Raw genomic sequence first — 57,671 nt, 5'->3', positions numbered from 1 at the left:
CTATAGACCTAGACACTTCGTAGGAAAAATCCACATGCCCCGGTGTATCAATAAGGTTAAGAACATATTTTTCACCCTTATACTCATAGTCCATTTGTATGGCGTGAGATTTTATGGTAATTCCTCGCTCTTTCTCCAAATCCATATCGTCTAGGGTTTGGGCTTGGAGTTCTCTTTGTGTTACTGTATTGGTATATTCTAAAAGCCTATCTGCCAAGGTAGATTTACCGTGGTCTATATGGGCTATAATGCAAAAGTTTCTTATATTCTTCATGAAAACGAATTCGTAGTCTGCAAAGATATTGATTTATATCAATTTTCTCAAAAAAAGTGGCCATACTATCACAGCCTACCTATCCTTCTAGTTTAATTTTATCACCGCTATACTTAGGCTCTACCCCTAATAATAAATCGTAAAAGACTTTTACCCTTGCAAAGTATTCTCTGACTTGGGTTTTAAACCCTGCATAGGCATTCACATCTTGAGCATTGTATCCATAAGCCTCTAAGCCGTTTTTTCTAGCTAAATAAACTGCTCGTTCGTTATGAAATTTTTGTGAAATGATGATGAATGTCTTTTGTCCAAAGATATCTTCTGCTCTCACCACAGAATCTAGCGTTCTAAACCCCGCGAAATCTTGGTAAATATGATTTTCGGGAATGCCGTGAGCCATTAAATCTAGCTTCATATCTTCGGTTTCGTTGTAGTCTTTACGAGAATTGTCTCCACTTACAATAAAATACTGCACTTTGCCATTTTTATAAAGCTCCGCTGCCGCATCTATTCTGTATTTAAAGTAATAGTTAGGAATACCGTTTTGGAGATATTTACTCGTTCCCAAAACAAGTCCAACTTTTTTAGTTGGCACATCAGAAATATTGCTAAAAATATAGCTTTCGGATTGGCTTTTAATAATATAATTACACCACAATATTACTGCTACTACACTAACAATAGATAAAACACTTGTAATCAATAAAACTCTCCCTAGTTTTTTCATCTACTTAAAACTCTAGTCCGTTAGGAAAGGCTTTTCTTCTGAACAAAAACAATATACTCACCCCAACTGTAATAGCAGCGTCTGCCACATTGAAGATATATTTAAAAAACTGAATTCTAGTCCCTCCAATTACAGGGTAATGTTCTGGCACACACCAATCAATCATATCAAAATGAAACATATCTACCACACAACCTTTCATAAAATGAGAATAACCTTGCCCAAAAGCAGTGATATGAGAAACCCCATCGTAGCCTATCCATCGTCCTATACTATCATCAAACACAGTTCCTGTATTGAAGATAAGGCCATAGAACATACCATCTATTAAGTTCCCTATCGCTCCTGCAAATATCATTGCCATAGGTATAAGTCTGTAATTAGATACTCCCTCTTTAATCCATTTTTTAAAGATATGAACCATCACTCCAATAAGAACCACTCTAGTAATTACCAAAAAATATTTACCAATAAGCCCTCCGAACTGTAAACCATATGCCATACCTGGATTTTCTACAAAGGTTAATCTAAAGCCTGGCAAAACTCTCACAGATTCGTTAAGTTCAAAATTAGTTTTAATATAGATTTTGGAGAGTTGGTCTAAAAGCAATACCAAAATGGTTACGAATACTATCTTCTTCATTTATATTTTATTTAATCAAAAATGCCGTGTATCACAAAAAAGATTTCTTGTGATACACAGCTAGTGTTTAACTTTTCTGCAATTACCGTTGCATATTTTTAGCCTCTATGCTTAAAGTGGCGTGAGGCACAGCTTTCAGTCTTTCCTTACCTATTAAGTTACCTGTAACTCTACAAATTCCGTAGGTTTTGTTTTCTATTCTAACAAGAGCATTCCTAAGGTCTCTGATAAATTTCTCCTGTCTTACCGCAAGAATAGCGTTTTGTTCTTTGCTTAAAGTTTCTGCCCCTTCTTCAAAAGCCTTAAATGTAGGCGAGGTATCATCTGTACCATTATTTTGGTTATTGATAAAGTTTTGTCTAATCAACGCCAAATCTTTCTCTGCCTTTTCTATTTTACTTTCTATGAGTTCTTTAAACTCTTTCAAATCGGCATCACTATATCTTTGTCTTTCTCGTTCCATAATAACAAAATATGATTAAGTGTTTAATTTCTATCTATACTCACCGTAAACTTCACTTCGTCTATTTCTAGCTCATCACCTGCGTTTAATGCCTCTACAACTTCTATTTTTTCAGAAAGCACCTCCGAAGCGATATACTGCTCGTTGTTCAAAATTTCCTGCAAATATGGACAATCTTGTGTTAACTGTATTTTAATTTTATCTGTGAGCTCAAACTCTTTTTCTTTTCTAAGGTTCTGAATACGATTGATAAACTCCCTAGCTACACCTTCGGACCTAAGCTCGTCGGTTATCGTTAAATCTAACGCTACTGTGATTTTACCTTCGCTAGCTACCGTCCAACCTGGAATATCTTTAGTCGATATTTCCACATCTTCTAGGCAAATCTCATAAGCTCCAACCATTACCTTACCTTCCTTCTCCAAAGTGGAAATTTGAGCATTATCAAACGCTGAAATCTCTTGGGCTACCGTCTTCATATCTTTACCCAATTTAGGACCTAAAGTCTTAAAGTTCGGCTTTATTTGTTTTACGATAAGTCCCTCTGCCTCTTTATCATTGATGATTTGCAGCTCTTTTACATTCACCTCTTGTTTGATTAAGTCCGAAACAGCCACAATCTGCTCTTCCGTTTTCTTATCTAGAACAGGCACCATTACTTTCTGCAATGGCTGTCTTACCTTGATATTTTCTTTCTTTCTTAGTGAAAATACCATAGAGGTAATCTGTTGTGCTAAGTGTGTTTTTTCTACTAAATTGATGTCTATCGCACCTTCATTAGCTACAGGGAAATCCGTAAGATGCACGCTTTCTGCCGTATCTCTTTGGGTCACTTTATTCAAGTCTTGATAAAGCCTATCCATAAAGAATGGAGCGATTGGTGCTGATATTTTCGCCACTGTTTCTAAACAAGTGTAAAGTGTTTGATAAGCCGAAATTTTATCTTCAGTATAATCTCCTTTCCAGAAACGACGGCGACAAAGCCTTACATACCAGTTACTCAAATTATCATTAACAAAGGTATTGATGGCTCTAGCGACTTTGGTTGGCTCGTAATCGTTATAGAACTCGGTAACTTCTTTTACTAATATATTAAGTTCCGAAAGAATCCAACGGTCTATCTCTGGTCTGTTTTCTACTTCCTTCTCGGCATATTTAAAGCCATCTACATTGGCGTAAAGTGCAAAGAATGAATAAGTATTGTAAAGTGTTCCGAAGAACTTTCTTCTCACCTCATCTACACCATCAATATCAAATTTAAGGTTTTCCCAAGGGTTTGCATTGGAAATCATATACCATCTGGTGGCGTCTGGACCGTACTTCGCTAAAGTATCAAATGGGTCTACCGCATTGCCCAATCGTTTAGACATTTTTTGTCCGTTTTTGTCTAGCACAAGACCATTGGACACCACATTTTTGTACGCCACAGAGTCAAAAACGCTAGTTGCAATGGCGTGTAGCGTGTAGAACCAACCACGAGTTTGGTCTACTCCTTCCGCGATAAAGTCCGCCGGGAATGCCTTGTTCTGCTCTATGAATTCCTTATTTTCAAAAGGATAGTGTAGCTGTGCATAAGGCATCGCCCCAGAATCAAACCAAACATCTATCAAGTCAGATTCTCTTCTCATCGGTTTACCCGTTTCGGACACTAGCACCACCTCGTCCACAATATTTTTGTGTAAATCTATCTTAGCATAGTTTTCTTCACTCATATTCCCTATTTCAAAATCTTTGAAAGGGTTTTCCGCCATCACTCCTGCTGCTACGGACTTGTTGATTTCATTTACCAACTCTTCTACCGAACCTATGATTTTCTCTTCCTTTAGGTCTTCTGTTCTCCATATCGGCAACGGGATTCCCCAATATCTAGAACGAGAGAGGTTCCAATCGTTTACATTTTCTAGCCAGTTGGCAAAACGCCCCTCTCCAGTAGCTTTCGGCTTCCAGTTGATTTCTTTATTTAGTTCTACTAGACGCTCTTTAACCGAAGTCATCTTAACAAACCAAGAGTCTAGCGGATAGTACAACACTGGCTTATCTGTTCTCCAACAATGAGGATAAGAGTGGAGGTATTTCTCTACCTTAAATGCTTTATTTTCTGTTTTAAGGAGGATTGCCATTTCTACGTCCCAAGATTTCTCTGGAGCAGCACCATTATCGTAATATTCATTTTTGATGTATTTACCACTAAATAGCTCTGGCACCGCCTCTCCTTTAACAAATTTCCCTTGTAAATCTACTAAAGGCACTAGGTTATCGTTTTCATCTTTGATGAGCATCGGAGGTATTCCGTTTTCTTTTGCGACACGGGCGTCATCAGCACCAAAGGTAGGTGCAATATGTACTATCCCTGTCCCGTCCTCTGTGGTTACAAAATCCCCTACAATCACACGGAAGGCTTGGTCTGGATTTTCGTATGGTAAAAACCACGGCACCAACTGTTCGTATTGCGTTCCTGCTAAATCTGCACCCGAAAAATGCCCTAACACTTGATAAGGGATTTGTTTATCTTCGGATTGATATTTAGCCAAATCTTCATCTGTGGCTTCAAAATATTTTTTACCAAAGTTTTTCTCAAGAAGTACCTTCGCTAGAACAATTTGGATTGGTTCAAAAGTGTATTGATTAAAGGTTTTCACCAAGACATATTCCACCTCTTTACCCACTGCCAAAGCTGTGTTAGACGGAAGCGTCCAAGGCGTTGTCGTCCAAGCGAGAATGTGGATATCCCCACTTTGCTGACCTATCTTAGAAGCCACGTTATCTGAAAGTTGTTTTACTTTGAATTGAGCCACAATGGTGGTATCGCTTACATCGCGGTAAGTCCCTGGCTGATTAAGCTCGTGAGAAGAAAGCCCTGTACCCGCCTTAGGAGAATATGGCTGAATGGTATAACCTTTATAAAGCAAATTTTTGGTGTAAAGCTGCTTTAAAAGCCACCAAACCGTTTCCATATACTTAGGCTTATAGGTAATGTATGGGTCTTCTAAATCTACCCAATAGCCTATCTTTTCAGTTAGGTCGTTCCAAACATCGGTGTACTTCATTACGGCATTTCGGCACGCCTGATTGTAGTCTTCCACCGAAATTTTCTTACCTATATCTTCTTTGGTAATGCCTAACTCTTTCTCTACCCCCAGCTCTACTGGCAGTCCGTGAGTATCCCAACCCGCTTTGCGAAATACTTGTTTCCCTTTTTGAGTTTGGTATCTACAGAAAATGTCTTTTAAAGCTCTAGCCATTACGTGGTGAATTCCTGGCATACCGTTAGCAGAAGGTGGTCCTTCGTAAAACACGAACTCTGGTTTGCCTTTTCTAATCTCCACCGACTTCTGAAATGTATTATCCTTTTTCCAAAAATCAGCTATTTGTGCTGATATATCCGTAAGATTAAGCCCTTTGTATTCTGTAAATTTACTCATCTTGATAAAAAATTTGCTTTTTCTAAAAATAGTTCGCTAAAATACAAAAAATACCGATAATAAAACCTATACAAGACCTGCTCTTTTCATTTTTTGTAAAAGCTCTAAAGTGAGTTGAAAAAATGTCCCAACATTTTCATAAAAACGCTTCGACGAGTTTGCAAACTCGTCGAAGCGTTTTGGAGAAAACATCGAAGCGTTTTTGACACCCGCCTTAACCGCCTCTACCAAAGCCTGTTTGGAACAACGCCTAATTATCACTATTCCATTCTCCAACCTAAGGAAACGAAGGTGTTAAGAAAATGAGGCGTCCATTCGTTAAAAAAGGTCTATTGTCTGAACAAGCGTAGGGCTTAGCCTTGGCGTGAGTTCTAGGGCTTTTAGAATGGACACCTCATTTTTAGCCGTAGTTTTCTAGTCTTGACTTTTTGGTACTTTTAGGTCAAGCTAAAAGTACATATATATTTATCTCCCTTCTTTTCCTTGATGAAACCTAACGCAGTGGTTCGGCGGAGCCAAACCTAACCTTTGCTCTTGACTTTTTGGTACTTTTGGGTCAAACTAAACGGAAAAAGTATTTGCGAAAGGCGGACTAAATTAAACCCATAGTTCAATTTAGTCCAAACCGAAGCGGATAAATATAACTAAACTTTCAACTAAACACTTAACCCCGTCTTTTGCAAATACTATGTTACAGGCAGCGATATTATACCTCAATAGATATTTTCACTTTTCCACCAAGTCCCTTTTCAACAATGTCAAATAAAGTTTTAAGCGTTAGATTACTTCCATTATTCTCAATTCTGGAAATGTATTCTCGCTTTTTATTCACTATTTCGGCAAGTTCTAATTGTGTTAAATTCTTTTCTTCTCTAGCTTTTCTGAGTTGTAAACCGATTTTAAAACTTTCAAAATCTCTATCAAGCTGGTCTCTTCTGTCTGTTCCAGCTTTGCCGTATACATTGTCTTTAATTTCTTTCCAGCTTCTAGTATTCATTTTTCTTGCGTTTATTGTTAAAGTATTCTTCCATTAATTTTATTGCTTTCTCAATTTCATTTTTTGGTGATTTCTGTGTTTTTTTCTGAAAACCATTAAGCAGAATAACTAATCTATCATTATCAAAAAAACAAAATACTCGCCAAATATTCGAGGCTAATTGAATCCGAGCTTCATACAGACCTTTAGTGCCTGTAATATGTTTAAGATAGTTACTCGGAATCCTTTCCAAAGTTTCTATTGCCTCAATTATCTTAAAGATTTTATCTTGAACTTTCGTAAGCTGTTCAACAAGAAAATCTTCAAAATAGTTTTTTAAAAGCAATAACCTCTCTAACTTTCATTCCACAAATGTAATATAAAAGTTACAACAGTCAAAATTTTTGGAAGCATTGCCTATAAAGTACAGTTGTGCGTTAGAATTATGTGATAATAAATCACTAAAAATAAAATTTCTACCAAAACTATTTGTTTCTTAAATAGGAAACTATTACTTTTACCGAAAAGTGATAATGAATGAACAAATACAGATTTCGTATCGAATTTTTAGAAGAAGCGAAAGTTTTTTTGGATGGGTTAGATGAAAAGACGAGAGATAAAATTGTTTATAATATTTGGAAAGCTCGAAGTACGAATGATAAGGAATTATTCAAAAAATTGCAAGATGAAATATGGGAATTTAGGACAAAATATAACAAAACATATTATCGACTTTTTGCATTTTGGGATAAAACGGATAAAAAAGACACGGTTGTTATTTCTACTCACGGACTGATTAAGAAAACAGACAAGATTCCAAAAAATGAAATTAAAAGAGCAGAAATTTTAAGGGAGAAATATTTTAACGAAAAATTATAAGCAATGAAGACCTATAGTTTAGAGGAATTGACTGATAAGTATATTGGTAAAAAAGGAACAAAAAAACGGAACGAATTTGAAAACGAACTTCGCCTTGACTTATTGGGGCAGGCTATCAAACAAGCTCGACAAGAACGTAATTTGACACAAGAAGAATTAGGAGCTCTTGTGGGGGTTAAAAAAGCACAGATTTCTAAAATAGAAAACAGCACAACAGATGCAAGGTTTACCACAATTTTGAAAGTATTTGAAGCTTTAGGAGCAAAGGTAAATTTTAATGTAGAGTTGAATAATAAGAAATTAGCATACTAGATAAGATATGCCGAACGCACAACAACATTTAAACAAAATAACTTGCATAATTAGAATAAATGTAATTACTTTGTGATTACAAATGATTAGATTATGGAACTATCTGTAGTAAATATTGGAAACTCAAAAGGAATAAGACTTTCAAAAACAATCCTTGAAAAATATAATATTCAAGACAAGATAGAGATTATTCTTAAAAAAGGTTTTATAATTTTAAAACCTAAAGCAGAACCAAGAAAAGGTTGGGAAGAGGCTTTCAAGCAAATGAATGATAATGGTGACGACCAACTCTTGATTGATGATGTTTTTGATGATGAAAATTTTGACGAATGGAGCTAAAACAATATCAAATAGTGTTAGTGAATCTCGACCCGACAGTTGGAAGCGAAGTTAAGAAGACTAGACCAAGTATTATTTTATCTCCAAATGAGATGAATAAATATCTTCAAACAATCATCATTGCTCCGATAACCAGCAGTTCCAAAAATTACCCTACACGAGTTGAAATCAAAAGTGGTAATACAAAAGGTTGGACAATGATAGATCAGATTAGAACTGTTGACAGAAAAAGAATAACGAAAATATTTGGTGAATTGTCTGAAAAAGAAGTCAAAGCAGTAAAACAGGTAATAAAAGAAACTTTTGTGGATTAAAAAAACACAGATAACAAGGTATTGGTTAATTGCTTTTTTATAAAATTTTGTTTTCTTTTGAAGTGTGGTATTTCAGTTGAGGTTGGGTGTTAAGAAGCCCCGCCTTCGGCAATACCTAGGTCTATATACACATTTATCTCCAAAGACCATTTTAAAACCACTTTAAATGATAACCACAAAAAACAAAATCTGCCAACCAAAGGTTGGCAGATTTTCCGTTTGAAGTAGGATTGCTCCTATTTACTATACTTCTCATACTTTGCCGTTGCGAGCATATTACGCAGGTCTTCCCCTGGGCGGAAGACAATTTTGGAGTTTTTGATGCTTGCGGCGGTTACTTTGCTTTCTTCCTCCTCGCCGTTGGAAGAAAGGCTGACTTGAAACGCCCCAAATTCTCCTAACCTTACGATTTTACCATCGGATAAGTGGCGGGATAGGGATTTAATAAGGTCGTTGAGTACCGCCAACACATCGGTATCGCTTACGGTGGTGGAGCCTTGGGCAATTTCTTTGCTTAGGGCTTTGAAACTAACTTCGCCATCGGCTTTGGCAGAGGCGTACCACTTTTTCTCCTCTCTTTTGGAGGGATTAGCCTTTTGGACTACATTGTACTTAATAGGCATAATAACTATTTTTAAAGGTTAAACATTTTTTTTATAATAAAGTTCTAATTTCTAAAGTTTGCTAATCTTTGATGCAACGAATACTCATAGCTATTCGTTGCCAACCATCATTTTCGCTTATTGCATATCCATATCTATTCCACGATAAATAGCTGGCATTAGTACCTGAATGTGATGAGGTCCAATACCAACCATTATTACCTGGAACTACGTCAATATACCCATTTGGCGTACTTATCCTGTCTCCTTCAGTTAATCGGAGAACTCTCTCTCCTCTCAACTTAGTATTCGCACTTATTGTGGCTCCATCAATAGCAATATGCAGTGCCTGCATCTCTTCACGAGTAGGTACATGGTATCCTGATGGACACGGATTAGTGGCTCCCCCAGACTGCCACAAGGTATGAGGTCCTTGCTGCGTTAAATCATTAGTTACCCACGAATAGTTTGGAGTAGAACTCATTGTCCATTTAGAACCAGGTTTTGTCCATGAAGTTGATAGAATATCAGTCCTATCAAAATTTAATCTTCTCCTATCAATTCTCGGCTCAATAAGCTCGTGTCCATCGGGGTTACGCTGCCACTGGAATAATGAACCATAAGCAAAATAATCAAGTTGGATTTGCTCTACGGTTGGATATACTAGTGGCCGGCTCCATGAGTTTTCACGAGTTCCTGCTTGGGCAGCAGGGTCAAAAACAACTGAGCCATACCTAGCATACTCCGCCCCAAGGTTGTTGCTCAGCCAAACTTTACCATCTGGACCCAACACGGGCGTATAGATAAAATCGTGTTCCCTAGCACCAGCTCCGTAGCCTACACAAGCCGCAGTGGTCTTCCCAAAGCAACGGTCGGGAATCCCCGTTACCGCATAAAGCTTATATTCAGCGGTGGTGGTAACAAACTGCCCCGCTCCTGCATAACGGTCGGGATAGTTGAATGTTCCTAGCAACAATCCCTCTACATCAGCACCAAACCCCATATTCATATCCAATTTCTTAATCAGCAAATCCCCCTCTAATGAACGGATGGTCGCCACAATGTAAGTTGTACCACCTATAGCACCTGTAGCGATAACAGGTTGTTCTTGCCACGAAAAGCGAAGGGTTCTGCTATTGCCATCTTCTGTGTGGGCGGCTGGTACGGTAATATCCACGCTGTAAGCGGGAAGAGTGCCGTCCTTTAATACACTAACAGGAATCCCTACTTGGAATCCCGTTGTTGTTATTTTTCCTTGATGGTTTATCAAGGGGTCTGGAGTGCCGTCCGCAGGAATATCCCTTTGCCAAAGAGCTTCCGAACGAGGGTCTATATTATATGGTAAATAGTCGGCATCGTAAATTGAAGCGATGCGCTTCTTCCCACTCTCAAATGTTATATTATTATAGGCTTCTAACGCCTGCAATACCACTTGGGAGTACCCCATAAGAGGAAGAAACACCAATACTAAACTGTATAAATAAAATCTATTTGGTTTCATTGTTTTCTTTTTTTAACATCTATTTAGTTAACGGCGTCCCCCGTAATAGTTACCGTAGTCCCCGTATCCTTAATGATACCAATAGCCGAATATTGCCCTCTCGTCATCACCCCTCTTGCACTTGACATAGCTCCCAAAACCTTTACCTGCCCTGTATTATTTTGAACAATCACACAACTAAACCCCACAGGCAAAGCATTTGGAACTTCAACGGTAGTTGCGGTGGTACTGTTCACATACACATAGCCGCCATTGTCCGTAGCTTCAAGCGTAACTTTGCCGCTGGCATCAATACCATTTAAAGGTGAAACCACCCGTAAACCGCCCGTAGGCGTCCATTGCGTACCATTCCATACCAATAGCTGCCCTAATCGGGGCGGGGTAGCCGAGACCTCTTTGCCTTGTATTTTAGTTACTTTGGTATCATTGCTGTTCAAATTGGCGGTAACATCTCCCGTTAAAGCCGCTCTTCGCAACTCTGCCCCCTCTATTTTCACCGTTTCTGATGGAGTATAAGTAGAAGCATTTCCAGAAAATTTTTGCCACGAGGAACCATCAAAATAATAGTACCCAGCATTGGTAACATTCGCCGTTTGTCCCGACGGGGAGGTTTCCGTCTCCGTAACATAGACGATAGCGCCTTGCTGTTCTGGGGTATAAGTTTTACTCCTCAACTGTGCCCCCTTTAAACGAGGGGGAATAATCCCGTCAAGAGCATCGGCATCTGATGCCTTACCTTCCACATCTAGGGTGGCTTTGGGGCTAGAGGTATTGATGCCTACTTGCCCGTAGGTGGTAGAAAGTCCTAAACCTAAAAATAGGAAGGTACATACATTTAGTTTTGCTGTTTTCATAAGATGTATTGTTTAAAGTTTAAGGTTTAAAGTTCAATGTTTAAAGTTTAAGGTTTAAAGTTTTAGAGGTTGGTGGTTCGGTTTAAGGAGCTGAAGCTGTTCAAAATTCAAGAGTTCAAGGTTTAAAGTTCTGGGCTCGTAGTTCAATAGTCCTGTTACCTCTTTGAATATTTGAAACTTAAACCTTGAACTCTTGAACCAATTATGTTTATGAGATAAGCGTGCTTTTAGCCAATATTGATGAAAGCTAAAATTAGAATGGTATAAACTCAAAATGCCCCCAACGAAAGTTGGCGGAACTCTATTTATAATTAACGATAAAAGTCTAAAGGCTTTACTAAATAGTTGGACCCATAAGTAGGTAACTATCTGTGTGTGTGTGTGTGTGTGTGTGTGTGTGTGTGTTTACACAATTATTTGGAACTACCAAATTTTTGTGCCACTTTTTTTCACTTTTTTGTATGTTGTTGGTATGTTGTTTCATAAAACGGGACAAACTTATCATCTTTTGCCAAAGTGTGCAAGTGTTTGGAGAAAGTTTTTTAATTACCCCATAAAAAAAGCCGAAAGTCTAAACAACTCTCGGCTTTTGCAAACTAAAATCTTATCTACAAAGCTTGGTATTTTTCTAACGCGTCTTTAAGCAATTCTGCACTTCTTTTTAAATCTTCTTCTTTGAGAACATAGGCTATTCTCACTTGTTTTTTACCTAACTCTGGGTTAGAATAAAACCCTCCCGCTGGAGCCACCATAATGGTTTCGTTGTTATGAGAATAAGACTCCAATAGCCATTGTGCAAACTTATCGGCATCGTCTATAGGCAGCTCTGCCATACAATAAAATGCTCCTTTTGGCATCGGGCAATTAACTCCTGGTATCTCGTTAAGTAGTTGTACTAAAAGGTTTCTTCTTTTGGTGTATTCTTCTCTTACACTTTGGATATAAGCCGCATCGTTTTGGTGAGCCTTCGCTGCAATAATCTGTCCTAGCAATACAGGGCTTAACCTTGCTTGAGCAAATTTCATAGCGGCGTCTTTAATCACTTTAGAACGGGTAACCATAAAGCCAATCCTTACCCCACACATAGAGTATCTTTTAGACTCGGAGTCTATGATGATACAGTTCTCTGCTAGTTCAGGAAACTCCAACATCGAAGTCTGTTTCTCTCCATCATAAACATATTCACGGTACACCTCATCGGAAATAACTACAATGTCGTGTTTAAGGGCAATTTCGGCTAATCGTTTCAACTCTTCTTTGGTATAAAGATAGCCTGTTGGGTTGCCTGGGTTACAAATAAGTATCGCTCTGGTTTTATCGGTAATTTTTTTCTCAAATTCTTCTATGCTCGGTAGTGCAAAACCGCTCTCTATAGAAGACGGCACCGCTACTACTTTAGCATTGATATGGTTAGAAAAACCGTTATAATTGGCATAATAAGGCTCTGGAATGATGATTTCATCACCCTCATCACATAAAGTAGAAAGTGCAAAGTTCAACGCCTCCGAACCACCATTGGTAACGATGAAGTTATCCGTAGTTAAGTCTGTAAAGCCCAAACTATGGTAGTAGTTTTCTAAAGCCTTTCTATACTCTAAGTTCCCTTCTGAAAGCGAATACTCTAGCACCTTTAAGTCAATCTTTTGCAGTTCTGCGAGTGCTGTTTCTGGCGTTTCTATATCGGGCTGACCTATATTAAGGTGATAGACTTTAGTTCCTCTTTGTTTTGCTGCTAAAGCGTAAGGTACTAATTTTCGGATAGGGGAAGCAGGCATATTGGCTGCTCTGTTTGATATTTTTGGCATTGCTAATGATTTATTTTTGCCACAAAAGTAAGCATTTACTGATGATTTATGAAATATTTTGTATCTCGCTAAATCTCTCTAATTGTAGTCTATTGCACAAACAATCAATTTTATTTAACTTCGGCGACGAATCATTTAAACTAAAATAAACCCTCGTGAAAAGGCTCATCATTGCAATATCGCTTATCAGTTTTGGCGTGGCTAACGCTCAACAACAGAAGCAGGACAGTATAGAGAAAGAAATACAAGCCGTAGAACTTAAAGCTCAAAAAAAACTTATAGAGAGGAAGGTAGATAGATTGGTTTTTAATGTAGAAAACGCCGTTTCTGTAGTGGGAGGTGATGCTTTGGACGCACTAAAAGCTACTCCTAGTGTAAGAATACAAGGAAACAATATACAACTTGTAGGTAAAAGTAGCGTTAGAGTGATGATAAATGATAAGATAACTCAACTCTCTGGAGAGGCTCTACAAGATTATCTAAAGTCTATACCTTCTGCCAATATCTTAAAGATAGAAGTTATTACCAACCCACCGTCAAAATATGAAGCCGAAGGAAATAGTGGACTTATTAACATACAACTCAAACGCTCTAAACAAAATAACTGGAGTGCTACACTACGCTCTAGCTACCTACAAGCCACTTACGAAAGATTAGTACAAGGTGCTAATTTCAATTATAAAAAAGATAAATTTTCTGCCCTAGTAGATGTTAATTATAGCTACGGAAGAAACCTCTATACTAACGATATATTCTACGATTATCCCGATTACCAATGGAACAATAAACTCTTTAATCGTAACCATAGAAAAAACTGGGGCACTTTGTTAAATTTAGAGTACGCCTTTACAGATAAAAGCAGTCTAGGGTTGCAATTTATGGGCTCTTTTACAGATAGATACTCCGATGAATTTGCAGATAATTTTGCGAGAAGGTACAGCGACCATTCTTTAATTCACTACTACAAAACGGAGGGGCTATCTCAAGGAACGCCTAGCAACATCTCTCTAAACCTTAATTATGTTCAGAAACTAGGCAACGATGGTAAAAAGCTGTCTGTAGATGCAGATTATTTTGATATGACTAATCCTGAGGCTAATCATTTCACTTCTTTATTACAAGATTTTATCCCTGCGACTACGGAAACACAATATTCTCAAAACAACTCGCATCAAAATGTAAAGAATTATTCCATCAAGACTGATTTTGAAATGCCTTTGTCTTGGGCTAATTTGTCCTTTGGAGGTAGAGCCGCTTCCACTAAAACTAAAAACTTAGTAGATATAAATTTCTTTAATCAAGACAATAACAATTTAATTCTTTCTCAAAAAGACCACTTTGAATATACTGAAAATATACAGGCGCTATACTTTAGTGCTTCTAAATCTTTCGGAGAAAAATGGGAAACCAAAGTTGGACTTCGTGGAGAAGCCACTCAAACCAATGCTAACTCGATTTCTACTAACGAAATTACCCAAAGAAATTACACCAAACTGTTCCCAACCCTCTACATTATGTATAAGCCTAACGAAAACCACTCTTTCTCTGCCAACTATGGTAGGCGTATAGGGCGACCTTCTTGGGGCTCATTAAATCCAGCCAGATGGTACGAAACTCCAAAATCTTATACCACAGGAAATCCATTTTTACAACCCATCTTTATAAACAATGTAGAATTTAATTATGCTTATAAAAGCCTGCTTAACTTTCAACTATTTTATGGAAAATATATAGATAATACCGCCCAAATCTCTAGACACAATGTTGCAGAGAATATCACAGTTATGAGGTACGAAAACATTTCTAATGATATGTTTACTGGTGGTTCTATTAGCATCAATTACAAACCGTTTAGTTGGTGGGAAGCCTCTGCAGAAATAAACGCTTCTTACTCAGAAACAAAACCTTATATAGAAATCTATTCTAACCACAAATATTCCGGTTGGAGTGGCTATACAACCTCTAGAAATACCTTTACACTCAATTCTAAAAAGACACTGTTTGCCAGCCTAAATTACGAGTATTCTCTTCCTTCAAAAGGGATAGGTACTATGAGTGAATACTCCTCACTAGACATTGGCTTTAAGTATTTATTATTAAACAAAAACCTGATTTTAGGACTTCATTTTAATGATATATTCCGAAGCCAGCAATACACTTATAAAGAAATTTCTCAAGGCATACTACAATCTTTTTCGCAATACTATGACTCTCAATATGTGAGATTTTCTCTCAACTATAAGTTTGGTAACAATAAAATATCGGTAAGCTCCCGTGCTTCTGGAAACCAAGAAGAAAAAAACAGAGCCAACTAAATCAAAAAAAACTTAATGGGGTAAATTACTTAACTTTACCCCATTATTTTTGATATAAATTAAATGAACACACACCTCATCACTCAACCTTTTTTAGACCAATTCCCTGGCGATTTTTCTGGTGATACCATTCAAAGGCAAACACCAAAAATGCTTTTTGCTACGGTAGAACCTGCCCTATTTACTAACTACAAAGCTATTGCATTCAATCAAGACCTTTCTAACGAGATAGGTTTAGGTTCTTTTGAACCCGAAGACGAGGCTTTTTTAGCTGCCCAAGATTTACCCAAAAACATCAGAACCTATGCTACTGCTTACGCTGGGCATCAGTTTGGGCAATGGGCAGGGCAACTGGGGGACGGCAGAGCAATATTGACTGGAGAGATACAAAACACTAGCGGAGAAACCACCGAAATCCAATGGAAAGGTGCAGGAGCAACGCCCTACTCTAGATTTGCAGATGGACGAGCCGTGCTTCGTTCCTCTGTGAGAGAATATCTAATGAGCGAAGCAATGTATCATCTAGGTGTACCTACCACTAGAGCCCTTTCTCTCGCTGAAACAGGAGAAATGGTAACAAGAGATATACTCTACAATGGCAATCCTAAACAAGAGAAAGGAGCGGTAGTTATACGCACCGCTCCCTCATTTATAAGGTTTGGGCACTTCCAGCTATTGGCTGCCCAAAACGAAATAGATACTCTGAAAAATCTAGCCGACTTCTGTATTCAACGCTATTTCCGTGAAATAAAAACAGATGAACCTCAACCTTATCATCAGTTTTTCAAAAAAATTGCTGAAACAACCGCCAACCTTATGGTAGAATGGCAAAGAGTAGGCTTTACCCACGGTGTGATGAATACCGATAATATGAGTATACTCGGGCTTAGTATAGACTACGGACCATTCTCTATGCTAGATGAATACGATTTGAATTTCACGCCCAATACTACCGATTTACCCAATAGGCGTTATGCTTTTGGAAGACAAGCCGAAATGGCACAATGGAATCTTTGGCAACTAGGCAATGCTTTATTTCCTCTAATAAACGATGTAGATTTTATTGAGCAAACTTTGGAAGATTTTGGCACTGATTTTTGGAATCAATACGACCAAATGATGTGTTCTAAAATGGGATTGGATACTTTTATGAAAGATACCGATGTAGATTTCTTTACAGATTGGCAAAATCTAATGACTTCGCTAAAGTTGGACTACACTTTATTTTTCAATGCATTGGAGAAAGATGTTCATCTAATCAACTGGCAGGATATTTCTTATAAATCTCTCCATACGGAAGACCTACAACGCCTCAATCAATGGATAAATTCCTACCAAAACCGATTGGCTTTAAACAAAATTTCTCCCAACGAAAGACTTGCTCTAATGAGCCAAAACAACCCCAAATTTACCCTTAGAAACTACCTCCTACACGAGTGTATAGAAGAGCTTAATAAAGGGAACATCAGCTACTTTAACCAACTCCTTACTGCTCTTAAAAATCCTTACCAAGAAACATTCCCAAAATGGAGTATTAAAAGACCTCAAAAGTACGATGAGGTAGTGGGTTGCTCTACTTTGTCTTGCAGTTCTTAACAATTAGAGTATTTTTGCGGAAATTTTGGTAAAACTGTAATGAAATCTAAATTTTATGGCATTCTAAAACAAAGTTGCCCTAGCTCGTGGGTGGAGTGGGCTTTGTTTATTTTCTTCCTTGTGGCGTATGGTATTTTGGCGGGGCATATTGCCTTAACTTCCACCATTGTATTTGATGACAGAATCCCTTGGGACGCTTATTTTAGTTTTGACAACAGAGCTATTGTAATGACGGGCGGCGGATACGAAAGACACCCTCTATCCAACTATTTTTTTGATGCCATTAGAGAGTTTTCTCTTTGGGTTTCTAACGGGCAGAAAAATCATCTCTTTCGGCTAAGTCTTGCTCTATTGAGTAGCCTTGCCATTAGTTGGACAATGGTTTTCATTTTTAAATATCTTAAAAACATCATTCAGCTATCATTGGCTAGCAGTCTTATTTTAGTAGTATTTTTCAGTTTGTTTAGTACCAACATTATGCTGTCCTTCACACCAGAAACCTATACTTACAGTCTTTTGTTTCTAAGCGGATTTACCTACTATGCTGCCTTGAGGCTCACACAAAGAAGAACGCTCTCTTGGGGAATGCTATGCCTAAGTAGCTTGGCGATAGGAGGGCTTACCATTACCAATATTGTTAAAGTCTACATTCCTATTTTGTTTGAAAGGAAATGGTACCACAACATCAAACACTTGGCGAATGCGGTGGCAAAGGTAGGACTTTCGGTAGGGGTATTTTTACTACTTTTTATGTACCGAATGAATTTTCAGTTTTCTGCATTTTTAGATAAAACAGGACAACAGTACGAAAAATTTTCGCAACCGAAACTCGTGCCTATTTGGGATATGGTAGTTTCTTGGTTTTGGGGTGGCAATGTGTTATTCCCTAGTTTTATTATCAGAGATTATCACAACAAACATAACTTCCACTACAAAGCCTTATTTATGGAAGTCTATACCACCTACTTCTCTTATATATTTGTGGGGTTGCTGTTTGTACTCGTTCTTTGGGGATATTTAAGAGGGTTCAAGAAGCCGCTCGTTCAAGTTCTGATGTTGTCTTTTCTTGTAGATATTATGATACATTGTGTCCTAAAATTCGGGCTGCATACCTCCTACATCTACGGAGGGCATTTTGTATTCGTTATTCCTCTAATTTTGGGGTGGCTTTTACATTCTTACCGAAAAAATACCAATGCCACACTAGGACTTCAGTTGTTTTTAGGGGTGATGATACTCTTTTTAGCCCTCAATAACTTTTATAGAATGAACGAGTTCCTCTCATTCTTAGAAATGTACTATAGTGAGAAGTAAGCTAAGGTAAAATTGCTTTCCATATTAGAATACAAATATAATTGTTTTCAAAATTTCATAAAAAACCGAATACAAATAGATTTGTATCCCATTTTTGAAAACAATTATACTTGTGTTCATAATAACAAAAAAAAACAGACACAAATAGATTTGTTTTCAAAATAACGATTATCTTTGTAAGAAAATAAAAGAGTATGGATTATAAAATAGATAGTGCTGTTGAATATCATTACAATCAATTTCCTCCCAAAAACATAGCTTACCCAACCATAATAGATAGCTTAATAAAGGCTACAGATGCATTAGCAAGGTATGATCAAATGCTCAAAAATCTTTACAATACAGAAATATTACTCACACCATTAAGAAACCAAGAAGCAGTAGTTTCCTCAAGAATTGAAGGAACTATCAGCACAATAGACGAAATACTACAATATGAAGCTGATTATGACGATACAGACCAACCTAATATAAAATCAGATGTTATAGAAACCATATTATATCAAAGATGTTTGAAAAATTCACAAAAGGCTATGGAAGATGGCTATCCTTTATCTCCAAATTTCATCAGACAGATGCACCAACAACTATTATATTTAGGACGTGGAGCTGATAAATCACCAGGAGAGTTTAAGAAAGAACAAAATTTTTTAGCCGATAAAATCAGAAAAGAAATCCAATTTATCCCCATCAGTCCAGAAAAACTCACTGATGGGTTAGAACTTTTATTTGAATTTATTGAAAATGATCATTTTCCTCCATTAATTAAAACGGCTATTAGCCATTTAGAATTTGAAGCCTTACACCCTTTCAAAGACGGAAATGGAAGGATTGGTAGAATGCTTATTACATTATTGCTATGGAAAGAAGGCGTATTATCTCAACCTCATTTTTATATCAGTGGCTACTTTGAAACACATAAGGACGAATATATTTACCAAATGAGAAATGTATCCCAAACACATCAATGGGAACAATGGATTCAGTTTTTTCTTCAAGCAGTTGAATCACAGGCTATCAAAAATCTACAAATTGCAGAAAAAATCAAAACACTTTATGAAGAAACTAAAATAAGTCTAGCAGGTATTTTATCCTCAAAATGGAATATACAAGTAGTTGATTTTATTTTCACTAACCCTGTTTTTAGAACAAATAGATTTGTAAAAGAAACCCAAATACCCAACGCTACAGCAAGTGGCATTATTAAGAAACTATTAGAAAACGACTACATCATAACAAAAGAAGCTGCAGCAGGGAGCAGATCTGCCTTATACTCGTTTGAACCAATGATGAGATTAGTAAGAGTTTAAAAAGTTAAAATTATTTATAACCAGTCTAATACAACAAATTCAGAGTGGTACTCAAACCTAAAACCTCTCAAAACAGTCTGTAGGAATACAAAAACGGCTCGTAGGAACGCAAAAAAACCTAGAGGAACACAAAAACAGCCCGTAGGAATAGAAGAATGAACAGTAGGAACTCATTTTTTTGAGAATAATTTAATACACCGAATTGAAACTCCCGAAAATTGCCATCATTACAGCACACCTCACGCATTTCAGCGGAACAAGAATCCCCCAACAAAAATTAGGGCAGCAAAACCAACTTCGCTACCCTAACTTTAAAGCATTCTATCGCCCTCTCTAGAAAGTTACCGCTCCGCTGGTCTGGTTATCCAGTTTCTTTTGTATTTGTAGTTTCTTCCCTAAAGAAAAATCATAAGACGCTCCTAGCACAAACATATTTTTATTATCAAAAATCTGGGTTTTAGCCTCGCTCTGTACTGGGCTAAAATCTAATGCTTTCGTTTCATATTGTGCAGGCATTCCCATAAAATACATTCCTGTAGATAGTTTCCAATTTCCTAACTGATAAGACAAGGAAAAATGGTTAGAATTCTCGTTTTTGCTAAGAAAAGAACCACTGATACTATACACAGGAACATTAAATTGATAAAACAAACTCCATTGTTTATACTTAGAAGTGAGTGTGAAATTATTCCGTACATAGCTTACCTTTGCCTTGTGCCCTTCCTGTGTTTCCATTAGCATAGAAGTAGGCTGAAAATACAAATGTATCACCAACAAATCACTAGCAAAGGGCTTAATAGAACCTGTAATCCCAAGACCTGCCTCTCTGTAATACGGTGCGTTTTGATAGTTAAGAACATAGCCATTGAGTGCTGTATTTTCTTTATAAACAGAAGCAAAATACCCTTTAACAACATTATAAAATGCTTTAGTATTCAAATCAAAATAATTAGTATTAAAGGAATAATTCAGTTGGTTATTAAACTGCCTTTGAGGCTTTAAGTCAGGATTTCCCGAATGGAATAAGTTAGGTGCACTCTGCACCAAGTTAGGGCTCATCATTTCTCCATCTGGGTTCGCATTTTTATAACTACTAGAAAAACGGAACGCCTGTTTGCCTAACGCATAAGACAGAACCATTTTTGGCGTTAATGCCCAATCATTAGTAAAATTAGTGGCTGTTTTATTCTGTATATTATTAGCACCTATACCTAAACGATAGCTGAATTTATCCCATTTCCCATTATACTCTGTATAAAAATACTGCTCCAAATAGTTTACTTCAAATTGAGAAGCTCCTAGTATATTATTAAGCTGATTATCCACATTAGTATTGGTTAAACGGTAACCACTCGTTAATTTACCCTTTTCAAACTGATGGCTATGGGCAATCTCTCCTACAATTCCTGTTTGTGAGGCATTCAGTTTCATTTCATTGAGGAAAACTTCAGCATTGGTAGCTACATTCCATTCTCTATTATACTTTGTAGAGTTCGTCTTGTAATGAGAGCCCACAAAATTGACTATCAACTCATCTTTTGCACCCAAATTTCTAGAATAATAGAGGTCTAAAGTTGGATTAGTATATTTTTGATTAGAATGCTCCACCGCTTGATGCCTATTTACCACACCACCTTGAGTAAATATATTAGAGGTCTCTCCTTGATTGTGATAAGTAAATGGATTAATATTAAACTTAGCTTGGAAAGTGTATTTCTCTGGTTCTACACGGGTATAACGCAAGGCTATATCTTGGTTTGTATAACCAAAAGCATCTCTTCCTAAGCCCTCCGAAGAATAATCTACACCATTGATGCTATAATTTCGTAGCTTTTTTGTCCGTCTGTTATTATACTCCCTAAGATTCAGATTATATTCTAGCCCAAAATCATTTTTACCTTTGGTATAATTGGCATAGACCATTCCGTTCAAGAAACCCGTAGTAAGAGCAGAAGTAACATCTGCCCCGTAAGAGTAACCTAATTCTGGATTTCTAGTAATCATATTTACAACCACATCGGCACGGTTTGCCCAACGAGCAGGAGGAATATCATAGTACTCCACTCGTACCACATTAGTTGGGGCAACACTCCTTATTTGGGCTTCAGTAGCTTCTATACCATTGATGAGGAACAAGGTTTTCCCACCACGGATACTTTGGGTAGAATTACTTACAGGGTCGTGTACCAACTCTGGAAGTGTTACCAACAAATCCTTAGCATTATTAGCTTTCTCCAGAGCTGCTTTATCAAAGGTATAGGCAGCGTGGTCATTATACTGCTTCTTGCGTTGAGATTTAATAATAACTTCTTGAATTTCCTTAGCTTTTGCAACAGAATCTGTCTTGAGTTCTTGTGTAAAACCAAATGTACTTACAAATAATACACACGGCGTTATTAGTTTCTTTTTCATTTTACTTTTTAATTTAAGAATACCTACTATAATTTTTATTTTGACGAAAATAAAAATTTTTTTTAAATGATTTAAAAAGGATTTCCGTAGAGAAAAAAGTCCATTTAATTAAATTTATAATCATTAAAATCCTATCTTTGCTTAAGATTTTTTAAATTAAAAACTATTAAACCTTGCTATAATAGCATCTCTCCTAAGACCGATTTGGAATTATTTATTAACCTAATAAAAAAATAAAGCGATGTCAAACAACACAACAACCCACAACATAGAAGTAGAAAACATAAAATGCGGTGGCTGTATGAACAGTATTAAAAAAGCCATTCTTAAAATGGAAAACATAGAAACTATTACCATAGATAAAGATACCGAAACGGTTACAGTTACGGGAGCAATAGACCGTGCTTCTCTTGTTGATAAATTGTCTAGTTTAGGCTATCCTGAAAAAGGAAATAATACTATACTAAAGAAAGCCAAATCTTTTGTAAGCTGTGCCATTGGTAGAATGAGCGACCCAGTGGAGTAAAAATGATAGATTTTATTAAAAAACATAAGCTAAGTATTGTAGGAGCTATAATAGGTGCCGTAAGTGGTTATCTATATTGGAAGTTTGTAGGCTGTAGCACTGGAACTTGTGCTATTACCTCTAAGCCTATCAACAGTACACTCTATGGAGGAATAATGGGAGCTTTGTTTCTATCTCTATTCAAAAAATAAATCCATATTAAACCAACCCCAAAGCCTTGAAATTTCTGTTTTAGAGATTTCAAGGCTTTATTTTATTAAATCTATTGAAAACATCGGAGCTTTTTCAAAACAATTCATAGCGTTAATTATTTTAAAATAAGAATATTCTAATAGATTATCTAAAATTATTTCTACCTCTTTAATCTGTTTTTTTTGAAGCAAATTCTGTCTCTGAATACCATTCAACAAGTAAGATTTTGGAGTAAACCATTCCCCATTTTTAAGAAAAATAAGATTGGAAAAAGTAGTATCTGTAATATGTCCATTTTGAGTAATAATCACCTCCGAAGCATTAGAGTTTTCCTTTAATTGATTTAAACTACTCCTATCTTTATATTTAAGACTATAATCTATTTCGGGAGCTTCTACTATATCAAAAGAGCTAAGTTTAGGCGGTTGATATGGAAGAGCTTCTACCTCATAATATCCTTCTAAATCATAGACCACTCTTATTTTATGTTTCTGTGGAGTTCTAATCTCTACACTTCTAAGAATTTCTCTCAAATCAATAACCGAGCTTCTGTTAAACCTCTGAAAAGAACTATCCACTCTTTCTTGGTGTAAATCAACTAGGTAGAACTTACCGTGTTCCCAACAAATGCTTTCAATAAATTGGCACATAAATTTTGTTTTTCATCTCTTGATATTCGTCGTCAGGATTGCTTAAGTGAGTAATACCTCCGCCACTTTTAAAAAATAAAGTTTCTCCTTCCGCTTCTATAAATCTTATCATCACACAAGAGTCCAAATCCGTCCCATCAAACCAACCGCAAACACCAGTATAGAAACCTCTGTTGTAGCCTTCTGCCTCTAATATAATTGCTTTTGTTTTGGGCTTTGGAGCCCCTAGTATAGAACCTGCAGGAAGTAATTTCTGCATTAAACTACCTATTTTATTTCTAAATTGAGGTTTTAGCACACCTTCTATCTCGGAGCTCATTGCATATAAATCTCGCTGTTGAGTTTTAATAAAATCTATCCGCTGAAATTCTTTAACCTGAACATTATCCGCTACTTGACTTAGGTCATTTCTAAGTAAATCTACCACCGTGTAATGCTCCGCCTTTTCTTTAACATCATTTTTTAAAATCTCTGCAGCGTTTTCTAAGGAAGCATCTATCGTTCCTTTCATTGGGTGAGTGACTATTTTATTATTCTTTACCTCCACAAAAGTTTCAGGAGAAAAACATACAAACTGATTGGGATAAAGTATTTTGTATTTAGCATTAGAGAAATAGAAAATTTCTTCTAAAGAAAGATTAGTTTTTATTTCAGTTTTTCTAGTGTAATTAGTCAAATAGGAATTTCCTTTTTTTAAATGCTCCTGCACTATACGAAAACCTTTGAGATACTCTTCTTTCGTTTCTGGAAACACTTCCCAATCATAATGATAAGGTTTGGGAATATTGGGAATTGATTTTATTTTAAAGTTTGGAAAATCCACATTAAGCCCTGATTGTTCCAAATTTTCTAAAGTAAATACTTCTATTCTAGTCATCATAAAATCTATGATGAAAAAGAATGGAATACTCTCCAAAGAGAGTTTATCCATCAAAGCGAACTGATTTTCTGTAGAAAACATTTGGCAAAAATAAAGAATGCTTATTTTTGTGCAAAATAAATTATATGAGTTCTAGTCCAGAGTTTAATAAAGTGAATAACATCAGCCAGATTTTACAGGACGCTTTCGGCTATTGGCAAAAAACCATAGGCTTCCAAATACTGTTTTCTATTTTGTATTTTGGACTACTGATGACTTTTGCTGTTGGACTATTTAGCTATTTTGGTTTGGAAACTGAAATGGAATCTTTCCGAAAGTTATTTTCTGGAAATTACACTATAATTTCCCAAACTCTAGCAGAGCTGATGGAGAATACTTCTTTCCAGCATTTTGTATTTTCTATAATGATAGTAAAATCACTATTATATCCTTTGAATATAGGCTTTTACGAAATTTATAAAAAGATTGATTTAGGAGAAATCCCTTCTACATCGGATTTAATTATCGGCTATAATGGCTATTTTTTCCTTAGATTTTTTGGCTATCATCTATTTTGGTCTATGATTTATTCTTACGCAGGAATGCTTCAGCCTTTACCTATACTTTGGGTATTTCTTACGCTATTTGCAGCTCCTCTGATGTATTTTCTAAGAATGGGGATTTTTACTAGTATTCATCTTAATTTTATGGCTTTGAAAGCTAATTTCACTACTATATTTGTAGGAGTCTTAGTAGCATTCATTTTCAGCTATGCTGGATTTTTTGCATTAGGCATAGGGAGTTTATTAACCTTCCCATTTTGGAATGCAATGATTTATACCCTATATAAACAAATATTTAAAATTAAAGTAATACATCAACTATAATTAACTATATAATTAAATTACAATGGATAATAACAACAAATATAGCGAAGCTATAAGCAATACTAAAATTAAACAAATAGCTCTCATCATCATCATCGTCACATTATTTTTATTGATAGCCTATCAGTTAGCAATGTTCCTACCTTCTTTATTAGGTGCTATAACGCTTTACGTAATTTCACGGAAATACAACCTTTATCTCATAGAAAAAAAGAATTGGAAACCTTGGGCTTCTGCCTTAGTCATTATGCTCGCTACTATAGTTATCCTTATTCTCCCACTTTATTTCCTTATTGATACGCTCATAGAAAAATTGGGTAATGCCCAAGCCTATATGGGTCGGTTTAATGATTTTTTAGACAAAATACACTCTTATATTCTTTCTGAAGTACAAATAGATATTCTAAGTAAAGAAAACTTAGATAAGGTAAAAGAAACTGCAGGACAATTATCTACTACTATTCTTAGCAGTACACTCAATACTGTTACCGTTGTTGTCTCTACCTACTTCCTTCTCTATTTTATGTTAGTAAAACCTAGAATTTTTGAGCGTATTTTAACCAATGCGGCCCCTCTTAAAAGAGCCAATATTAACCTCATCAGCGAAAAAATAAGAAAAATGATTATTGCCAACGCCATAGGAATTCCTGTTGTGGCTTTTGGGCAAGGTCTTGCAGCATTGATAGGCTATCTTATCTTTGGAGCTCCTAGCGTTATACTTTTATTTGCTCTTACCACCATTGCCTCTATGATACCTATTGTTGGTGGTGCTCTTATTTATGTTCCTGTAGCTCTGTTTATGATTGCTGAAGGCGACACTGTTTCGGGTGTAGGATTGGCGATCTATTGTCTTGTTGTAGTGGGACTTATAGATAATGTACTAAGATTTACATTACTCAAAAAATTAGAAGATATACACCCCCTTAATACGGTGTTTGGCATCATCTTAGGAATGAATCTTTTTGGGTTTATGGGATTGGTATTTGGACCAATTTTAGTCTCTGTAACTTTACTTCTAATACAAATATATAGAGACGAATTTTCTGATGAAGATAATGTAGTTATTGCTTCCGATGAAGAAGCTCTAGCAGGTATATCTCCCACAGAAAATAAAAACACTGAAACTACCACCAATGAATCCTGAAATTCTAAAAGAAATCTGCCTTACTAAAATGCCTTTTGGTAAATATAAAAACTACATCTTGGCAGACCTTCCCGTAGCCTATTTAGAGTGGTTTATGAGAAATGGTGGTTTCCCTAAGAATAAACTAGGTATGCAACTAGCCACCGTTTATGAAATTAAAATCAATGGATTAGAAGAACTACTAAAACCAATAAGAAAGAGCCTCTAGCTTTCTTTCTTATTGGCTTTTACCCTTTTTACCTCATCTCGAATAAATGGGTATTTTTGTAACATATCTTGTGCTAGGCTTGGCTCCATTACCAATGCCGTAGCTAAATAATCTCTAGCCTCCTCCTCTCTACCAAGATTAAATAGCACATTACTCATTTGATAGTAAAACTCGGCTCTATCTTTGTGTAAAGAAATAGCTTTTTGTAAGGTTTCTAAGGCTTTATTATACTGTCCTACCAACATCAGTACTTCGGTATAAGCATACCAATTATAAAATCTATCAGATTCTGCCTCTACCATTTTTTCTAAACAAGGTAAACTTTCTTCAAACAACTCCGAATCTATATACAAAAACGCCAACCTTTTCTGATAATCTACATTGGTTTCATTAAGAGCGGTCGCCTCTTTAGCGAAATGAAGCGCCTCTTTCATCTGCCCCATTTCTTCATATAAGAAAGATTGTTCCATCATAGAAAGGTAAAACTGAGGGTCTTCTACTAAAGATTTCTGAAAGGATTTTAGAGCTTGCAAAGGCTTTTTGTTTTCCTTATGACACAAACCTATTTTGTAGTAAGTATACGCCTTAGTATATTCTAATTCTAGCATTTCTTCATATACCTCTACAGCTTTATCCCACTCTTGCATCGCCTCATAACAGGCTGCCTTGTTGGCATAAACCCCAACAGAATTAGAGTTAATGGCTAAAAGATAATCAAATCCTCGTATGGCTTCTTCGTAGTTTTTTCTATTGAAATAAAACTGACCATACTCAAACCAAGCCGTCTCCGAAAAAGGAAATTCTTCTATGTAATGATTAAGGAATTTTATAGCATCATCATTTTTATTTAACTTATAAAAACAAATCATTACATTTTCTAGAGCATAGTCGTCATAAGGGTCATGATTAAGGGCTTTTTTATAATGTATTAAGGCATTAGAAGGATCCTCTAAATTCACATATTCATCAGCGATGAAATTATGCAGAAAATTCTCCTCTTCATTCAGTGTTAAAGCCTTAAGACAGTAATCTATCGCCCTTCTAGGATTGCCTAGATTAGAATAATATTTAGCACAACAAACTAAGAAATCTGTATTTTCTAAAGAAGCCTCCTTTAGCTCGTTAATAAGCTCTTTAGCTTCTCTATACTGCTGTAATTCTAAAAGAACTTCTAGTTTTTTAGTCTTAATATCTAAGGAATTAGGATGAAGTTTTAATGCAAAATTAACGGCAAGTTCAGCATAGGTGGTATCACCCAACTCCAAATAGTGGATGATGATTTCCTCCAAATCATCCGTATCGAAGTAGCGTTCCTCGTTATTTTCTATCATTTCTTCGAACTGCTTTGCCAGTTCATTTTCAAAAAACTCTTCCAAATTAATTTAAAACTTTATTGTTTTCTTTATCAAAAAGAATGCTAAACCAATAGATGATTTAACTTTATTTAATCTTCTTTATATCAAACCTTTAATTTCCTCTATAATTCTATCAGCTAATTCATCTGCTTCTTGTTGAGATTGAGCTTCTGTATAGATTCTAATGATAGGCTCTGTATTAGATTTTCTTAGGTGTACCCAATTATTAGGAAAATCTATTTTAACACCATCTACAGTGGATATTTCTTCATTTTTATAACGCTCCGTCATTTGTTCCAAAAGAGCATCTACATTGATATCTGGTGTAAGTTCTATCTTCTTTTTACCCATAAAATAGGCAGGATAGGTTTGTCTAAGCTCAGACACTGTTTTGTTCTCTTTAGCTAAGTGAGTTAAAAATAAAGCTACTCCTACCAAAGAATCTCTACCATAATGTAAATCTGGATAGATTATTCCGCCGTTACCTTCTCCACCTATTACTGCATTTTTCTCTTTCATCAGAGTCACTACATTAACCTCTCCTACAGCACTCGCAAAATAAGAAGACCCTAAACTTTGAGCCACATCTCTCAATGCACGACCAGAAGAAAGGTTAGAAATAGCTGCTCCTTTTTTATGTCTCAAAAGATAGTCTGCCACGGCCACTAGCGTGTATTCTTCACCAAACATTTCTCCTTTCTCGTCTATAAGAGCCAATCTATCTACATCTGGGTCAACTACAATTCCTAAATCGGCTCCTTCCTTTTTAACCAATTCGCATATATCGGTAAGATGTTCTTTCAACGGCTCGGGATTATGAGGAAAATGCCCATTAGGTTCGCAGTAGAGTTTTACAACTTCGCAACCCAACTCCTCTAAAAGAAGCGGAATAGCTATTCCTCCTGTAGAATTAACGGCATCTAAAACTACTTTAAACTTCTTAGCTTTAACTGCTTGTGCATCTACCATTGGTAGTGCTAATATTTTTTTGATGTGAATATCAAATGCGTCATCACGAGTTTCATAGCTTCCTAAACTATCCACATCAGCATAATTGAAATCTTCTCTTTCTGCTATCGAAAGTACCTCTGCTCCATCTTTACCACTAATGAACTCTCCCTTTTCGTTAAGTAATTTAAGGGCATTCCATTGTTTTGGATTATGGGAAGCGGTAAGAATAATACCTCCATCTGCATTCAACTCTGGCACCATAACCTCCACTGTAGGCGTAGTAGAAAGTCCTAAATCTACAACATGAATCCCCAACCCTTGCAAAGTGGCTGTAACCAAAGAGGATACCATACCTCCAGAAATCCTAGCATCTCGACCTAAGACTAAGGTTAAGTCTTTCTTCTGTTTGGTATTCTGAAGCCAAGTTCCGAAAGCGGAAGTGAACTTTACGACATCTAGCGGCGTTAAGTTTTCATCTACTTTTCCGCCAATTGTACCTCTAATTCCTGATATAGATTTTATAAGTGCCATAGCCTAAATTTTATACCTGCAAAGATAATAAAAATATTAAGCCTTATTTCCATCCACCTCCCAAACTTTTGTAGAGGTATACCGTTGCATTCAGTTGTGTATTTTTAGCTTCTATGAGTTCCATTTTGGCATCTAAGGCATCTCTTTGCGTCATCAAAACCTCCATATAATCTGCCCTAGCATTAGTAAACAGAAGGTTTGAAATTCCTATCGCCTCGTCTAAATCTTTGCTTTGAGTGTGTTTTAAATCAAAATACTGTTGGTAATTTTTAATTTTATTCAAATTATTAGAGACTTCCATATAAGCTTTAATAAGCGTTTTATTATACTCATACAAAGCCTGTAGTTGAGACGCATTCGCCGTATTAAATTTTGCTTTTATCGCTGATTTGTTAATTAACGGTCCTACCAAATCTCCCACTATATTATAAGCTAAAGACTCTGGAAAATGAGTGAAGTAACTTGGTTTAAAAGCCTCTAAACCAGCTCCAAAAGTAATATTTAAAGAAGGATAAAACTCTTTTCTAGCAGCTTCTACATCTAACTTAGCAGCCTCTAACTCTAGCTCTGCTTGTTTAACATCTGGTCTATTAGCTAGTAACTCCGAAGGAATACCTGTTTTAATAGACTGTGGTACGAGATCCAAAAATTCTGCACTTGAACGAGGAATAGGCTGGTAAAATCTTCCTAGTAACAAATTGATGTCATTCTCTTTCTCTAAAATACTTTGCTGAACTGTGTATAAATTCGCTGATGATTTTGCTAATTCAGCTTCAAATTTTTTAACTGATAACTCCGTAGTTGCAGCCGCCTGTTTTTGAATTTTAGAAACCTCCAAGGCTTTTCTTTGAAGTTCAATATATTTTTTAAGATAAGAGTATTGGCTATCCAAAGCTAAAAGTTCATAATAGCTTTGTGCCACTTCTGCTATTAAACTTGAAAGCACAAAATTCTTACCTTCTACTGTGGCTAGATAGTGAGCTATTGCAGATTTTTTTTCTGTTCTGAGCTTATTCCAAATATCCACCTCCCAATCGGCTTGTAAACCTACTCCAAAATTACCCAACGGATCTGGAATCGGCTTTCCTTCTTCCATCTGAGTCGCTGCATCTCCTGCACCTTCACTAGTGTAACGCCCTACTTTTTTAACGCCAGCAGCTACCTCCACAGAAACTGAGGGAAACAATCTTCCGTTTCTATACATTACACTACTTTTGGCTTTTTCTATCTCTTGTAATGTAATTAGTAACTCTTGATTGTTATTAAGAGCCATTTCTATTAAAGAAACTAAATGAGGATCCGTAAAAAATTCTCTCCAAGGTGGAGTTCCTGTGCTTTTATTAAAAACTTCATCTTTTGTATAGCTTTCTGGTAGAGCCTCTTTTACATTATCTTTTACTTGTAATGGTGCTGGTGCTTTACAATTAACTAGCACTAAGCTACCCACTACCAATGATATATATTTTAGTTTAGTTTTCATCTTCAATTTCTTCAGTTAATGGATTAAGGTCTTCATATTCTGCCAACTCATTTTTTCTTGCTATTTTACCAAAAATAAGATATAAGCCAGGGATAAGTACTACGCCAAATATTGTCCCAATAAACATACCTCCTGCCGCTGCAGTTCCTATCGTTCTATTACCTATTGCTCCTGGGCCTGTTGCCAAAGCTAAAGGAATAAGCCCCGCAATAAATGCAAAAGATGTCATTAAAATAGGACGAAAACGCGTTACAGCTCCTTCTATAGCCGCTTTCAATATTGTAGCTCCTTCATTTTTTCTCTGCACTGCATATTCTACTATAAGTACTGCATTTTTACCCAATAAACCTATCAACATTACTAAGGCAACTTGTGCATAGATATTATTTTCTAAACCAAAAAGTTTAAGGAATAAAAACGCTCCAAAAATACCCGCTGGTAAGCACAATATTACAGGTAACGGAAGAATAAAACTTTCATACTGTGCTGATAATATAAGATATACAAATCCTAAACAAATTAGAAATATGTAAACCGCCTCGTTGCCCCTACCTACCTCATCTTTGGATATCCCAGCCCAATCTATCCCATAGCCTCTAGGCAGGGTTTTATCTGCTGTTTCTTTTATAGCCTCTATGGCTTGCCCACTACTGTAACCTTCCGAAGGATAACCACTTATTTGTGCAGAATTATACATATTATGTCTAGTAATTTCACTCATGCCATAAACTTTCTCCATATGCATAAAATCTGAATAAGGTACCATTTCCTCTTTATCATTTTTAACATAAAGATTCATAATATCTTGAGGTAAAGCTCTGTACTGAGGTGCAGCCTGAACAATAACCTTGTATGGCTTACCAAAACGGATAAATCCTGTTTCGTAGTTAGAACCTATTAAAGTGGAAAGGTTATTCATCGCACTACCTATACTTACCCCTTTTTGTTCTGCAATATCATTATCTACTTTCAACATATATTGTGGAAAACTAGCAGAATAAAATGTAAATACAGACGCCAGTTCTGGTCTTTTGCTTAGCTCCTTTACAAAGTTACGACTGACCTCTTCCATTTTAGCATAATCGTTACTTCCTGTTTTATCCAGCAATCTCAATTCAAATCCTCCTGCTGCACCATAACCTGGTATAGATGGTGGTTGGAAAAACTCAATATTAGAACCTCCTATATCTTTACATTTCTCCTCTAGTTCTTCTATAATTTCGGTAGCAGATTTATCTCTTTCGTCCCAATTTTTAAGGTTGATTAAACAAGTTCCTGAGTTAGCTCCTGTACCTTCTGATAAAATTTCGTATCCAGCTAATGATGATACAGATTTTACCCCTTCTATTCCCTCTGCTATTTTCTGTATTTTTAGAGCCTGTTGATTGGTTCTCTCTATGGTAGAGCCTGGAGGTGTTTGCACAATGGCATAAATCATTCCTTGGTCTTCGTTAGGTATAAATCCTGACGGAAGTCCATTATTAAGAAAATATACAAGAAAACAAAATACTGATAATCCGCCTAATGTAATCCATTTTTTACTTACAGTCTTATACAAAAGGGTTTCATATCTTTTTGTCCCTTTGGCAAATACTCTATTAAATCCATCTATAAATCTATTGATAGGCGTCTTCTTTCTCTCTTTACCATGATTATTTTTAAGAATTAAAGCACATAATGCCGGCGTAAGTGTAAGAGCCACTATCCCAGAAAGTATAATAGACGATGCCATAGTGATAGAAAACTGTCGATAAAATACTCCTACAGGACCACTCATAAACGCCACAGGAATAAATACCGCTGCCATAACCAAAGTAATTGCTATAATAGCTCCACTTATTTCTCCCATTGCTTCTTGTGTAGCTTCTAGTGGTGATAAATGCTTTTCTTCCATCTTTGCATGCACGGCTTCTATAACCACAATGGCATCATCTACTACCACACCTATCGCCATTACCAATGCAAAAAGGGTAATCATATTTACCGTTATCCCAAAGGAGGACATTACCGCAAAAGCACCTATTAAAGACACTGGCACAGCCAACGCTGGTATAAGTGTAGAACGCCAATCACCCAAAAAGATAAAAACAACTATCCCTACCAATACAAAGGCTTCGAATAAGGTATGGACGACCTTCTCCATAGAGGCGTCTAAGAAGCGAGAAACATCATAACTTATCTCATAGTGCATTCCTTTCGGGAAAGAGGTTTTATTAAGTTCTTCTAGCAATGTTTTTACATTTTTAATTACCTCACTAGCATTAGACCCGTAAGACTGCTTAATTGTAATCGCTGCAGATGGCTTACCATTAAGCGTAGAGTAGATATCATACATTGAACTTCCGAATTCTACATCTGCTACATCTTTCAACCGTACAAACTCCCCATTAGAATTTGCTTTTACAATGATATTACCATAGTCTTTTTCATTATCGAAACGTCCAGGATACTTTAATACATATTCAAATGATTGTGAACGCTTCCCAGAACTTTCTCCTGTTCTACCTGGAGAAGCTTCTAAACTTTGAGAACTAAGCGCTTCCATCACCTCATCAGTAGAAATATTATATGCAGTAAGCCTATCAGGTTTTAGCCAAATACGCATCGCATACTCTCTGGTTCCAAGTATATCAGCAAACCCAACACCATTAACCCTTCTTAACTCTGGAAGAATGTTAATATCTGCATAATTGAATAAAAACTTTTGGTCGGCTTTAGGGTCATCACTATAGAGATTAACATACATCAGCATATTAGGTTCTTCTCTCGTAATTTTAACCCCTTCTCGTACCACCAAAGGAGGCAATTTGTTAATGGCTGAAGAAACTCTATTCTGCACATTTACAGCTGCTAAGTTAGGGTCTGTACCCAAATTAAAAACTACTTGTATGGAGGCTACCCCATCATTCCCTGCATCAGAGGTAATGTATTTCATTCCTTGTACCCCATTTAGAGCTTGTTCTAAAGGAATTACTACTGATTTTACCAAAAGTTCATTATTGGCACCTGGATATTCTGCCGTAATATTTACTTTAGGTGGCGAGATAGACGGAAATTGGGTAATAGGTAAACTTAATAAAGATAATACTCCCAAAAATACTATGATAAGAGAAATTACTATTGATAGTACAGGTCTCTTTATGAATGTTTTAAACATAGCTTAATATTTTAGTTGGCATTAAGTTTTAGAGTTTTTAATACCTCTTTAGGGTTCTGGAATTGAGTTTTTACAACATCATTATCCCTTACTTTTTGTACTCCTTCTAATAATATTTTATCACCTACAGAAAGCCCTGAACTCACCACATAAATATCTGGTAAAGAATAAATAACTTTAATATTTCTAGATTCTACTTTACCATTTTTATCCACAACAAAAACATATTTCTGATCCTGAATTTCATAGGTTGCTTTTTGTGGAATAATAAGTGCGTTTTTCACTGGAATCTCCATTCTTACTTTTCCTGTTTGTCCGTTTCTTAAAAGCAAATCTGAGTTAGGAAACTTGGCACGGAAGGCTATATTACCTGTTTCATTATTAAACTCTCCTTCTATATTTTGGATAAAACCTTTCTCTGGGTGCTCTTGACCATTTGCCATAACTAGAGTTACTTGCTGCTTGCTTCTCTCATCAGCATTGGTTTGATAACTCAAATATTCTGGTTCAGAGACATTAAAATAGGCGTAGACATTGGTATTATCTGAAAGACTTGTTAACAAATCTCCTTCTTCTATAAGACTTCCTAATTTGAGAGGAATTCTATTGATAATACCAGAAAACGGGGCTCTAATAGTGGTAAAAGACAAATGTAACTGAGCCATTCTCATTTCTGCACTAGCCGCATCTAGCTTAGCTTTAGCCAAAGCTTTTTCATTTTTGGAAACAATATTATTCCCTGCCAAAATACTTGCGTTTTGATATTCTATTCTAGCTTGTTCTACTTCAGCCCTTGTTTTCATGAGTTCAGCTTCATAGACTTGTGGCATTATTCTGAACAGAACTTGTCCTGCTTTTACATACTGACCTTCGTCCACATAGATTTTATCCAAAAAACCCTTCCCTTGAGCTCTTATTTCTATATTTTTTTGGGATTGTATTTGAGCTACAAAATCTTTGGAGATATTAGTATCCATTTTTAGGGGTTGAGTTGTTGGATAAATAGGCATCTCTTCTTTTTTATCTTTATCTTCTGACTTGCAAGAGGATAGATTTAAAATTATTAGTACTGATAAAAGTGTGATTTTATTCATTTCGTTAATTTGTTAAGTTATTAGAAAATTATGATTCTCATCAAACTTAGTTTGATAGAAAGAGAGCATATCCGTATATCAAAATACGGGTATACACGATAATTTTTACAATAAAAAAACAAATCAAATTCTAATAGAACGAATGAAGATATAGCGTTTTACCTTTAGATAAGAAAAAACAGAGGTATCTCTGTACAGTATTTTAGCTATCTTAAAGAGAACTACAGAAAGTAGAACGTAAAAAAAGACTTCCTTAATCGTACTGGAAATAAAAGAACTGAAATCTTCATCTATCTCTACTAAAGAGGCTATTAAACTAACGGTATCCTCGGATAAGTCTTTCTCAATAAGAGATGTGTGTTTTTTAGAAAATTTAGCCAATGTTGTACCTACCTCTTTACCAATTGGTAGCGTCATAGAGTTTGCCTCTATCTTCCACGAGGAAAATAAAGTAATCAAAACGACTAATAAAAGGGCTAAATACTTTTTCATTTCAGTGAGCAAAGGTAATTAGAGATTTCTTATTACAATGTGTATTAACAAACTTTAACATATCATAATTGACTATTGATATTTTAATAACAAGAAAATAGAGTGGCCAATTAGATTAACCACTCTATTCTCACTCAAAATATTTCTAGTAAAAATTTATAACTGAGGTCCTGCCGCTACTAATCTCTTACCTTCTTCAGTATCTGTATATTGTTCAAAATTCTTAATATACTTAGCTGCTAGAGATTTTGCTTTTTCTTCCCATTCTGCTGGTGTAGCGTAAGTATCTCTTGGATCTAGAATACCTTCGGAAACATTAGGTAACGAAGTAGGAATTTCTAAATTCATTACAGGAACTACGCTCTTAGGAGCATTATCTATAGAACCATCTAAAATAGCATCAATGATAGCTCTTGTATCTTTTAATGAAATTCTCTTACCTGTACCATTCCACCCAGTGTTTACTAAATAAGCCTTAGCACCGTGCTCTTTCATTTTACTAATCAATGTTTTAGAGTACATTGTTGGGTGTAAAGTAAGGAATGCTTCCCCAAACGCTGGCGAAAACGAAGGTGTAGGTTCTGTGATACCTCTCTCTGTTCCTGCTAACTTAGAAGTATATCCACACAAGAAGTGATATTGTGCTTGGTCTTCTGAAAGTATAGATACTGGAGGTAATACTCCAAAAGCATCAGCTGATAGATATATAATCTTGCTAGCATGTCCTGCTTTAGAAGGAAGTACTATCTTATTGATATGATAGATAGGGTAAGAAACTCTAGTATTTTCTGTAATAGAACCGTCTTTATAATCTATCTCACCGTATTCATTTACCACAACATTCTCTAATAAAGCGTCTCTCTTAATTGCTCTAAAGATGTCTGGTTCTTTCTCCTCTGTAAGGTCGATAACTTTAGCGTAGCAACCTCCTTCATAGTTGAATACTCCGTTGTTATCCCAACCGTGCTCATCATCACCTATTAGGTATCTTTTCGGGTCTGCAGAAAGCGTTGTTTTACCTGTTCCAGAAAGACCAAAGAATAATGCTACATCTCCTTTTTCTCCCACATTGGCAGAACAGTGCATAGATGCCATACCTTTAAGTGGTAGGTAGTAGTTCATCATCGCAAACATACCTTTTTTCATCTCTCCACCGTACCAAGTACCTCCTATAATTTGGATTTTTTCTGTAAGGTTAAACATCACGAAATTTTCAGAGTTTAGACCTTGTTTTTCCCAATCAGGGTTAGTTGTTTTAGAACCGTTCATCACAACAAAATCAGGCTCTCCGAAGTTTTCTAACTCGTGAACAGATGGTCTGATGAACATATTGGTAACAAAGTGCGCTTGCCAAGCCACCTCCATTACAAATCTTACTTTAAGTCTAGTATCAGGGTTAGTTCCACAGAAAGCATCTACTACATAAAGTTTTTTAGAGGTAGAAAGCTGCTGAAGTACCAAATCTTTACAATGTGCAAAAACCTCTGGAGAGGTAGGTCTATTAACATTACCATCCCAGTGTATTGTTTCTTTAGTGGTATCATCTAATACGATATATCTATCCTTAGGAGATCTTCCTGTAAAAATTCCTGTTTTAACGGCTACTGCTCCTGATTCTGTTTGAGCTCCTTTTTCAAAGCCTTTGTTCTTATCAGAAACCTCTGCTTTATGCAGTTCTTCGTAACTAGGATTATACACGACTTCATGATAACCTGTAATCCCTAAATTGTGCAACTCTTGGATAATTTTTAAATTTTTCATAGGTGATGTGTAATTATATATAATTTATGGTTTTATTTTTCGGTTCACAAATTTACTTATTCCGTAAGAGGAACGGTGCGTTAAAGATAATGATATTAGTCAGAAAATGCAACTTAAAAATAAACTACTGATTATCATAAAATTATATCCGAAAAATTAAAAATATCAGAAAAACCTTTCTCCCTAAAGTAAGTCTCTGCCCTAGAAAAATTCTCTGCCATAATAAAATCTCCACCCCAAGCTCCTAAACTTTTTATGAACCCTGGATAATCCGAAAAATAGAGTTCTCTTACCGTAGGTATCCCTAAAAATTCTGAAAGTTTTTGCTCGTGTACTTTCATCAATTTTGAGAACTCTGCTAAACTATCTGCTTCTAGCACCGCATCAGTAAGTTCTGAAAAAAAGTCTATATTCTTTTTAGACTTTTCTCTTGTTTTATACAGAGTAATACCTTCTCTACTATCTTGCTTTTGGTTTAGATGTACGAAGAGTAAATCGTCTTTAAATTTAGGTGAAAAAAGCACAGGTACAACTTCCCTAAAAGGCTTTAGCTGGTACAATATAGATTGTTCTTCTAACGCTACTGCTACATCGTAGCCACTACCTCCCAATGTCTTCTCGTTAAGAAGAAAAGCATCTACTTTTGCCCATTTTGCTAAGTTAGCCATAAGCGTAGAGCTACTCCCCAGACCATAATTGGCAGGAAACTGAAGATTAGTTTTGATATGATAGGAAACTCCTTTTTTAAACTTTTCTAACGAAATAGATTCTAGATACTTTAATACCTTTAGAATAAATTCGGCATTAGTCCTTAAATTGGTAGAAATAATCTCCCACTTACGATAGTCTATCTCTATAGACAGCCACAACTGGTTTTGATGATAAGTTTCCCAAAAGATTTTAGCATTGTTATCCTCTTTTTCTTCCACCCACAAATCTTGCCCCATTTTGGTAGGCAACGCTAGAGCTTTAGCACCGTCTAAAACAACATATTCGGAAGTGATGAGTAATTTTCCTGGTGAAAAATAATGTTCCATCATAAGGCAAAGTTAATTCTAATTATCCAGTTTTAAAACAAGTAAACTTTATTTTGCCTCAATTATTAGTTGATATATTGTTATATTTGTTCATTGGTTTATTATCTAACACATAACCTTTATGCTTATGAAAAAAGTATTATGGCTGAGTTTACTACTTACATTTTTTACTTACAAATCTCAAGTAAAGGATAATCTAAACACCCCAAAAAAGCCAAAAATAGGGCTTGTTTTGGCAGGTGGCGGCGCTAAAGGTTTTGCTCACGTGGGTGTTCTTAAAGTTTTAGACTCGTTAGGTGTAAAGGTAGATTATATTTCGGGGACGAGTATGGGGGCTATTGTGGGTGGACTATATGCTTCTGGATATACAGGAAACGATATTGAGAAAATAATAACCAATACCGATTTTTACGACATCATTGCTAACGAAAAAAACAGAAAAGAAACTTCCTTTTTCAGCAAAACCACAGACAAATACCTTCTGAATATCCCCATAAAAAATGGTAAAATAAATGTACTCCCTAAAGCTATTTCTACGGGACAGAAGAACATTTATATGCTTAAAGATTTATTTAAGAATGTTTCTAATGTAGAGAATTTTTCTCAACTTCCTATCCCATTTATGTGTGTTACCACAAACCTTGAAAGTGGTAAGATGAAAATCTTTGAAAAAGGAGATTTAATTAAAGCTATTATGGCGAGTTCTGCCTACCCTTCGCTTATGGACCCTGTTAAGATAGGTGATAGCCTTTATATAGATGGTGCTATGACCATCAACTACCCTGCACAACCTCTCAAAGAGAAAGGAATGGACATTATCATAGGGGTAGATTTAAGTCAAGGTTTAGCTAAAAGAGAGGATTTGCAAAGTGCCATTAGTATCCTCAACCAAGTGATAGATTTTGGCATACAGAATGAAACCCAAAATCAATATCAATACATTGACATCAACATACACCCAAAGCTAGACGGTATGAATGCCACCAGCTACGGAGATAAAGAAAAAATACTAAAACTAGGCTACGAAGAAGCTCAAAAATATATCGATATACTATCTAAACTCCCTAAACGGAAACACACCCAACTAAGAGTAGCATCTAGCCCTATTTATTCTAACATTTACAAAATAGATAGTTTGGAGGTGATAAATAATAAGGTATTTAGCCGTTCGTATTTACAGGGCAAAATGAATCTGAAGGTACCATCGTTGCAATCTTATGGAAGCATCAATAAAATGATAGATAAACTGTATGCTACCAATAATTATGACCTCATCAATTATGATATTATCCAAAATAACGGCAAAAATACACTCCAAGTTACAGTAGATGAAGACCAAAGCAGATATTATCTAAAGTTTGGATTACATTATGATGAGTTATTTAAAACCGGACTACTCATCAATGCCACTGCCAGAAGACTACTACTACCCAACTCTACTGTATCATTAGATGTTGTAGTGGGAGATAGCCCTAGATATTACTTTAACTATTTTATGGATAATGGCTATATACCAGGGCTTGGAGTTTCCTCTTCAGGAATGAAACTAAACCTCAAAAACAATACGGGTACTATTACGGAGGATTGGACTTGGCTAAGAAACGAAGTATTTATCCACTCTATATGGAGGGACAGATATGCTATAGGGGGAGGGCTTAGCCACGATTATTTTAAAACGAATAATCCCTATATTAACGAAATAAAAAACTTTATCAACCCTTACTTTTTCATAAAGAGTGATACACAGGACGACAAAAACTTCCCTACCAGAGGTTTCTACCTAGATGCTGAAGGTAAAATATTAAATCTATTTAGCGACAAAAACTCCGAAATTACTCCCATACAAGTAAAGGCAGACCTTAGAATGAATTTCCCTATCAGCAGTTGGCTTACCTATAATCTAAGTCTTTTTGGAGGATTTACGACAAACCACGAGGATTTATCTTACTTCTATCAGTACCGTATAGGTGGTATTTTTGAACAAAAACTAGGTAATTTTGCACAAATGCAAGGGCATTATTTCGGATATACAAGTAGCCCAAATCTATTAACTGCAACCAATAATTTTCAGTTTAAGATACAGAAAAGCTATTTCATTATCGCTCATTTCGGTATGGCCAATCTTTTCAATGAAATCAATCTGAAGGATATGCTTAATATCAATCATAAAGGGCTAGGCATTACGGCAGGATACAAATCACCTTTTGGACAAATAAAAATAAACTACAGCAATCCCCTAAACAAAAACAAAGGAATGTTTAACGTCGTATTAGGACATTGGTTTTAAAAAAACTTAATTAAAAATGATACAATTCTTTTTTGAAGAAATAGAGCCCATTAGTATATCTACCGACATCAGCAAATGGCTAGAGCAAATCATCTTATCAGAACACAAAAAGCCAGGTAAAATAAACTATATATTCTGTGATGACGAGTATCTCCTCAAGATAAATCAAGAGCATTTACAGCACGATTATTATACCGATATTATTACCTTCGACTATGTGAGAGGAAACACCATATCAGGCGATATTTTTGTATCCGTAGAACGCGTTAAAGACAATGCCTCTACCCTATCCAAAGACTACCAGTCAGAATTTCTAAGAGTATTAGCTCACGGCGTTCTGCATCTCTGCGGATACAAAGACAAAACAGAAGAAGACATTAAAACAATGCGTGGAAAAGAGGATTTCTACCTTAGCAAAACCACCTTAACCCCTCGTTAGGACTAAGGTGGTTTTAGAATGAAAAACTTCCCTAAGCGTTTTTAGCCGATTTTATAATCTCATTCAGTTCTTTATAGAGAGCTGCCCACTCCGTTTGAGATTGCATTGCCGACACCAGATTGATATAATTCCGTATTGATTTTTCTATATCCCCACGCAAGGCACTAGCAGATTTAGTGAGTCTTAGTGTTGCATTCGCTTCGGTTTGTTCCGATAGGAGGTTAGAAAATGTTTCTTGTTTCGTTTTTAAATCATTAAATACAGGAGTTAAATTAAGAGCATTTAGAGCCGTTTTATTGGGTTCTGCATCTAGTTCTGCGAGCAATTTGTTAAGCAATACCGACTGGTCTGCATAAGACTTTTTATCCAAATTCAAATCATTACGCTTAAAAACCTCATACAACGCCACCGCCTTCTCTTGGTTTGGCAATAAGTCCAGAGCCGCATAGGCTTTTAGATACACCTTAAGACCCACAAAAACCTTATCTCGCTCCTTATCCGCTTGGGCAACCTCTGCCCCTTTGCCGCTATACAACTGTTTTGCCACCAAATCTTTGTACAAATCATACTCCGCCTCCAGAGCCTTTAGCAAAGGGTGGTTGCTTATACTAATGGTATAGTTTCCATTCTTAGATGCCGAAATCAAACGCTCTGCTAACGCAGCAAGTGTAACGGTTTTTAATTTTCCTAAACTAATTTTCATTTTTAAAAAGATTTTAAAAGATTTACTATATTTTATGTGCTGAAGTTAAAAAAATTCAGATAAACACGCAATATTTTCTTTATTTAAGACAAATCATTTTCAGTGTCAGTTCCCATATATTCGGTAGTTCATACTTAAACTGATAAGCTCTAAATCTGAAAGTTTAGGTAGCCTTCTTTGATAAGGCAAGATAATTTTTAGTATTTTTTGTAACTTGCACCCGTTGTTTTATTTAGAAATATATCGTAATTAAAATAATATGCTGATTTTTCATCAAAATGAATATTTTATTTAATAATCATAATGCACAACGGAATGCTATAATATATCTTTATGCATCGGTTGGAAAGTTCAATCATCTAGAATGGGCTAATGGAACAGCAATATATTATTGGGTAAATCATTCAAATTTTGGAATGCCAGATTATTTATCTTTTTTTAATACTTTATATTGCTTTGTTATTTCACTTCTCTATAATAATTTTTTACGGAATATTTTCGCTTTTCTTTTCTATTAGCATAGTATTAACTCTTTATTTGTATCCCATACACCAAAACTTAAAATTATGGACTCAAAAAAAATAAAATTATTTTACTTATTGCCAATAGGCATAGTTACTCTCTATACATTCTTTTTATTATATAAGTTTGAAAATATTCCTAATACAATACCCATATATGGATATGGAGATAAAGCTAAGTTTGGAAAAAAAATACTTATTTGGCTTCCAGTAGCATTAAATTATTTAATCTTAATGTTTATTTGGGTTCTAATTAAAAACCCAAATAAACTAAATTTACCAATAGAAATTAATAATAAAGAAAAAGTACAAATAATCTTGATTATATTATCAACTATTATCTCAATATTCTTTTGTTTATTATTTGTAGATATTTTTTAAAGATTACATTAGATAAAATAAATTTTAGCTACAAAATATTTAAGCATACACATTGAAATTATTAAAAACTTACTCTATTTATTGCAGTAGAGCTTACAAAATACCAAAGTAGAGCTTCCGTTCGCCATTAGAATTTTTAAAATGAGGCGGTAACACCTCCGTATCCATACAGAACTTTTAAATCATCAGGGTAGAGTTTCCGCCTGTGTACTTTGCTTTTAAAATATTAAAATAGAAGCTCCGTTTGCCGCCCGAACTTTTAAAATAAAAATACCATTACTTTTACTAAAAGTACAACCTTTAATTAGCAATGCTGTAACCTATACAAGCATAACAGAAATCCATTAGTTCTTATTTCAAATTTTAACGAAAGTAAATTTCCACTCAATAATTTTCATTAACTTTGCCCCCGTGCTGGCAAGCCATTTTAAAATAGATTTTAATATGAAACCTATTACCAATATCAACCAATTAGACCTAGATAAAACCTACACTTATGCAGATTATCTACTTTGGAAGTTTGAAGAAAGAGTAGAACTTCTAAAAGGTAAAATATTCAAAATGTCGCCTGCACCTAGTAGGAAGCATCAAGATATTTCGGGACGTATCTTTGGTGAGCTATATCCACTATTCAAAAATAAAAAATGTAAAATATATTCTGCTCCGTTTGATGTTCGTTTCATAAAAAACAATACCGAAAACCAAACCATCTACACCGTAGTACAACCAGACCTCTGCATCATATGCGATGAAAGTAAACTAGACGAAAAAGGTGGCATAGGCGCTCCCGACCTAATAGTAGAAATACTATCCCCCGGCAATTCTAAAAAAGAAATGAAAAACAAATTTGAACTCTACGAAGAATACGGTGTAACGGAATATTGGATTATAAACCCACTAGACGAGATAGTCTATATCCACACTTTAGAAAACGGAAAATATAAAGGAGCTTTGCCCATCGTAGATGATTTTATTTGTTCAGAAATTTTTCCAGAGATAAAAATTCATACCGACGATATTTTCAAAGGATAAAAATTAAAAACCAATCCCAATGTTTCACGTGAAACATTTTAAATTTAGATAAGAAACAAATACATATAATGATAAACGAAGTATATGATGTTATAGTAGTAGGAGCAGGACACGCAGGTTGCGAAGCAGCCGCAGCCGCAGCCAATCTAGGCTCCAAAACACTCCTCATTACTATGAATATGGAAACCATAGGCAAAATGAGTTGCAACCCAGCTATGGGAGGTATCGCCAAAGGGCAAATCGTAAGAGAAATAGACGCTATGGGAGGCTATAGTGGTATTGTAGCAGATAAATCTGCCATACAATTCAAAATGCTCAACCTATCCAAAGGACCCGCAATGTGGTCGCCTAGAACTCAAAACGACCGTATGCTCTTCGCAGAAGAATGGAGATTAGCCCTAGAAAACACACCTAACCTAGACTTCTTCCAAGATATGGTAAAACAACTCATCATAGAAGGGAACAAAGTTGCAGGAGTCATCACTTCACTTGGGATAGAGATAAAAGGAAAATCCGTAGTATTAACCAATGGCACATTCCTTAATGGACTTATCCACGTTGGCGACAAACAACTAGGTGGCGGAAGAATGGGCGAACCAAAAGCCTTCGGCATTACCGAGCAGCTTGTAGATTTAGGATTTACCGCAGGAAGAATGAAAACAGGAACACCTCCTAGAGTGGACGGAAGAACTCTAGACTACTCCAAAATGGAAGAACAACCCGGAGATGAAAATCCTCAAAAATTCTCCTATCTAGACACGCCAAAACTTACCAAACAACGCTCTTGCCACATTACTTACACCAACGAAATTGTACACGATATACTCCGTTCAGGGTTTGACAGAAGCCCTATGTTCAACGGGACTATCCAAAGCCTCGGACCTAGATATTGCCCAAGTATAGAAGATAAAATCAATCGTTTTGCAGAACGAAACAGACATCAACTATTTGTAGAACCCGAAGGTTGGAAAACCATTGAAATCTATGTAAACGGATTCAGCTCTTCCCTACCCGAAGACATACAAATAAAGGCAATGAAACACATTCCTGGCTTTGAGAATGTAAAAGTATTCCGTCCAGGATATGCCATAGAATACGACTATTTCCCTCCTACACAGCTTAATCATACCCTAGAAACCAAAATCATAGAAAACCTCTATTTCGCAGGGCAAATCAATGGAACTACTGGTTACGAAGAAGCCGCAGGACAAGGGCTTATAGCAGGTATCAACGCTCACAATAAAGTACACGAAAAAGAAGCCTTTATTCTCAACAGAGATGAGGCTTATATAGGTGTACTTATAGACGACCTCATCACCAAAGGCACAGAGGAACCTTATAGAATGTTTACCTCTCGTGCAGAGTACAGATTGTTACTTAGACAAGACAATGCAGACATTCGTTTAACAGAAAAATCTTACAAACTAGGTCTTGCAAAAGAAGAAAGACTACAAAAAGTTGAGGACAAAATAAAGAAAAGCGAAGAATTAGAAGACTTTTTAAAGGATTATTCCTTAAAACCAAAACAAATTAACCCTATACTAGAAAGTATAGAATCTTCTCCTGTAGACCAAGCCTACCGTGCCTCACAAATTCTTACCAGACCTAATATGAAATTGGAGCTTCTGGAAGAAATAGAAGAGATAAAAAATACAAGTAGAAACTATTCGGACGAAGTAAGAGAACAAGCAGAAATCAACATAAAGTATAGAGGTTACATAGAAAAAGAAAAAGAAAATGTAGCCAAATTACACAGATTAGAAAACATCAAAATCCCCGAAGATTTTGATTTTACAAAAATCAATAGTCTTTCTGCCGAAGCTAAACAAAAACTCAATAATATAAGACCTAAAACCATAGCACAAGCCTCTAGAATAAGTGGCGTTTCTCCTGCCGACATCAATGTGTTACTTATATTTTTAGGAAGATAGATATTTATATTCGTTGAATGTTTCACGTGAAACATTCAACGAGTTTTTATTAGAATTTATATGAAGATAAAAGACCATTTTCTTTCTCAAGAGATTTTTGAAATTAAAGAAACCCCTATCAAAGGGGTCTTAAAAACATATCCTGTACCCGAAAACATTGGTAAATATTATGAGAGTGATAAGTATATTTCCCATCATCAGGACAGTGGTAGTTTAAAGGAATTTGTTTATAAATTTATACAAAGTTTCAACATTAAATACAAGGCTAAAATAGTTAGGGAAAACCTTTCTTCTCCTAATTCTAAAGACTGTAAAATTTTAGACTACGGTTGTGGAGCAGGTGAATTTATAAAATCCCTAGAAAATAAATACATTACTTACGGCTACGAACCCAACGAAAAAGCTAGAAACTTCGCCAAGAAAAAAAGTTCTAAAACAAAATTTATAGACTCTCTGAACGAAATAGAAGATAATACATTAGACATTATAAGCCTATGGCACGTATTTGAACATATAGAAAATCAGAAAGAAATACTAGATTTATTCAAGCAAAAATTAAAACCTAATGGAACACTCATTATTGCCGTTCCAAATTATAAATCTTACGACGCCGAAAGATACCAAGATTTTTGGGCGGCTTATGATGTGCCTAGACACCTATTTCATTTCTCAAGAGAAGGAATGAAAACACTAATGCAACAAGAACAACTTAAAATAAAAAAAATAGCACCTCTCCTACTTGATGCGTTTTATATTTCTATACTTAGTGAAAAATACAAAAAAAATAAACTTTTTTGGCTTTTTGGAGGTATCTACGGAGCAATTTCTAATTTTAAAGCATCAAAAACAGGAGATTTTTCTAGTTTGATATATATAGTCAAAAAAAATTAGAAAATGGATTTTTACCCTATTTATTAAAGTCGTTTTTTTTGCCGTTTTTTGGTTTAGTTTAAAATTTATTATGCAGAAGCTATTATAACCTCTAAAAAATAATTCTTATTTTCACGGAGTAATTTTAAACTAAAGACTATGAAGTGTACTTTAAAATCTATGAGTGCTACTTTGTTGTTTTCTATCACGACAGTAGCCTTCGCTCAAAGCTCCCACCCTATTGTGGAAAAAATGGTAGACGAAACCTATCAAAATTCTCAATTAGAAAAACTGGGATACGAGCTAATTGATAAAATAGGACCGAGATTAGTAGGAAGCCCTAAAATGCAACAAGCTCACGATTGGGCGGTAAATCAATTCAAATCTTGGGGAATTTCGGCAAAAAATGAACCTTGGGGCGAGTGGCGTTCTTGGGAAAGAGGTACTTCTCAAATCACTCTTACACAGCCTTACATCAAATCTTTGGAAGGGAGACAACTGGCATTCAGCCCTGCTACAACAAAAAATGGAGTGGAAGCAGAACTTATTACAATGCCTGTATTTAAAACCAAAGCCGAGTTTGATGCTTTTTTAAAAGGGGTAAAGGGAAAAATTGTAATGATTAGCCCATACGAACCTAGCGGAAGACCTGATTATAACTGGAAAGAATATGCTACGGAAGAGTCCTACAAAAAATATAAGGAAGAATCTGAAAAAAGAAATAAAGAGTGGGCTGCTTCTATGAAAACCATTAACTATACAACACGCACCATTCAGAAACCTATCGAGGAAGCAGGTGCAGTAGGTATCGTTATGTCCACTTGGAGTGGTGGGTTTGGAGTTAGTAGAATTTTCAATGCCACCACATCTAAAATCCCTGTTGTAGATATTGCGTTAGAAGATTATGGTCAGCTTTACAGAATGGTACAATATGGCGACCGCCCTAAAATCAATCTAAATGTTCAAAGTAAAAACCACGGCACTGCTAAAACTTTCAATACAATAGCAGAGCTCCCTGGTACTACTCATAAAGATGAATATGTTATCTTGTCTGCCCACATAGATTCTTGGGACGGTGCATCTGGTGCGGTGGATAATGGCACTGGCGTTATTACTATGATGGAGGTAGCTCGTATCCTCAAAAAATACTATCCTAACCCTAAAAGAACCATTATAGTTGGTCTATGGGGAAGCGAGGAACAAGGGCTAAATGGCAGCCGTGCTTTCGTAGCAGATAACAAAGATAAATTACCGAAAATACAAGCTGTTTTTAACCAAGATAACGGTACTGGTAGGATACAATACATCAATGGTTCGGGCTTTGTGCACGCCTACAATTACCTCCAAAAATGGATTGCTCCTGCACCTGAATACATCAAAAAAGAATTAAAATATACCTTCCCTGGTTCTGCAAGTGGCGGAAGTAGCGACCACGTTTCTTTTGTGGCTGCTGGTGTACCAGCCTTTATGCTGGGCTCTTTAACTTGGGCATACGGTACTTATACTTGGCATACCAATAGAGATACTTACGATAAAATAGTTTTTGATGATTTAAAGCACAATGTGGCACTCATCGCTACAATGACCTATATGGCGAGCGAAGACCCTGAACAAAGCAATCGTGAAAAGATGATTCTACCCATCAACCCAACTACAGGAAAACAATACGAATGGCCTGAAATTAAAGAACCTACTCGTAAAGGAGGTTTTTGATTAAAACAACTTTTATGAAAAGAGGGTATCCATAATGGATACCCTCTTCAATTTTAGTTTTTGTATAATATCTAATTCTGTTTAATAAGAGGATTTGCGTTTAGCTCTCTTCTAGGTATTAAGAAAGTCCAACGAGAGTCCCCTGCTGATACCTCAAATACATTATTAACTACAACACTATTATGATTGCTGCCTGTTCTGTTAAGAGGTTGGTTAAGTCTCTTTAAATCTAAAAATCTAAAGCCTTCTCCCCACAGTTCTATACGGCGGCTGTCTAATATTTCGTTGATATAAGCTTCTCCTGTAGCAGTAGTAGCTACATAAGCTGGATTTCTGTTTTTAGAAAATTCGGTAAATACAACCTTAGATTCAGGTTCTTTGCCTAATCTTGCTAGAGCCTCTGCTTCTATTAAATACATTTCAGCAGCTCTCATATAAGGCACATCCATTCTACTATCTCCAGTACCTACTGCTAAGAATTTTTGACTGGTATAAGGGTACTTAGCAAAATTGGAAGGTAAACTTAAACTTAGGTGTTTTCCTGTAGGATCCACTACTTGCGTTCTCACATCTGTGCTAGGAAATTTGCTGTAAAGCAACTTATTCATAGCCTTTGGATTCTGTCTGATATTAGTAGAACTAAAATTTCTAGACATATAAGCCCCGAAATTAGCAAAATAGGCTGTTTGATCTTCTTTAATAGAGCTACCCCAAATCCATTCTGGATTATCTAAGCTGTTAAAACCAGCCTTGTAAGTACTATTGCTCATTAAAGTAAAACCTTGTCTTGCTAGTTTTGCCTGCTCGGCAGCCTCTTTGTAATTTCCTAAAACCAGTGCTACTCTTGCTTTGATACCTCTTACCACTTCAACATTAAAGTGTGATTTATGTACCCTACTAATTCCGTTTAAAAGTTCTATTGATTTATCCAAATCTGCATTGATTTGTTTATATACTTCCTCAACGGAAGACCTTGCTAACGGGTCATCATTAGGCTCTAACCTCAACGGAATACCATTAGGATTAGGCGTACCATCGTATCTCTTAGCGTACAATTGTACTAATTGAAAATGACAAAATGCTCTGAAAGCATAGGCTTGACCTAAAGCATTATTTCTAGTAGTTTCGCTTCCGGAAGCATTACCTCCCCCATTTATCAAAACATTGGCATTTCTTATCAGTTTATAATAAAATCTCCAAGGATATGCGACATCAGCAGAATTTTCATCTTGAATACTCATCCATCTCACAGCGGATACATACCAACCATTTCCCACACTAGGAAATACCAAATCATCTCCTAAAGCATCCATAATAATCATAATGCCTGACTGCCCAGATTGTGATTGATTCCCCTGACTAGTATACATACTTCGGTGCATACCATTTATAGATAACATCATATTATCCGCTGTTTGGGTAATACTTTCTGCTGAAATATCACTAGTAGGAACCGTTTCAAGATAAGAATCTCTACAAGATTCTGCTGTTAAAAATACTCCTAATAGAGAAGTGTATATTAAAAATCTTTTCATTGTAATACTTGTTTAAAAAATTAAAAATTAGTAGAAAAACCAAAACTAATAATTCTAGCAGGTGTAAATCTATTAGCCGTAACACCTGAGAAACTTTGTGCTGGTTCTAGACCTTTTCTAGCTGTTTTAGACCATATATTTTCTCCGTTAACAAATATCTTAAGATTATTAACCCCTATCGGATTTACAATCTCTCTAGGCATTTCGTAAGATAAAGTTACTTGTCTTAAAGTAATATAATCCGAATTTACCAACCATCTACTAGAACCTACCCCTACACTTTGGTAATTAGATGCATCTAGCCTAGGCACATCTGTTACATCACCTGGCTTTTGCCATCTTCTAAGTATATCTGTACTAAGAGCATCTCCTTGAGGATAAGCACTCATAAGACCTCCATAATTACTGTCATAAGTCTTACCTCCTAACTGATAAGTGAATAATGCAGATAAGGAAACTGATTTGTATCGGAATGTAGTTCCAAAGCTACCAAAGAGTTGAGGTATAGCACTTCCCGAATAATCATATTTTGCATCATTATGATTTGTGGTTACTTTTACACCATTTATTTCTCTAAGAGTAGCTCCTCCTTTAGCTATAGCCTCATCTGAAGCGTAGAATAATCCCATACCATCAGCAGGGTCTACTCCATACCACTGTCTTAACCAATAATCATATATAGATTTTCCCACCATATATTTTTTAGTTCCTACTATTCTTTCATCTTGAGGGAATTTGGTAATCTCGTTTTTAAGAGTTGAAGCATTCACATTAAGGTTCCATTTGAAGTTATTTGTTTTAATAACGTCTATACTAAGGGCTACCTCTATCCCTGAATTTACTAATGCTCCTGAATTTTCATCTCTACTAAGGTTACCAGAAGAATCTGGTTTTGGTACAGATAAGATAAGTCCATCTGTACCTCTCTTGTAATATTCTACACTACCTGTAATTCTGTTATTGAAAAATCCAAATTCTAAAGCAGCATCTAATTGTGTATTACTTTCCCACGTTAATTGTGTATTACCTACGCTACTCATCATTACTCCTGCATAATCTCCATTGTTATAACCTAGACTATAAAGAGGTTGCCAAGCATAATAAGAGACATCTGTGCTATAGCTACCATCATTACCCACTTGCCCGTAAGACCCTCTAAGTTTTAACTGACTTATCGTGGAATTTCCTTTTAGAAAATTTTCCTGATCTACTCTCCACCCTGCTCCTAATGACCAAAATGTAGCCCAACGAACATCTTTATGAAATCTAGCAGACCCATCTTTTCTTACAGAAGCTGAAAGTAGATATTTTCTGTTATAATCATAATTTAATCTAGAAAAATAAGATTCCTTAGGTAAAATTCTATCATAAGAATTTAGACTATTAGGCGTTACGAAGTTAGCTAGCTCATCATTATTATCAACGACTTGATTTGTCTTACGCCCATAAATATACTCGTATTTATAAGAAATATTTTCGTGACCCAATAATACATTCAAATTATGAAGTCCAAAAGATTTGTCATAATTAAGCAACTGGTTAAAGGTAATTGTGCGTGATTCTGTTACAGTTCTTGATGCCGCTCCATTAGGTGCTGCATCACCTATGATCTTGTTACCATAGTCTATCCCTTTGTAATTTCTAAAATCATATCCTACATTGGTAGTAAATGTTAACTCTGGTAATAGTTTAAACTCTCCAAAAAACCTTGAATTAACATTATATATTTTATCATAGTTTCTGTTTAATAATGTTTCTTGAATCACATGTCTCCCTCCAGCTGCACCTGCTCCTCTTTTATCTCCCGCATCGTAAACACGCTTACCTTCTCTATCATAAATATATCCTCCCGTAACTGGGTCGTGAGCATAAACACTATAAATAGGTCCTATATTTCTAGTCCAGTTAAATGGGTTTATATAGGAAGTATTCTTATCTACTCCATCTACAGCTTGATTAGAAAATGAGCTAGAATAAGCCAAATTAGTACCTACTTTAAACCAATCTTTTACTTGGTTATCTATATTTAATCTAGCAGAGAGCCTTTCGTAGTCAGAACCTAAAGCATAAGCGTCTTCTTTAAGGTATCCAAATGATGCATAATAAGTTGTTTTATCTGTCCCTCCGCTATAATTAAAATCATAGTTTTGTCTCATACCCACTTTGAAAAATTCCTTCTGCCAATCTAAATCTTCATATTTTAAAGATGCATTAGGATTCAATACCCCATCTATCACTAACTGGTTGTCTGGGACATTATACACATTATTTTTCAAGACATCAGGTATCAATGTTCTAGAAGCGTAAGTATTAGCATCTGCCAACGACATCGCTCCGCTAGGTTTATAAAGTTGTCCGTTTCTTATAGCTTCCCATACTATTGGATAATATTGAGCTGCACTCAATCGGTCATATTCAGGGATAGATCTCATAGAGATACCAGTACTTGCACTAAAATTAAACTGGGATTTTCCTTTTCTTCCTTTTTTGGTTGTAATCATAACCACCCCATTAGCCGCACTAGAACCATATAAAGAAGTAGAAGCTGCATCCTTCAATATATTCAAGGATTCTATATCATCAGGATTTAAGCTGGCTATATTTCCATTATAAACCGTTCCATCTACTACAAACAGAGGGCTATTATTTGAGCCTATGGAACTAAATCCTCTGATTGTAATTGCTGGACCACTTCCAGGTTGTCCCGTACTTGTAGAAACTTGCACCCCAGGTGTAGCCCCATCTAGAGCTTGAGCCACGTTAGTTAAAGACCTTTGAGCTAAATCTTTTGCTTTAATTTCGGCATTTGCTCCTACTACCGTTTCTTTCCTTTGCTTACCATAAGCCACTACTACTACTTCCTCAATTTCTCTTGTTTTCGTAGAATCTTTTTTCCTTTGTCCATAGACTTCGTTTCCACAAAGCACCAACGACAAAGAAAAAACAGTAATAATTATTTTCTTCATAATGTCAAAATTTATGTTAATACAGTTCCTATTATAAAATTAAGCTGTCGCAATTTATACATTATGTGTCTATTATGCAAATTTTTATTTATCGCTAAATCACTGTACTTACAATACTTTCGCTCATCACTATTTAATTTTTCCAAAAAAACAAGTACAAAAGTCAGTGAAATAAAGTAATAATATCAGTTTTTTAATAATATAAATACTCAAAATCACTACATTTGTTCCCTTTTTTATTTAAAATAAAATATTATGAACATCACAGAATACATTAAAAAAATACCCAAGGCAGAACTTCACCTCCATATCGAAGGAAGTTTTCAACCAGAACTAATGTTCAAAATAGCCCAAAGAAACCAAGTTAAAATTCCTTATCAAACGGTAGAGGAAGTCAAGAAAGCCTATCAGTTTTCGTGTCTTCAAGACTTTTTAGATATTTATTATGCAGGGGCAAGTGTGCTTCTCCACGAGCAAGACTTCTACGAACTTACAATGGCTTATTTTGATAAGTGTGCAGAAGAAAACATTGTGCATACAGAAATTATGTTCGACCCTCAAACCCACACTAAAAGAGGCATTTCGTTTGGGACAGTTATCGGTGGTATCCAAAAAGCAAGAGAGGAAGCTCAAAGTAAATATGGCATCTCTTCCCTACTCATAATGAGTTATCTAAGACATCTTTCTGAAGAAGATGCTTTTGAAACTTTGGAACAATCTCTTCCTTACAAACCTCTAATCACTGCTGTGGGATTGGATTCTTCGGAAAGAGGTAACCCACCTTCTAAATTCCAAAGAGTTTTTGAAGCCTCTGTAAAGGAAGGTTATATCCCTGTAGCTCACGCTGGAGAGGAAGGTCCAGCTGAATATATATGGGAAGCTCTAGACCTTATCAAAATAAAAAGAATAGACCACGGAAATAACTGTTTATCTGATGAAAAGTTGGTAAATAGATTGGTAGAAACCGAAATGGCTCTCACGGTATGTCCGCTCTCTAACTTGGAGCTTAAAGTGGTAGAAAATCTAGATAGCCACCCACTTAAAAAAATGCTTGAGTTAGGGCTTAAAGTTACCGTTAATTCTGATGACCCTGCTTACTTTGGGGGTTATCTCAACGAAAACTTTATACAAACTGCAAATGCCTTGGATTTAAACCAAAATGATATTAAAACTCTAGTAAGTAATAGTTTTAAATACTCTTTCCTCCCAGAAACTGAAAAACATAAATATCTTTCCCAAGTAGAGAATTTTAGTGTTTAATAACACAATAGACCTCATTTCTGAGGTCTATTTTATTTTTAGTAATAAGATAAATTATTTAGACTTTAATGTTTCTGTATAATTTATTTTTCCTTTCTCATTGTATTCTTTAACTACAGCATCGTTGCTTGTAACTAGTACATTAAGGTTATCATTTTTCTTATCGTATAAAATAGTAGTCATATAATCCGAACAACTATTCTTTTTACAACCTGTAGTTTTATATACATCATTTTCAGATACTACTGGTGTTTCTACATTAAAGTTAGCTACAATTTCAGCGTATTTATCTCCTGTTAATGTTTTAATTCTTTCAGATAAATCACTCTTGTCAAGAAGTCCTAAATCTTTAGGATACTTACCTACATTTTGAGTTAAAACATTTTCAGCAACTACTGTAGCAACTTCTTGGTTTTCTACTTTAGCGCTATCACTAGCAACAGCTTCTTTCTTTTCGCAAGTTTCTTTGCAACTTTTTTCACATTTATCTTTACAACAAGAAGTGAAAGCTAATGCTGCTCCTACCAATACTAAACTTAAAATTGATTTTTTCATAATATTTTATTTTATTAAATTAATTCGACTCCGTCGTCGCAAAAACCATTCCTTTTTTACTTTTTTAAGAAATTTATTTATTGATGGCTGCTACCCCTGGAAGCTCTAAACCTTCTAATGACTCTAGCATAGCTCCACCTCCTGTGGAAACATAAGATACTTTATCAGAATAATTAAACTGCTTTACGAATGCCACACTATCTCCCCCACCTACTAGCGAGAATGCACCCTGTTTAGTAGCCTCTGCAATGCTATCTCCTAAGGCTTCTGTACCCGCAGAGAAATTAGACATCTCAAATACTCCTAACGGACCGTTCCAAAGTATTGTTCTGGAATTCATAATAACATCATTGTTAAGTGCTCTAGTTCTTGCTCCTACATCTAAGCCCATCCAACCTTCTGGTATCTCGTTAGAATCTACTTCTTGAGTTTCTGCCTCGTTGCTAAAACTATCTGCAGCTATCACATCTACGGGTAGATAAACCTTCACATTTTGCTGTTCTGCTTTTTGCAAAATTTCTAAAGCCAAATTCATCTTATCTTCTTCTACCAAAGAGTTTCCTGTTTGTCCTCCTTGAGCTTTAATAAAAGTAAATGCCATACCTCCTCCTATAATAAGGTTGTCTACAGCTGGTAAGACATTTTCTATAATAGTAATTTTGGTAGAAACTTTAGAACCTCCGAGTATAGCAGTTACTGGTCTTTCGCCAGAACCTAATACTTTATCTATGGCTTCTAGCTCTTTTTCCATCAACAAACCGAAGAACTTAGTTGATGGGAAAAACTCTGCAATAACCGCTGTAGAAGCGTGTGCTCTATGAGCAGTACCAAAGGCATCATTTACATAAGCATCTCCTAATTTAGAAAGTGCCTCTGCAAAGGTTTTATCTCCTTTCTCTTCTCCTTCGTAGAAACGCACATTCTCCATCAATAGCACTTCTCCTGCTTTTAGTTCAGCGGTCATTTTTTCGGCCTCCTCTCCTACTGTTACGGGGCAAAATTTAACTTCTCTGCCTAATACTTTAGAAACTTCTGGGAGAATATGTTTTAGAGAAAACTGCTCGTTTGCTTGTCCTTTTGGACGCCCTAGATGCGTTAGGATAACTACCGAACCACCATCGTTAAGTATTTTATCTATACTAGGCTTTGCAGCTTGTATTCTGGTATTATCTGTAACTTCTAGTTTTTCGTTCTGAGGGACATTAAAATCCACTCTTATAACGGCTCTTTTCCCTTGGAAATTATAGTCTTTAATAGTTTTCATAATTACTTTTATTTAATTTTTAACGACTCACAAATTTAAGATTTATCTGTCTTAAAAACTAAAATTTTAGCCACAAATATTTCACAATCCACACGAGCAACATCTATCAATAACATTATTTTTTTAGATATATATTTATAAAAAGAAGATTGTTGTATGTTGTTAAGTGTTGTGATTTTGTGGATAAGTATTTCTCTTATTTTTCATCACATACCATAGGTACTTACTTCATATTTTATAAACAATATAAAGACTTATAAATTAACCTTTTTGGGTACTTACTAACATAATGTGGGTAATTATAAACTATCTTGATTTGGGATAACTATCCTATGGAAAAATCTTAAAAATATTCTCTCAAAAAAATTAAAATTTGATTTGGATAGTGTCTTAAAATATTGCAATAGGAAAAATATTTTAAAATTATAAGACTTAGTTTTACTATCTTATCCACAATAATATTAAAAGATATTAACAGGCTTATCCCCACATAAAACAGACTAAAAGTGGGGCACTCTACAAATAATGTTGTCTAGCTTATGCTTACAAAAAGTAGTACAATTTTTTTATAAAATTTGCATACTTCCGCAAAAGGTGATATGTTTGCCCCAGTTTTATGACACGCAATACCAACCACATACAAAAAAGTGAAAAAAAGTGCCCCAATTATTTGGTAGTTCCAAATAATTGTGTAAACACACACACACACACACACACACACACAGAATAGTTGCGTGCGTACGCGTATTATACCACTTTTTATCTAAATTTTTATCATCAATTATCAATTATATTCCTCTAGCTTCCGTTAGGGGCATTTGGCATTTAGCACACGCTAAGTTTTGTTTTCATAAATATCCGCTAGAAGTTAGTCTTTTTCATAAGCTGAATAGGTTGTTTTGGTTTGGGGCTTCTAGCGTGCAGAGAGGATACTCTATTCTCTCTGTCTTAGCCTTCCTCCTCGTTTTGTGTGTGTTGAGAGGGGGGAGGCGTTTTCTTATTGGTTTCAGGTTTAAAGTTCAAAATTCAAGGGGTAAGTGTTCAAGGTTCAAGAGTTTAAAGTTCAAATATTCAAGGAATCATCGGAACTATTGAATTACGACCCCAGAACTTTAAACTTTTTTACAATTTCACAACTTAACCATTAGCAATTTTACAACTTCACAACCAACAACCAACAACTAGCAATTAACAACTTAACAATTTAACGACTTAACAACTAACAATTAAAATCTAAATCTTATGTCAATCAAGTACAAAGTAATTCAGAAAGGGCAACCTGGGGTTGCCGGTGGAGGCGAGAAGAAGTATTACGCCTCTGCAAACACGGTAAGCGAGAAAACTTTAGCAGGACTTACCAAGGACATCGAGAAAATTTCCACCGTGAGCGGTGCTGACATTCGTGCAGTCTTATACGCTTTGGTAGATGTAATGCAGACCTCTTTGGCGGAGGGGCAAGTGGTAAGACTGGGCGAAATGGGCAGTATGCGGGTAAGCATCAGTAGCGAGGGTAAAGCCACGGAGGAAGAAGTAACGGCTTCGGCAATAAAAAGCGCCAAGGTGGTTTTTACACCAGGTTCTGACCTGAAAAAAATGTTGGCTACGCTGAAGTATGAAAAAATGTAGCGTGTTTGGAGGAAAAAACACGCGTGAAAAAAAAATCCGCACGCGTGTTTTTCTCCAAAAACACGTGTGTTTTTGGGGTGCCTCGCGAAAGCCTTTGTATAGGGCGTTTGCGGAAGGCGTTTTTTCATTTAGTTCAAAGAGCTTTAGTTCAAGGTTCAAGTATTCAATGTTTAAAGTTGAATAAGCGTACATACCCCTTACCCCTT

General features: G+C 35.7%; 49 protein-coding genes (1 of these 49 running past the window's edge). 22 read left to right on the top strand and 27 right to left on the bottom strand.

The genetic code is table 11. The annotated features are described in order from the left end of the window. The 7 genes from lepA to D1003_RS06395 form a co-directional block, all read right to left on the bottom strand. On the bottom strand, nucleotides 1–274 hold the 5' end (the start) of the coding sequence (lepA, locus tag D1003_RS06425) for a translation elongation factor 4 (RefSeq protein WP_004920511.1). 1,523 nt of this gene lie to the left of the window's left edge; 274 of the gene's 1,797 nt are visible here — the first part of the coding sequence; the start codon lies at nucleotides 272–274; its stop codon lies beyond the left edge, outside the window. 79 nt (nucleotides 275–353) lie between these two features. After that, complete coding sequence (locus D1003_RS06420) at nucleotides 354–1,001, bottom strand: vancomycin high temperature exclusion protein (protein WP_153936192.1); 648 nt, start codon at nucleotides 999–1,001, stop codon at nucleotides 354–356. A gap of 4 nt (nucleotides 1,002–1,005) precedes the next feature. Then, nucleotides 1,006–1,644 carry a lipoprotein signal peptidase gene (locus D1003_RS06415; RefSeq protein WP_153936191.1) on the bottom strand — a complete coding sequence of 213 codons (639 nt, stop codon included), beginning with the start codon at nucleotides 1,642–1,644 and terminating at the stop codon, nucleotides 1,006–1,008. A gap of 82 nt (nucleotides 1,645–1,726) precedes the next feature. Continuing rightward, a complete protein-coding gene (locus tag D1003_RS06410; protein ID WP_153936190.1) occupies nucleotides 1,727–2,107 on the bottom strand; it encodes a TraR/DksA C4-type zinc finger protein in 381 nt (126 codons plus the stop codon). Between the two features lie 23 nt (nucleotides 2,108–2,130). Continuing rightward, the gene (gene ileS / locus D1003_RS06405; RefSeq protein ID WP_153936189.1) at nucleotides 2,131–5,529 is read right to left on the bottom strand and encodes an isoleucine--tRNA ligase; all 3,399 of its coding nucleotides are present in this window, start codon (nucleotides 5,527–5,529) and stop codon (nucleotides 2,131–2,133) included. Nucleotides 5,530–6,235: 706 nt separating this feature from the next. Continuing rightward, nucleotides 6,236–6,526 (bottom strand): helix-turn-helix domain-containing protein, encoded by a 291-nt coding sequence (locus D1003_RS06400; RefSeq protein WP_153936188.1) that lies wholly within the window; start codon nucleotides 6,524–6,526, stop codon nucleotides 6,236–6,238. Continuing rightward, entirely contained in the window at nucleotides 6,516–6,851 is a 336-nt protein-coding gene (locus D1003_RS06395) for a type II toxin-antitoxin system RelE/ParE family toxin (protein ID WP_153936187.1), read from the bottom strand. Before D1003_RS06395 ends, D1003_RS06400 begins: the two co-directional genes overlap by 11 nt. 191 nt (nucleotides 6,852–7,042) lie before the next feature. On the opposite strand from D1003_RS06395, the gene D1003_RS06390 reads away from it, so the two are divergent. From D1003_RS06390 to D1003_RS06375, 4 genes are all read left to right on the top strand, one after another. After that, entirely contained in the window at nucleotides 7,043–7,384 is a 342-nt protein-coding gene (locus tag D1003_RS06390) for a type II toxin-antitoxin system RelE/ParE family toxin (protein ID WP_153936186.1), read from the top strand. A 3-nt stretch (nucleotides 7,385–7,387) separates the two neighbouring features. Then, complete coding sequence (locus tag D1003_RS06385) at nucleotides 7,388–7,696, top strand: helix-turn-helix domain-containing protein (protein ID WP_153936185.1); 309 nt, start codon at nucleotides 7,388–7,390, stop codon at nucleotides 7,694–7,696. Between the two features lie 93 nt (nucleotides 7,697–7,789). Next, the gene (locus D1003_RS06380; protein ID WP_153936184.1) at nucleotides 7,790–8,035 is read left to right on the top strand and encodes an AbrB/MazE/SpoVT family DNA-binding domain-containing protein; all 246 of its coding nucleotides are present in this window, start codon (nucleotides 7,790–7,792) and stop codon (nucleotides 8,033–8,035) included. Beyond that, nucleotides 8,026–8,349, top strand: a complete 324-nt coding sequence (locus tag D1003_RS06375) for a type II toxin-antitoxin system PemK/MazF family toxin (RefSeq protein ID WP_153936183.1) — start codon at nucleotides 8,026–8,028, stop codon at nucleotides 8,347–8,349. The genes D1003_RS06380 and D1003_RS06375 overlap by 10 nt, the downstream gene beginning before the upstream one ends. A gap of 236 nt (nucleotides 8,350–8,585) precedes the next feature. Here the strand turns inward: D1003_RS06375 and D1003_RS06370 are convergent, their stop codons facing one another. From D1003_RS06370 to D1003_RS06355, 4 genes are all read right to left on the bottom strand, one after another. Then, a complete protein-coding gene (locus D1003_RS06370; RefSeq protein ID WP_153936182.1) occupies nucleotides 8,586–8,972 on the bottom strand; it encodes an HU family DNA-binding protein in 387 nt (128 codons plus the stop codon). A gap of 61 nt (nucleotides 8,973–9,033) precedes the next feature. Continuing rightward, on the bottom strand, nucleotides 9,034–10,452 hold the full coding sequence (locus D1003_RS06365; RefSeq protein ID WP_153936181.1) for an FISUMP domain-containing protein: 1,419 nt from the start codon (nucleotides 10,450–10,452) through the stop codon (nucleotides 9,034–9,036). Between the two features lie 23 nt (nucleotides 10,453–10,475). Then, nucleotides 10,476–11,306, bottom strand: a complete 831-nt coding sequence (locus tag D1003_RS06360; protein WP_153936180.1) for a hypothetical protein — start codon at nucleotides 11,304–11,306, stop codon at nucleotides 10,476–10,478. Nucleotides 11,307–11,914: 608 nt separating this feature from the next. Further along, nucleotides 11,915–13,111 (bottom strand): pyridoxal phosphate-dependent aminotransferase, encoded by a 1,197-nt coding sequence (locus D1003_RS06355; protein ID WP_153936179.1) that lies wholly within the window; start codon nucleotides 13,109–13,111, stop codon nucleotides 11,915–11,917. Between the two features lie 155 nt (nucleotides 13,112–13,266). On the opposite strand from D1003_RS06355, the gene D1003_RS06350 reads away from it, so the two are divergent. The 4 genes from D1003_RS06350 to D1003_RS06335 all read left to right on the top strand — a co-directional run bounded on the left by D1003_RS06350 (nucleotide 13,267) and on the right by D1003_RS06335 (nucleotide 19,646). Next, a complete protein-coding gene (locus D1003_RS06350; protein ID WP_311709887.1) occupies nucleotides 13,267–15,426 on the top strand; it encodes an outer membrane beta-barrel family protein in 2,160 nt (719 codons plus the stop codon). Between the two features lie 63 nt (nucleotides 15,427–15,489). Continuing rightward, a complete protein-coding gene (locus D1003_RS06345) occupies nucleotides 15,490–17,022 on the top strand; it encodes a YdiU family protein (RefSeq protein ID WP_153936178.1) in 1,533 nt (510 codons plus the stop codon). Between the two features lie 39 nt (nucleotides 17,023–17,061). Further along, nucleotides 17,062–18,336 (top strand): DUF6080 domain-containing protein, encoded by a 1,275-nt coding sequence (locus D1003_RS06340; protein WP_153936177.1) that lies wholly within the window; start codon nucleotides 17,062–17,064, stop codon nucleotides 18,334–18,336. 194 nt (nucleotides 18,337–18,530) lie between these two features. Further along, the gene (locus D1003_RS06335) at nucleotides 18,531–19,646 is read left to right on the top strand and encodes a Fic family protein (RefSeq protein WP_153936176.1); all 1,116 of its coding nucleotides are present in this window, start codon (nucleotides 18,531–18,533) and stop codon (nucleotides 19,644–19,646) included. Nucleotides 19,647–19,979: 333 nt separating this feature from the next. Here the strand turns inward: D1003_RS06335 and D1003_RS06330 are convergent, their stop codons facing one another. Then, nucleotides 19,980–22,058 carry a TonB-dependent siderophore receptor gene (locus tag D1003_RS06330; RefSeq protein WP_153936175.1) on the bottom strand — a complete coding sequence of 693 codons (2,079 nt, stop codon included), beginning with the start codon at nucleotides 22,056–22,058 and terminating at the stop codon, nucleotides 19,980–19,982. 241 nt (nucleotides 22,059–22,299) lie between these two features. Between D1003_RS06330 and D1003_RS06325 the strand changes: the two genes are divergently transcribed. Then, the gene (locus tag D1003_RS06325) at nucleotides 22,300–22,584 is read left to right on the top strand and encodes a heavy-metal-associated domain-containing protein (RefSeq protein WP_038693662.1); all 285 of its coding nucleotides are present in this window, start codon (nucleotides 22,300–22,302) and stop codon (nucleotides 22,582–22,584) included. 2 nt (nucleotides 22,585–22,586) lie between these two features. Then, nucleotides 22,587–22,775, top strand: a complete 189-nt coding sequence (locus D1003_RS06320) for a DUF6132 family protein (RefSeq protein WP_153936174.1) — start codon at nucleotides 22,587–22,589, stop codon at nucleotides 22,773–22,775. A 57-nt stretch (nucleotides 22,776–22,832) separates the two neighbouring features. On the opposite strand, the gene D1003_RS06315 is transcribed toward D1003_RS06320, so the two are convergent. Together D1003_RS06315 and D1003_RS06310 are read right to left on the bottom strand one after the other, a co-directional pair. Further along, the gene (locus D1003_RS06315; protein ID WP_153936173.1) at nucleotides 22,833–23,426 is read right to left on the bottom strand and encodes an aminotransferase class IV; all 594 of its coding nucleotides are present in this window, start codon (nucleotides 23,424–23,426) and stop codon (nucleotides 22,833–22,835) included. Beyond that, on the bottom strand, nucleotides 23,410–24,387 hold the full coding sequence (locus tag D1003_RS06310; RefSeq protein ID WP_153936172.1) for an aminodeoxychorismate synthase component I: 978 nt from the start codon (nucleotides 24,385–24,387) through the stop codon (nucleotides 23,410–23,412). Before D1003_RS06310 ends, D1003_RS06315 begins: the two co-directional genes overlap by 17 nt. A gap of 44 nt (nucleotides 24,388–24,431) precedes the next feature. Here D1003_RS06310 and D1003_RS06305 point away from each other — a divergent pair, with 44 nt between their 5' ends. Genes D1003_RS06305 through D1003_RS06295 form a run of 3 tightly spaced genes read left to right on the top strand, consistent with a single transcriptional unit; the run spans nucleotide 24,432 to nucleotide 26,524 of the window. Further along, a complete protein-coding gene (locus tag D1003_RS06305) occupies nucleotides 24,432–25,172 on the top strand; it encodes a hypothetical protein (protein WP_153936171.1) in 741 nt (246 codons plus the stop codon). 22 nt (nucleotides 25,173–25,194) lie between these two features. Beyond that, on the top strand, nucleotides 25,195–26,316 hold the full coding sequence (locus D1003_RS06300; RefSeq protein ID WP_153936170.1) for an AI-2E family transporter: 1,122 nt from the start codon (nucleotides 25,195–25,197) through the stop codon (nucleotides 26,314–26,316). Continuing rightward, entirely contained in the window at nucleotides 26,306–26,524 is a 219-nt protein-coding gene (locus D1003_RS06295; RefSeq protein WP_014937782.1) for a DUF3820 family protein, read from the top strand. The genes D1003_RS06300 and D1003_RS06295 overlap by 11 nt, the downstream gene beginning before the upstream one ends. On the opposite strand, the gene D1003_RS06290 is transcribed toward D1003_RS06295, so the two are convergent. The 8 genes from D1003_RS06290 to D1003_RS06255 all read right to left on the bottom strand — a co-directional run bounded on the left by D1003_RS06290 (nucleotide 26,521) and on the right by D1003_RS06255 (nucleotide 38,382). Further along, entirely contained in the window at nucleotides 26,521–27,900 is a 1,380-nt protein-coding gene (locus D1003_RS06290) for a tetratricopeptide repeat protein (RefSeq protein ID WP_153936169.1), read from the bottom strand. The two genes, D1003_RS06295 and D1003_RS06290, sit on opposite strands and share 4 nt — an antisense overlap. 78 nt (nucleotides 27,901–27,978) lie before the next feature. Further along, on the bottom strand, nucleotides 27,979–29,361 hold the full coding sequence (gene glmM, locus D1003_RS06285) for a phosphoglucosamine mutase (protein ID WP_153936168.1): 1,383 nt from the start codon (nucleotides 29,359–29,361) through the stop codon (nucleotides 27,979–27,981). A gap of 43 nt (nucleotides 29,362–29,404) precedes the next feature. Further along, nucleotides 29,405–30,841 carry a TolC family protein gene (locus D1003_RS06280; RefSeq protein ID WP_153936167.1) on the bottom strand — a complete coding sequence of 479 codons (1,437 nt, stop codon included), beginning with the start codon at nucleotides 30,839–30,841 and terminating at the stop codon, nucleotides 29,405–29,407. Continuing rightward, entirely contained in the window at nucleotides 30,831–33,998 is a 3,168-nt protein-coding gene (locus tag D1003_RS06275) for an efflux RND transporter permease subunit (protein ID WP_153936166.1), read from the bottom strand. The genes D1003_RS06280 and D1003_RS06275 overlap by 11 nt, the downstream gene beginning before the upstream one ends. Before the next feature lie 11 nt (nucleotides 33,999–34,009). Beyond that, entirely contained in the window at nucleotides 34,010–35,092 is a 1,083-nt protein-coding gene (locus D1003_RS06270) for an efflux RND transporter periplasmic adaptor subunit (RefSeq protein WP_079207199.1), read from the bottom strand. A 123-nt stretch (nucleotides 35,093–35,215) separates the two neighbouring features. Continuing rightward, on the bottom strand, nucleotides 35,216–35,584 hold the full coding sequence (locus tag D1003_RS06265) for a hypothetical protein (protein ID WP_153936165.1): 369 nt from the start codon (nucleotides 35,582–35,584) through the stop codon (nucleotides 35,216–35,218). A 156-nt stretch (nucleotides 35,585–35,740) separates the two neighbouring features. Further along, complete coding sequence (gene pckA, locus D1003_RS06260) at nucleotides 35,741–37,345, bottom strand: phosphoenolpyruvate carboxykinase (ATP) (RefSeq protein WP_079207198.1); 1,605 nt, start codon at nucleotides 37,343–37,345, stop codon at nucleotides 35,741–35,743. Nucleotides 37,346–37,479: 134 nt separating this feature from the next. After that, nucleotides 37,480–38,382, bottom strand: a complete 903-nt coding sequence (locus D1003_RS06255; RefSeq protein ID WP_153936333.1) for a GYDIA family GHMP kinase — start codon at nucleotides 38,380–38,382, stop codon at nucleotides 37,480–37,482. Nucleotides 38,383–38,503: 121 nt separating this feature from the next. Between D1003_RS06255 and D1003_RS06250 the strand changes: the two genes are divergently transcribed. Together D1003_RS06250 and ybeY are read left to right on the top strand one after the other, a co-directional pair. After that, entirely contained in the window at nucleotides 38,504–40,669 is a 2,166-nt protein-coding gene (locus D1003_RS06250) for a patatin-like phospholipase family protein (protein WP_153936164.1), read from the top strand. Nucleotides 40,670–40,685: 16 nt separating this feature from the next. Further along, complete coding sequence (gene ybeY, locus D1003_RS06245; RefSeq protein WP_153936163.1) at nucleotides 40,686–41,108, top strand: rRNA maturation RNase YbeY; 423 nt, start codon at nucleotides 40,686–40,688, stop codon at nucleotides 41,106–41,108. 31 nt (nucleotides 41,109–41,139) lie between these two features. Here ybeY and D1003_RS06240 read toward each other — a convergent pair whose 3' ends face one another. Further along, on the bottom strand, nucleotides 41,140–41,811 hold the full coding sequence (locus D1003_RS06240) for a DUF6261 family protein (protein WP_079207193.1): 672 nt from the start codon (nucleotides 41,809–41,811) through the stop codon (nucleotides 41,140–41,142). A gap of 566 nt (nucleotides 41,812–42,377) precedes the next feature. On the opposite strand from D1003_RS06240, the gene D1003_RS06235 reads away from it, so the two are divergent. The 5 genes from D1003_RS06235 to D1003_RS06215 all read left to right on the top strand — a co-directional run bounded on the left by D1003_RS06235 (nucleotide 42,378) and on the right by D1003_RS06215 (nucleotide 48,259). Beyond that, the gene (locus D1003_RS06235; protein WP_153936162.1) at nucleotides 42,378–42,713 is read left to right on the top strand and encodes a hypothetical protein; all 336 of its coding nucleotides are present in this window, start codon (nucleotides 42,378–42,380) and stop codon (nucleotides 42,711–42,713) included. A 444-nt stretch (nucleotides 42,714–43,157) separates the two neighbouring features. After that, nucleotides 43,158–43,745, top strand: a complete 588-nt coding sequence (locus tag D1003_RS06230) for a Uma2 family endonuclease (RefSeq protein ID WP_153936161.1) — start codon at nucleotides 43,158–43,160, stop codon at nucleotides 43,743–43,745. A 68-nt stretch (nucleotides 43,746–43,813) separates the two neighbouring features. After that, nucleotides 43,814–45,676, top strand: coding sequence for a tRNA uridine-5-carboxymethylaminomethyl(34) synthesis enzyme MnmG (gene mnmG, locus D1003_RS06225; RefSeq protein WP_153936160.1), 1,863 nt, complete (start codon nucleotides 43,814–43,816; stop codon nucleotides 45,674–45,676). Between the two features lie 60 nt (nucleotides 45,677–45,736). Then, nucleotides 45,737–46,567, top strand: coding sequence for a class I SAM-dependent methyltransferase (locus D1003_RS06220; RefSeq protein WP_153936159.1), 831 nt, complete (start codon nucleotides 45,737–45,739; stop codon nucleotides 46,565–46,567). A 138-nt stretch (nucleotides 46,568–46,705) separates the two neighbouring features. Next, on the top strand, nucleotides 46,706–48,259 hold the full coding sequence (locus tag D1003_RS06215) for a M20/M25/M40 family metallo-hydrolase (RefSeq protein ID WP_153936158.1): 1,554 nt from the start codon (nucleotides 46,706–46,708) through the stop codon (nucleotides 48,257–48,259). Nucleotides 48,260–48,330: 71 nt separating this feature from the next. On the opposite strand, the gene D1003_RS06210 is transcribed toward D1003_RS06215, so the two are convergent. Further along, on the bottom strand, nucleotides 48,331–49,794 hold the full coding sequence (locus tag D1003_RS06210) for a RagB/SusD family nutrient uptake outer membrane protein (RefSeq protein ID WP_153936157.1): 1,464 nt from the start codon (nucleotides 49,792–49,794) through the stop codon (nucleotides 48,331–48,333). A 20-nt stretch (nucleotides 49,795–49,814) separates the two neighbouring features. After that, nucleotides 49,815–52,760: a SusC/RagA family TonB-linked outer membrane protein gene (locus D1003_RS06205; RefSeq protein ID WP_153936156.1), complete on the bottom strand. Its 2,946-nt coding sequence runs from the start codon at nucleotides 52,758–52,760 to the stop codon at nucleotides 49,815–49,817. A gap of 255 nt (nucleotides 52,761–53,015) precedes the next feature. Between D1003_RS06205 and D1003_RS06200 the strand changes: the two genes are divergently transcribed. Continuing rightward, nucleotides 53,016–54,020: an adenosine deaminase gene (locus tag D1003_RS06200; RefSeq protein WP_153936155.1), complete on the top strand. Its 1,005-nt coding sequence runs from the start codon at nucleotides 53,016–53,018 to the stop codon at nucleotides 54,018–54,020. Nucleotides 54,021–54,074: 54 nt separating this feature from the next. On the opposite strand, the gene D1003_RS06195 is transcribed toward D1003_RS06200, so the two are convergent. Both D1003_RS06195 and D1003_RS06190 read right to left on the bottom strand, forming a co-directional pair. Then, on the bottom strand, nucleotides 54,075–54,575 hold the full coding sequence (locus tag D1003_RS06195; protein ID WP_014937801.1) for a hypothetical protein: 501 nt from the start codon (nucleotides 54,573–54,575) through the stop codon (nucleotides 54,075–54,077). Between the two features lie 73 nt (nucleotides 54,576–54,648). Further along, on the bottom strand, nucleotides 54,649–55,839 hold the full coding sequence (locus tag D1003_RS06190) for a phosphoglycerate kinase (RefSeq protein WP_052910987.1): 1,191 nt from the start codon (nucleotides 55,837–55,839) through the stop codon (nucleotides 54,649–54,651). Between the two features lie 1,242 nt (nucleotides 55,840–57,081). On the opposite strand from D1003_RS06190, the gene D1003_RS06185 reads away from it, so the two are divergent. Next, on the top strand, nucleotides 57,082–57,465 hold the full coding sequence (locus tag D1003_RS06185; protein ID WP_153936154.1) for an HU family DNA-binding protein: 384 nt from the start codon (nucleotides 57,082–57,084) through the stop codon (nucleotides 57,463–57,465). The last annotated feature ends 206 nt before the right edge of the window (nucleotides 57,466–57,671 follow it).

The sequence above is a fragment of the Riemerella anatipestifer genome, assembly GCF_009663465.1.
In the GTDB taxonomy this organism is placed as follows: domain Bacteria; phylum Bacteroidota; class Bacteroidia; order Flavobacteriales; family Weeksellaceae; genus Riemerella; species Riemerella anatipestifer_C.
This window is presented reverse-complemented; position numbering and strand designations above follow the sequence as displayed.

What these genes read in the sequence shown, in the direction of transcription:
- D1003_RS06420 (WP_153936192.1), bottom strand. Translation starts at nt 1,001, where the DNA reads ATGAAAAAACTAGGGAGAGTTTTATTGATTACAAGTGTTTTATCTATT.
- D1003_RS06415 (WP_153936191.1), bottom strand. Translation starts at nt 1,644, where the DNA reads ATGAAGAAGATAGTATTCGTAACCATTTTGGTATTGCTTTTAGACCAA.
- D1003_RS06410 (WP_153936190.1), bottom strand. Translation starts at nt 2,107, where the DNA reads ATGGAACGAGAAAGACAAAGATATAGTGATGCCGATTTGAAAGAGTTT.
- ileS (WP_153936189.1), bottom strand. Translation starts at nt 5,529, where the DNA reads ATGAGTAAATTTACAGAATACAAAGGGCTTAATCTTACGGATATATCA.
- D1003_RS06400 (WP_153936188.1), bottom strand. Translation starts at nt 6,526, where the DNA reads ATGAATACTAGAAGCTGGAAAGAAATTAAAGACAATGTATACGGCAAA.
- D1003_RS06390 (WP_153936186.1), top strand. Translation starts at nt 7,043, where the DNA reads ATGAACAAATACAGATTTCGTATCGAATTTTTAGAAGAAGCGAAAGTT.
- D1003_RS06385 (WP_153936185.1), top strand. Translation starts at nt 7,388, where the DNA reads ATGAAGACCTATAGTTTAGAGGAATTGACTGATAAGTATATTGGTAAA.
- D1003_RS06380 (WP_153936184.1), top strand. Translation starts at nt 7,790, where the DNA reads ATGGAACTATCTGTAGTAAATATTGGAAACTCAAAAGGAATAAGACTT.
- D1003_RS06375 (WP_153936183.1), top strand. Translation starts at nt 8,026, where the DNA reads ATGGAGCTAAAACAATATCAAATAGTGTTAGTGAATCTCGACCCGACA.
- D1003_RS06370 (WP_153936182.1), bottom strand. Translation starts at nt 8,972, where the DNA reads ATGCCTATTAAGTACAATGTAGTCCAAAAGGCTAATCCCTCCAAAAGA.
- D1003_RS06365 (WP_153936181.1), bottom strand. Translation starts at nt 10,452, where the DNA reads ATGAAACCAAATAGATTTTATTTATACAGTTTAGTATTGGTGTTTCTT.
- D1003_RS06360 (WP_153936180.1), bottom strand. Translation starts at nt 11,306, where the DNA reads ATGAAAACAGCAAAACTAAATGTATGTACCTTCCTATTTTTAGGTTTA.
- D1003_RS06355 (WP_153936179.1), bottom strand. Translation starts at nt 13,111, where the DNA reads ATGCCAAAAATATCAAACAGAGCAGCCAATATGCCTGCTTCCCCTATC.
- D1003_RS06345 (WP_153936178.1), top strand. Translation starts at nt 15,490, where the DNA reads ATGAACACACACCTCATCACTCAACCTTTTTTAGACCAATTCCCTGGC.
- D1003_RS06340 (WP_153936177.1), top strand. Translation starts at nt 17,062, where the DNA reads ATGAAATCTAAATTTTATGGCATTCTAAAACAAAGTTGCCCTAGCTCG.
- D1003_RS06335 (WP_153936176.1), top strand. Translation starts at nt 18,531, where the DNA reads ATGGATTATAAAATAGATAGTGCTGTTGAATATCATTACAATCAATTT.
- D1003_RS06330 (WP_153936175.1), bottom strand. Translation starts at nt 22,058, where the DNA reads ATGAAAAAGAAACTAATAACGCCGTGTGTATTATTTGTAAGTACATTT.
- D1003_RS06325 (WP_038693662.1), top strand. Translation starts at nt 22,300, where the DNA reads ATGTCAAACAACACAACAACCCACAACATAGAAGTAGAAAACATAAAA.
- D1003_RS06320 (WP_153936174.1), top strand. Translation starts at nt 22,587, where the DNA reads ATGATAGATTTTATTAAAAAACATAAGCTAAGTATTGTAGGAGCTATA.
- D1003_RS06315 (WP_153936173.1), bottom strand. Translation starts at nt 23,426, where the DNA reads ATGTGCCAATTTATTGAAAGCATTTGTTGGGAACACGGTAAGTTCTAC.
- D1003_RS06310 (WP_153936172.1), bottom strand. Translation starts at nt 24,387, where the DNA reads ATGTTTTCTACAGAAAATCAGTTCGCTTTGATGGATAAACTCTCTTTG.
- D1003_RS06305 (WP_153936171.1), top strand. Translation starts at nt 24,432, where the DNA reads ATGAGTTCTAGTCCAGAGTTTAATAAAGTGAATAACATCAGCCAGATT.
- D1003_RS06300 (WP_153936170.1), top strand. Translation starts at nt 25,195, where the DNA reads ATGGATAATAACAACAAATATAGCGAAGCTATAAGCAATACTAAAATT.
- D1003_RS06295 (WP_014937782.1), top strand. Translation starts at nt 26,306, where the DNA reads ATGAATCCTGAAATTCTAAAAGAAATCTGCCTTACTAAAATGCCTTTT.
- glmM (WP_153936168.1), bottom strand. Translation starts at nt 29,361, where the DNA reads ATGGCACTTATAAAATCTATATCAGGAATTAGAGGTACAATTGGCGGA.
- D1003_RS06280 (WP_153936167.1), bottom strand. Translation starts at nt 30,841, where the DNA reads ATGAAAACTAAACTAAAATATATATCATTGGTAGTGGGTAGCTTAGTG.
- D1003_RS06275 (WP_153936166.1), bottom strand. Translation starts at nt 33,998, where the DNA reads ATGTTTAAAACATTCATAAAGAGACCTGTACTATCAATAGTAATTTCT.
- D1003_RS06270 (WP_079207199.1), bottom strand. Translation starts at nt 35,092, where the DNA reads ATGAATAAAATCACACTTTTATCAGTACTAATAATTTTAAATCTATCC.
- D1003_RS06265 (WP_153936165.1), bottom strand. Translation starts at nt 35,584, where the DNA reads ATGAAAAAGTATTTAGCCCTTTTATTAGTCGTTTTGATTACTTTATTT.
- pckA (WP_079207198.1), bottom strand. Translation starts at nt 37,345, where the DNA reads ATGAAAAATTTAAAAATTATCCAAGAGTTGCACAATTTAGGGATTACA.
- D1003_RS06255 (WP_153936333.1), bottom strand. Translation starts at nt 38,382, where the DNA reads ATGGAACATTATTTTTCACCAGGAAAATTACTCATCACTTCCGAATAT.
- D1003_RS06250 (WP_153936164.1), top strand. Translation starts at nt 38,504, where the DNA reads ATGCTTATGAAAAAAGTATTATGGCTGAGTTTACTACTTACATTTTTT.
- ybeY (WP_153936163.1), top strand. Translation starts at nt 40,686, where the DNA reads ATGATACAATTCTTTTTTGAAGAAATAGAGCCCATTAGTATATCTACC.
- D1003_RS06240 (WP_079207193.1), bottom strand. Translation starts at nt 41,811, where the DNA reads ATGAAAATTAGTTTAGGAAAATTAAAAACCGTTACACTTGCTGCGTTA.
- D1003_RS06235 (WP_153936162.1), top strand. Translation starts at nt 42,378, where the DNA reads ATGGACTCAAAAAAAATAAAATTATTTTACTTATTGCCAATAGGCATA.
- D1003_RS06230 (WP_153936161.1), top strand. Translation starts at nt 43,158, where the DNA reads ATGAAACCTATTACCAATATCAACCAATTAGACCTAGATAAAACCTAC.
- mnmG (WP_153936160.1), top strand. Translation starts at nt 43,814, where the DNA reads ATGATAAACGAAGTATATGATGTTATAGTAGTAGGAGCAGGACACGCA.
- D1003_RS06220 (WP_153936159.1), top strand. Translation starts at nt 45,737, where the DNA reads ATGAAGATAAAAGACCATTTTCTTTCTCAAGAGATTTTTGAAATTAAA.
- D1003_RS06215 (WP_153936158.1), top strand. Translation starts at nt 46,706, where the DNA reads ATGAAGTGTACTTTAAAATCTATGAGTGCTACTTTGTTGTTTTCTATC.
- D1003_RS06210 (WP_153936157.1), bottom strand. Translation starts at nt 49,794, where the DNA reads ATGAAAAGATTTTTAATATACACTTCTCTATTAGGAGTATTTTTAACA.
- D1003_RS06205 (WP_153936156.1), bottom strand. Translation starts at nt 52,760, where the DNA reads ATGAAGAAAATAATTATTACTGTTTTTTCTTTGTCGTTGGTGCTTTGT.
- D1003_RS06200 (WP_153936155.1), top strand. Translation starts at nt 53,016, where the DNA reads ATGAACATCACAGAATACATTAAAAAAATACCCAAGGCAGAACTTCAC.
- D1003_RS06195 (WP_014937801.1), bottom strand. Translation starts at nt 54,575, where the DNA reads ATGAAAAAATCAATTTTAAGTTTAGTATTGGTAGGAGCAGCATTAGCT.
- D1003_RS06190 (WP_052910987.1), bottom strand. Translation starts at nt 55,839, where the DNA reads ATGAAAACTATTAAAGACTATAATTTCCAAGGGAAAAGAGCCGTTATA.
- D1003_RS06185 (WP_153936154.1), top strand. Translation starts at nt 57,082, where the DNA reads ATGTCAATCAAGTACAAAGTAATTCAGAAAGGGCAACCTGGGGTTGCC.